Below are 57,671 nucleotides of genomic sequence, written 5' to 3' on the forward strand. Positions count from 1 at the left end.
GTTGTAGGTAATGTTACTGGCGTACTGACTGAGCAGCGGGTTGCCGGTATGCACATCGCCCCAGAAGGTCAGGTTTCTGCCGGGCTCCCACGGGAAAGAGATATAGGTGGTCTCGAAATTCTGCAGCTGGTTGCCGGTATCGTCCATCAGCGCCTGCAGGGAGAGTTCGTCGCTGTACAGCCGCTGCTCCATTTTGTAGTGCTCGTGGCCTTCCGCGTGCTCTTCCATTTCGTGGGCAAAATGGGTGATGTTCCACCAGGCGCCGGTAAACCCGAGAATCAGCAGCACCGGCGCACCGATGATGCCGGTCATTTTATGCAGATCGGAGAAGTACACGATCATGCGCGCGTTCCAACGCAGTGTGAAAAAGTTCTTCCAGAATTTGCGGTACAGAATAAAACCGGTGATGCCAAGCAGGCACAACAGAATCGAAAACACGCTGGTTACCAACATGCCCCAGTCCCCCATCAACAGGGTGTAGTGGAAGTCCAGCAGCCAGTCGGTGAGATGATGGGTCAGCCCCATGGGCGCGCGCAGGGGTTCGCCGCTGTACTGGTCGATCAGCGCATAGGTCCACTCGTCGGTGCCGCGCTGCATGGTGTAAACCAGGTCCGCGCGCTCCTTGTCCTGGAACAGCGCCCAGCCCACCACTTCGTAGCCCGGGAAATTACTCTGCAGGGATGCCTCCAGGGTATCCAGGCTGAGACGTTCGCGCCCGCCGGACTCTACCCGCACCTTATCGGCCAGGAGCAGGGAATCGATTTCGTGCTTGAACACCAGAATGCTGCCGGTCACGCAGATGAGAAGCAGCGGTACAAAGGCGATCAGGGCCATCCAGCTGTGCAGTTTGAACAGGGTCTTATTCATGATTTTTGGCGGTCTGTAAAAACACAATTTCTAAATACACAAACGGGGCGACGGTATTCAGGCCCGCCGCCCCAGAGGATCACGTCAATGCGTTACCGAATCAGTAGCGCCAGTTGACCGACGCGCTGAAGTTGCGCGGCGCGGCATAGAAGCCCTGATCCCAGTAGAGGCTGCTGATGTATTTTTCGTCGGTGAGGTTTTCCCCATTGAGGGAGAAGCTCAGCTGCTCGGTCACTTTGTAGTTGGCGAACAGTTGCAGGGTGGCGTAGGCATCCTGCTCGATGATGTGGCCGGCAGCGTGCATACGGGAAATATCGTCCTGCCAGTTGATACCACCACCGACTTTCAGCCGATCCAGCATCGGCGGACGGTAGCTGGCGTACAGGCGCACGGTCTGGGCCGGGATAAAGTCGCGGTTCAGGCCGTTGCCCGCCTTGTTGTCGATGTTCACCTTGGCGTAGCTGAACTCCATGTTCAGGCCGTCGATCAGCTCACCGCTCACGGTCAGGTCGAAACCGTCGCTGTCGTAATCACGCCCTTCGTAAAAGTCGATCATGACCTGATCGTTGACCGGATCCGGGATCTGTCCGGCGTATTCCGCCACATTGTTTTGCTGGGTCTGGTAATAGGCCAGGGTCGCAATCACCTTGCCATCCAGGAACTGTCCCTTCACACCCACTTCGTCGTTCACACCTTCGGTGGGATCGATAAAGGTCAGGTCTTCCGCGATATCGTCCTGGGCGCGGAACGTCTCGGTGTGGCTCGCGTACAGGGAGTAGCTGTCGTCAATCCGGTACACCACGCCGGCGTAGGGCAGCACTTTGCCATCCACCTCGGTCAGCTTGCTGGTGCCGTAACCCACGCCCTCGGCTTCCCAGTTCACCACGCGTGCGCCCCCCACCAGACTCAGGTTGTCGGTAACGCGGAAGCGGGTCGCGGCAAATACGGCGCTCTGCTCGTAGTCGAAGTCGCTACCGGTGAGGCCGTCGGTATACACCGGGCGCACCGGGGTCTCGCCGTTCCACTCGGTGAAGTCACCGATCCACGGGAAACCATTGGTGTAGTCGTACAGGGAAACTTCGGTGGTGGAGCCTTCCGACCAGTTGTAACCAAACAGCAGGTCGTGCTCGCGGCCGAGCAGGTTGTAGGTGCCGGAAGTGCGCAGGTCGAATACTTGCCGATCCTCGTCCAGGGTGTACTTGCTGGCGTAGCCGATCAGGCCTTCGTTGGTTTCGCGATCCGGCAGGCTGTACATGTACAGCAGGTCGCTGTCGCCTTCGATATCCGCGGTGCTGTAGTAGCCCTTCACTTCCCAGCCGTTGGCAAGCTCATGCTTCAGCTCGGCGAAAACTTCTTTCTCGATGTTGTCCCAGTAGGCCCACTTGGCCGAGGTGCTCGCGGACACATCGTAGTCAGTGGCAGTACCGTCGGAGTACACCAGCGGCAACGCGCCCCACATGGGACTGTCGGCGAGGCTGCTCTGGTAGCTGGCGCCGAGCGTTAGCAGGGTCGACTCACCCAGATCTTTTTCCAGGGCGCCGTAGGCTACGGATTTGTCGGTGGCGTAGTAATCCAGGTAGGAATCAGCGTCTTCCTTGGTCATTACCAGGCGGCCGCGCAGGCCGTCGGTCAGGGTGCCGGAGACATCGCTCTCCAGACGCAGACTACTCCAGGAGCCGGCGATGGCACTGAACGACATCTGCAGATCGTCGGTGGGACGCTTGCGCACCATATTCACGGTGGCAGACGGGTTACCGGCGCCACTCATCAGGCCATTGGCCCCGCGCACTACCTGGATGCTCTCGTAGATGGAAGTATCGGTCTGGCCGTTGCGGTTGCCGTAGGTAGCCGGCAGGCCCACACCGTCAACCTGGAAGTTGGTGACATCGAAGCCGCGCGAGGAATAGTAGGTACGGTCAGTTTCGACGCTCTCAACCTGAATGCCCGGCACTGCCAGCAGCGCGTCGTTCAGGTTGTACATATTGAAGTCATCCAGCTGGGTGCTGCCGATAGCGGACACGGACTGTGGCGTATCCATGATCGACAGCCCCAGACCGGTAGCGGTGTCTGCCCCGTCTATCAGGTAGGACTCCGCCTGTTCCCCCACGACTTCTACGTTTTCCACTACATTAGATTTGTCGTCGGCGCTGGCGCTGCCCGCCGCGATAAGAGCAGTTGCCAGCAGAGTACGCGCAAACATGTGCTGTTCTGATTGCATCTTTGTATATCCCCAGAAGATGACCCCATGAATTTGGAACGGGATTCTAGAGAAGCATCTACGCAAATGCAACTTATTATCATTTAGCTTTAGTTAAGCATGTGGGAACTCTGCCGGCAGCCCCGCTGACATCGGAATCAACAGCTAGACTTTTACCTGTAACGATTAAATTTCCACCAACCTACTGGAGATACATCAATGGCAATACCCTCTCACGCACTGGAAGCCGATTTCCCCAAATTCGCCCAGACCATTCGGCACCTGCGCGAGGACGACCTCGAGTTCCGTTCCACCAGCGACAATTACCACAAGCTGGATAAGGAAATACGAGGGCTCGAAGAACGAGGGGTAGCCACCGATGACAATCACTTCAATCAGTTAAAGATACGCCGGGCACACATGAAGGACCGGCTGTACCAGCAGATCGTTCGGGAAAACGGCTCGGCCTGAACAAGCCGACTGCGCCTGGGACAATGCGCGTCGATCCCTAGCGCGTACTGGGTAACCTCGCGCAAGGTTCTACGCGCAAGGTTCTAGCGGGCGCGCAATTCATAAATCTGCCACGGGATACGTCTAAGCTGCTCCTTATTTGAGGCGGCAAAGTGACTCCCGAGCGCAAGAGCCTGAACTGGATACTGCTGCACAGCGCTGCGATGCTCGCAGTGCTGTGCAGCCTGTTCACTGGACTGCGTATCGCCACCCTGCAGCGTCCGCTGGTCGCCGAGTTCGAAGAACTGCTGCCACAGGGCGCAGTACATCAGCTGCATTTTTTTAGCGCCCTCACCATTTCCCTCTGCGTCCTGCTGTATCTGATTTTCCGCTTCAGAAATACCAGCCAAAAGAAGCGTCCACTCTGGTGCGGATGGCACAGAGCCATTATTCGTGCCGGTTACCCGGTATTGGCAGGCTCGCTTGCCAGCGGCTGGCTGATGTTTTTTAACGCTGGCAGCACCACCCGCGATATCCACTTTTTCTGCGCCCTAGGTATGGGCCTATACCTGCTGGGACACGGGGGACTCTACCTGATTCGCTGGGGGCGTTCGGCGCTTTTCCACATTGTGCTTCCCGCGCGAGTGCGCCTGGGCATCGGTGCTCTTGCTGCACTCCCCTTGCTCGCAATCACGTGGCAGCTGGCCAGCCAGCAAAGTCATTACCCGCTCGAAGTAGCAAGCATCCCCCCGAGTGACCATATCCATATCGACGGCAACGCCGATGAGCCCCAGTGGCAAGCCGCCCGCTCTATTACAGTGAATACCGATGGCGGTGCCAACTTTGATAACGGCGCTACCGACGTGACCCTGCGTGCACTGAGCAATGGTACGGAGTTTTTCCTGCTGGCCCGCTGGCGCGACCGGGATAAAAGCCTGGCGCACCTGCCCCTGTTGAAAACCGACAACGGCTGGCAGGTGCAGCAGGATGGATTCCATCAGTTCAATGAAGTGCGCCATTACGAGGACAAGTTCGCGGTACTGCTCTCTCCCAACTGCGCGTTTGGCGCCGCGGGCACCGCACATCTGGGCCGCAAGCCATTGCCGGATAAACCGGCCAACTGGCACGGAAAGGGCTACCACTACAGCAGCGATGGCCAGCTGCACGACCTGTGGCACTGGAAAGCCGTGCGCACCAACGATATGTATCTGGCCGACGACAATTTTATCGGCCCGGCAGACCACCCCCGCGCCGGCGAGCGCCGCTATACCGCGGGTTACCAGCAGGATGGCAAGGAGTCCGGCGCCTATGTGATGAACTGGCAGTGGTACCGGCGCGACAGCATTACCCCCAAGCGGCTGCCGCAAAGCCCGGAGCAGTTGGCTGCGCTGTCCAATGCCGGGCACAACCCGTGGGTTATTCCCTGGTTCGATTATCAGCCGTATACCGAAGCGGCCGATGCCGGAATTCCCACGGGCAGCGTCATGCCCTCGGTGCTGTACAACTCCAACCGGTTTGAAGGCGACCGCGCCGACGTGCGCGCGCGGGCGCGCTGGCATGGGGGATACTGGACACTGGAAATGGCGCGCAGCCTGGTAACCGGCTCATCGCTGGATGTCCCTATCGGCGACGGTATCTGCCTGTGGGTTTCCGCCTTTGACCGCGCGCAGATTGCCCACACCCGGCACACCCGTGCCATTCGCCTGGCGTTCGCCCAATGAACCGCTGGCAACGCACCTTCGTCGTTACTGGTCTGCCGCTGGTTTTGTGTCTGGCTGTATTCCTCAAGCAACCGGCCGCCCCGAAACCCCAGCCGTATCACCTGGTAAAAATAAATAACCGCGGCGAAGCGCTTGCTCCCTGGTCCGGCCCCTGGTCCTGTGTATGTGACACAAACACCGGCCTGTTGTGGGAGGTCAAAACCGACGATGAAAGTATTCACGACGGTCTCTGGACCTACTCCTGGTACCGGGAAGCGGAAACAGGATTCACGGCCGCTGCCGCAATACAGGACGCAATGCCGCTACCGGCGGCAGGCTCCCCGAACCTTGGCGACTGCTACTTTGAACCGGACCGCTGCGATACCGCCGACCTGATCCGTCGCATCCGCGTGCAGCAGCTATGTGGAGAAAATAGCTGGCGACTGCCAAGCGCAACCGAACTGCGCACTCTGGTATATGCAGACAGCAAAGCGGGTCAGCCGGCCATCAATACCGCGTTTTTCCCGAGGACCAAGCGCGGGGATTACTGGACCGCGGACTCCGGAAAGCTTTTGCAGGGTGTTTACCAGTATTTGGGAAGCGGCGCCGAAGCGGTCAGTTTTGTGGAAGGGCAACAGGTCACACTTCCGCACCGCAATGCGGCATTTGTGCGCCTGGTGGCTAGGAATTCAAAAAGCTGTCACTAAGCGCTCGCACACTCTTCCGTGCAGTACATTTTCCAAACCAATTCGCCCCACAATAATCCTTAAACAGGACAGTTTTCCCATGAACAACTTTCTGGGTAGTAATCTATGGGCCAGGATCGCACGCAGTACCGCCTGTGCTGCGGTGCTCGCAGGGCTATCTGTCGCAGACGCCAATGCGGCCACCAAGCATCACCGGCTGGTATGGGATAGCGATGGTCGCGACAGCGCCGTAATCGGCTTTTCTCCCGACGGCAGCAGCAATAATCCTTACGTAAGCTATGGCTACACCACCGATGAGAGCGGCTGGTCCACAGCCGGTGTCGATGCCACCCGTACCTTTGACGGCAGTGTGGTCAGCCATTTCGTGCGTCTGCAAAACCTCACAGCGGACGCAGAAATTTTCTATCGCGTGTGTGACCAGGATGGCTGTGGCGATCGTTTCTGGTTCCGCACTGCGCCACAAAACAATGACCCGTTTGTGGTCGTCGCCGGAGGGGATACCCGCACCGGCCATACCACGCGCCGCCAGGGCAACCAGTTGCTGGCAAAAATCCGCCCACTGGCGGTGATGCACGGCGGCGACTTTACCGATGCCAACAGCGCATCGCAGATGCGCGCGTTTCTCGATGACTGGGAGCTGACCTACTCCAGCGACCAGATCGATGGCTACAACTACCAGCGCATTTACCCGCTGATTCCCACCCACGGCAATCACGAAGACAACAACTACTTCACCCTGTGCCAGGTGTTCGGTGTGGATTTCGACGGCGACGGCAACTGCAATCCGGATGACACCTACGGTGCCGTGCAGGTATCCCCGCTGCTGCGTGTTTACACCCTCAACAGCCAGTTCAAAAACAGCGGCTGGTCTTCCTATGCCAGCGCCATGAACAGCTGGCTGCAGAGCGACCTGGTTGCCTATGGCAGCAGCGCCCAGTGGCGTTTTGCCCAGTATCACAAGCCCATGTTTCCGCACTACTCCGGTAAATCGGAAAACACCATTCTGCACAGCTGGTGGGCGCAGGACTTTTACGACAATGCGATCAACCTGGTGGTGGAGTCGGACACCCACATGACCAAACTCACCGAAGCATTGATCCCGGATGGCAACGGCTTTGCAGCGACCGGCAACGGCGGCACCGTGTACGTGGGCGAAGGTAGCTGGGGAGCGCCGGCGCGCTCCGCCAACGATCCCAAATCCTGGACTATTGATCTCGCCAGTATCCAGCAGTTCAAGGTAATTCAGGTGAGCGGTGAGGAAGTGGTCGTGCGCACCGCGCAGTTCAACACCTCCGCCAGCACCCTGAGCCGCGCCGAGCGCGCTGCCGATTCGCTGGTACTGCCCGGCAACATCAACTGGTGGAGTGCAAACCAGGTGGGCGAATCGATGAGCCTGACTCGCAACGCCAGTAACCGCAGCGTGATCGGGACCAATCCAGGCAGTAGCTCCAGCAGCTCATCCGGTGGTTCCTCCGGTAGCGGCTCAGGTGGGCAAGCCACAGCACTGACCGCTAGCGACGATGTATTTGTCACCGCCAACTACACTTCGACCAACTACGACGGCAGCAATGAAGGCCTGCTGGCCGATGCCAGCGATTCCGCCTACGGCCAGATGATGACCCTGGTGAAATTTGACCTGGACGATATCGCCAGCTGCAGCAGCTTCAGCAATGTCACCCTGGAATTGAATGTCACAAACTACTCCAACAGCAGCTTCGGCGTTTACCTGGCGGCCAGTGACTGGCAGGAAGAGTCCGCGACTTGGGGCAATATTGGTGGCAGCGGCATGCTCGGCAGCCAGGTCGCCAGCTTTACCCCATCCACCACCGAACTGCGTCAGGTTGCGCTCGCAGGCAATGTCATTGAGAGCTGGCTGGGCGGTGGCAACCACGGACTGGTGATCGCCTCACTCGGTGGTAGTGACGGTGTGGATATGACCTCCAAAGAAACCGGTACCGCGCCGGTACTGACCGTCGACGCCGATTGCGGCGGCAGTTCGTCGAGTAGCTCCTCCAGTAGTTCCTCGGGCAGTTCCTCAAGCTCGGGCAGCTCTTCCGGTTCCGGCAGCAGCCAGCAATTTGTGCAGGCTGCATCGGACGACGTATTCGTCGGCTCGGCACAGGGCGCGAGCAACTTTGATGGCAGCAGCGATGGACTGCTGGCCGATGGCAGTGATCGCCAGTACGGGGAGCTCTACACCCTGGTCAAATTTGATCTGACAGGCATAGAGAACTGCTCCAGATTTACCCAGGCCCAACTGGAACTGAACGTAACCGATCGCTCCGGGAATACCTACGGTATTTACCGGGCCACCGCAGACTGGCAGGAAGAGTCCGCAACCTGGAACAGCGTCGGTGGCAGTGTGGTGCTCGGATCACAACTGGCCAGCTTTGTGCCCTCCGTCACTGGCAGTCACCAGATTGACCTGCTCGCCTCCGGCATTGTGGAAACCTGGCTCGGCAATAACACCGGACTGGTCATTGCCTCCCAGTCCGGCAGTAATGGGGTCGACATGACGTCCAAAGAAACCGGACAGGGTCCGCTGCTGCGGTTACAAGGGTACTGTGGCGACTGACCTCGCTGGAAAATCACATAAAAAAGGGCTTCCATAGGAAGCCCTTTTCTAATCAGGTCAAAGAAAAAACCGGATGAATCTATAAGAAACAAAACCCACTTACCACGCGCGCATCTTGTGCCCTTTCAATGCGTAGAAAAGAATAAAAAGATAGCAGGGAAGTGCCACCCAGTAGCCACTCAGGAAAGTGCCCGCGTTTTCAGACAGCTTGCCAAACACCAGTGGAATAATCGCGCCGCCGGCAATCCCCATAATCAACAGAGCAGAACCCTGCGCGGTAAAGCGTCCCAGCCCCTCCAGGGCCAGTGGCCAGACGGTAGGCCACACCAGTGCATGTGCGAGCCCCATAAGCGCTACAAAAAACACGGGGTTCGGTACTACAGGAATTCCACTCCATCCCCATAATACGGATGACATCATACTGCTCTCCGCAGAACTGAACAGCACACCAAGTACACACAGTGAACCCGCAATGGCAGAAGCCGTCAGTGCCTGTTGCTGGCTGGTCCAGCGCGGGATACAGAATATCCCCAGCAGATACCCTACGACCATGAACACCATGGTATAGGATGTCAGCGAAGCGAAGTTGCCGACGCCGAGCTCCTCGCCATACAGACCGATAGTATCGCCAGCGATCACTTCAACGCCGACATAGGCAAACAGTGCCAGCGCACCCAACACAACTTGCGGGAACTGCCATACCCCGGAGCGCCCATCGTCTTCGCTCTCAGCCTCATCCTCGATTTCCGGCAAACCGGAAAACTTAATCAGACCGACCAGCACAAACAGCAGCCCGGCCATATAGATGTACGGCATGATCAGGCGATTGGCGACCGTGTCCATCATCGCAACGCGCTCTTCTGCGCCCAACTGTGACACCGCCTGGGTATTGAAATCAGACAGCCCTGAAAGTACCAGCGCGGTAAAGGCAAGCGGCGCGAGTACGCCAGCACTTTTGTTAATGATGCCCATGATCGCGATGCGGGTAGCGGCACTTTCCACCGGACCGATCCTCACGACGTAGGGGTTGGATGCAGTCTGAAGAATTGTCAGCCCGGCCCCCAGCCCAAACAGCCCCAGCAAAAATATCGCGAAGCTCCCTGTCTGTGCGGCGGGAATAAATACCAGCGCAGCCACCCCCATAATGCCAAGACCCAGTGCCATACCGTTGCGATAGCCGGTACGGCGCAGAATCAGCGACATCGGCAGAGCCATTACGGTATAGGCGATGTAGAACACGAAGGTAACGAACAAGGCCTGGAATTCATTCAGGTCACAAAGAATTCTCAGGAAAGGTATCAATGAACCATTCAGCCAGGTCACAAATCCGAAAATAAAAAACAACATACCGATGATTGCCATCGGTAACAGGCTGCTCTTTTGCGTCGTCGGAACGACGGCTTGCACAGTTGTAGTACTCACATCAACACCTGCATTAGAAGAAAAAAACCCGACTCCACGGGGAGCCGGGCAATGACGAGGGAATTAGAAGTTCGCGCTCACACCGAGGTTGATCAGGCGTCCGTATCGAGTCAGGTGGTTGACTTGATCCGAACGCATCACATAGCCCCAGTTGCGCTCGTTGGTGACGTTGTTGACACTCAGGCTCAGGTTAAAATTATCAGTGAGATCATAGTCGGCACTGAAATCCAGCTGACCGTAATCCGCATCCCAGCTCGGCCCACCCCAGGCCTCGGCATTGGTGAGGACTTTGCCACGCCAGTTATAGGCGAGTCGTGCCTGCATGCGGTCTTTTTCGTAGTAAACCACCGCGTTGTAGGAGTTTTTCGGCATACCCACAAATGGCAGTCCCTCTTCACGGCGCTCGGTATCGTCGTATTCACTTTCCACATAGGTGTAGTTGAATTGCACACCCAGGCCATCGAATGGAGACGGCAAAACCTCACTCAGGGACTGCTGGTAGGTCAACTCCATACCGCGCACCATAGCGCCCTCATCCCCATTCACTGAACTATAAACGTCAAACTCATAGCCGCCGATATTGCGCTTTCCGTTCAGGCCGTACTCAGTAAAGGACTCGATATCCTTGAAGTACAGGGTGCCGGTTATTGCGCCATAGTCGGAGAAGTACCACTCCAGCGCGGTATCCAGCTGGTTCGCGCGCATCGGTTCCAATCCGGGGTTGGCAGTATAGAGTTCGAACTCATTCAGGTTCATGTAGCTGTACGCTTTCAATGAATCAATGCTGGGCCGGGTGATCACACGGCCAGCACTGAGGCGGTAAACCAGCTCGTCGTTCAGGTCCCACTTGATATTCATGCTCGGCAGCGCATCCACATAGGAATCTTCAAATTCAACCTCGTACTGGTAGTCGGCCATATTGCCCACCACCTTGATACCGGTGACGCTGTCGGGATCGATATCTTCTTCGAAGCGCACCGCGTCCGGATCCAGAGAGAACCCAGCGCTGTTCACGGTGGTCTCGATCACCCGTACACCGAAGTTGGCGGTAAGCGGGCGGTCCAGAAGAGCCGTTTCCAGGTCTGCCTGGAGATAGGCAGCCAGGGTGGATTCACCGAGATCAAACGACTGTGTCGGCTGATAGCTGGCACGCACGTTAGCGGCACCTTCCGGGCTGATACTTTCGTAAAAAGCCATCAGTTTGTCGTAGTCGAAACTTGCCCAGGGAGACGGATGCTGCCCGGCTTCACCGGCGAGGAAGTTATCGAAACGCGGGGCGCGCAGTACATCTGCAGGCAAGCGGAACAGCTCGAAGCCATTAATGTTTTCCACCGCGGACAAATCCGGGGTGTAGTCCGGGTAGTACTGGAAATAGGCACCACCATTGCTGAACATGGAAGGGTCTTGCGAAGCGTATGTGTCGCGAGACTTACCCTGGTCACCGTAGTTCAAACCGAATTTCACAGAGCTGATCAGGTCGCCCTGGGGCGCCCAGTCTGCATCGAGACGAAACTCGGAAACTTCATCACTGATGGTGCTGCCGGAGTTGTAGCTGTAGTGCGCACCAAATGGCGAAGTATGGGACAAGGCGGGGCTCATGGTGATATCGGGCAGCAGGTTACTACCGGACTGATCGATACGCACCTCATCAACGAAGCCACGCGCTACGACATAGCGGTTATCACCGGTATTGCTGATTTCAGACTTGGAGTGGGAAACGTCCACCGCCAGGCGGAAGTTGTCACGGATATCCCAGGCAACGTTGGTGCCCACCTGATAGGTTTCGGTGTTGCGCGGTACGGAAGTATTCAGCAGTTCAACCATGGCGCCATCGGTCAGGGTCAGCGCATTGACCAGGCCATCTTCGTCAAATTGCAGGTCGCCAACACTCGGCACTCCCGGAGTCCACCATTCGTCGTAAGTCACGAAGGAAATCTGGTACTCCTCACCATTGGTGTCGTATGAAGAGTAAATGCTGTCGAAGTTAACTTCTATATCGTCGCGCGGGCGCCACTGCAGCGCCAGGCTGGCGCCGGTGCGCTCGCGGGTATCCTGCCAGTTGCGATACTGCACATAGCCGGGAATGATACTGCCGTATTCGTTGTCGACCGCCGGATCAAATTCACCGTCGCCATCCACATCCTGACGCACGGTCATCCAGTTTTCGGAGCCTTCGTTATAGAAGCCGCTGCCATAGTAGCCGTCGGTGCGCAGGGTGCGCTCGGAGTAAACGCCGGTCAGCAGTGCGCCGAACTTTCCATCGAAGAAGGTATTGCTCACCAGGAAAGAGGCCTGAGGGTTCATTTCCTCTGTACGGTCTTCGTAAATACCCTTCATCGATGCCTGCATGACGGGCCCAGCGAAATCCATAGGGCGGCGCGTACGAATATTGATGACCGAGCCGATGCCCCCCTCTTGGGTTTTTGCCACCGGGGATTTATAGACTTCTACGCCTTTCAGCAGTTCTGAAGCAATCAGGTCGTAGTTGAAATCCCGGCTGCTGTGCTCGGAAGCCATACGGCGACCATTGATGGTAGTCACGTTGTAATCACCGCCGAGTCCACGCACAGTGACCTTCTGCCCCTCACCGGCGTTGCGGGTAATAGTAATACCACTCATGCGCTGAAGGGCTTCGGCGATGTTCTGGTCCGGGAACTTGCCGATGTCTTCAGCGACGATGGAATCCACCACGTTGATGGAGTCGCGCTTGATATCCAGGGAGCTTTTGATACTGCTGCGGATGCCGGTAACCTGAACCTCTTCTACAGTCTCGCTTGCGGGCGATTCAAATGCATCTTCTGCTTCCTGGTTCTCCACTTCCTGAGCCATGGATTGGGAAGCCATTACCAGTGCACCAATGACCAGGCTGAGCGTCTTTCTTTTTTTGTCGAACATAATCGTCTACCCAATTTATTGTTTTATATGGTTGTTGTTGGGCACAGTGCACAAACTGCAGGCGTACAGAGGCCCCTTCGCCTTTAACAGGCAAATAATCGTCATGATTGAGAGAGGTTCGGCCTTCCCAGGCCGGAATGTTCAGGGCGGGCAGAACACCCGCCCTTACATCAGCTCACCACACCCAGCGGCGTAGCGGTTTTCCATACGCCACGGGTAAAGTCCGGGAAGTCCTTGCTGTTTCCGCGGTCTTTTACCGAAGCTTCGGAAAGCGGTGTCACTACCGACCAGGCTGCCGCATCGTAAACATCCTGATCCAGCGGCTGGCCGTTGCGCAGGCAGTACACCATGCGCCAGAACATCAGGAAGTCCATACCGCCGTGGCCGCCATTGCGCTCAGCCTCCTTGCCCATACGACGCCACAGCGGGTGGTCGTACTTGCCGTACCAGTAGTCCATGTCGTAGTCCCACTCGTGGTAGCTCTTGCGACCACCCTCTTCCAGCGCGATACGATTGGGGAAGCCGGCAAACGCACCGTTGGTTCCTTGAATATGGTTGTGACGGGTGTAGGGGCGCGGTGTGGTGGTGTCGTGCTGAACCATGATCGTGCGGCCCTGTACGGTCTTGATCAGGCTGGTATTGATGTCACCGGCGATGTAGTCGAGCTTGTTGCGCGGGTGATCTGCCGGGAACTCACGTTCGGCGTATGCCGCGCGGCCCAGGGCCGGACTGCTCATGGAAGTCAGGTAATCGAAACGGTCGCCGCGGTTGATGTTCATATACTGCGCGACCGGACCGAGGCCGTGGGTCGGATACAGGTTGGCATCGCGCAGTGCATGCCACTTGGTGCGCCAGGAACCGGTCTTGCGGTTCAGCTCCTTCATCTGCCAGCGCAGTTCGTGGATATAGGAGGCCTCACCATGCAACAGGTCGCCAAACAGGCCCATGCGCACCATATTCAGGGCCATCAGCTCGTCGCGGCCGTAACACACGTTCTCCAGCATCATGCAGTTTTTCTGCGTCTGCTCTGCGGTATTCACCAGCTGCCAGGCCTCATCGAGGGTCAGGGCTGCAGGCACTTCCACCATGGCGTGCTTGCCGCTCAGCATGGTTTCAACGGACATTGGCGTGTGCCAGCGCCACGGGGTAGAGATAATGACGATATCGATGTCGTCGCGCTCGAGCAGGTCGCGGTACGCATGCTCGTCTTTGCCATAGGCCGCCGGTTTGGGCAGGTCTGCGGCTACCACCAGATCAACCGCGCGATCCAGAACCTGCCTGTCGGTATCGCAGATCGCCTTGATCTCTACCCCATCTATATTGCAGAAGTGCTTGACCGCACCCACACCGCGTTCGCCCACCCCAATAAAGCCGACCCGCACGGTCTCCATCGGCGGGACAACCAGCCCCATGACCGACTTCTGCCCCTTGGGGGCAAACAGATTGTTGCCCGAGTTGGCACTGGTCGTACAACCGGCGGCGGTAGCGGCGGCCGCTGCAGTCAGTCCAGCTTTCAGAAACTTTCGACGATCTATTTCGCTCATTTATTTTTTACCTCGATTCCTGCTACGCGGTGTTCTGTTCTGGGATTGGACAATAACCAAGCGAAACTACCCGTTCAACAGGAAAATGCTTCATAAGCTTTCATTTTATCTGTACACAATCCGCACAACGCAAAATTTGCAACATGTAACCTTTTGATTTTTAAGGGTTAAATGGAAACGAAAGGCGCGCGAAAATTAAATTTCTTTTGAAAGCTTGTGAAAGTTTCGTAGAATGCACGAAAGATTGCATGAAGGACGCCCCATGACTGCCAATACTATTGAGCGTAGACACGACATCGTTCAGGTGACAATTGATGCCGGTCGCGTTCAGGTGCCAGAGCTCGCCGACAAGTACGGCGTATCTACCGTGACCATTCGCGGTGACCTCAACTACCTGCACCAGAAAGGCCTGCTGGTACGCACCCGTGGCGGGGCCGTCGCCAGTAACCGGGTCAGCCAGGAACTGTCGGTGGGCGAGAAAGTGACCGAGCACCTGGATATCAAGCGCCGCATTGCCGCCGCTGCCGCCCGCGAGGTCCGCGAGCAGGACACCATCATCCTGGATTCCGGCACCACCACGGCCGAGATCGCCAGCGAGCTGCACCAGTTCCGACGTCTGGTGGTGATGACCAATGGTCTCAACGTAGCGCAGAAGCTGGTGGATGCAGAGGGCGTAGAGGTGCTCATGACTGGCGGTACCCTGCGCAAAAAGTCCCTGTCGTTTTACGGCCGTGCGGCAGAAGACGCGCTGCAGTGCTACCACTTCGACAAAGTATTTCTCGGTGTGGACGGTATCGACTTCCAGGGCGGAATCACCACGCACTTCGAACACGAAGCCAACCTAAACCGCCTGATGTGCAAGGTCGCGCGGCAAATCGTCGCCGTTACCGACTCCTCCAAGTTCAAACGCTCCGGTGTACACAAAATCTGCGACTTCGGTGACCTCGACATTCTGATCACCGACAGCGGTATCCCGGATGCTTTTCACGAAGTCCTGACCGAAGCCGGGGTCAGGGTCGTTATCGTTGACTGAATAACAGTCACGCAGTCACAAACTAGAGCCAGATCAAAAGGCCACAAACAATAAGGATTCAACATGCTGCAAGAATTGATGAGAGCAAACCTGGAGGGCGCACCGCGAGGTATCTATGCTGTCTGCTCCGCCCACGGACTGGTTCTCGAGGCAGCCATGGAGCAGGCACTGACTGACGACTCCCCACTGCTGATCGAGGCCACCGCCAACCAGGTAAACCAGTTCGGGGGCTACACCGGTATGCAACCGGCAGACTTCTTCGATTATGTGATGACATTGGCGAGCCGTACCGGACTGGATTCAAGCCGGATTATTCTCGGTGGTGACCACCTGGGTCCCGTGTGCTGGCAGAAAGAACCCGCAGCAGAGGCTATGGCCAAGGCGCGCGACCTGATCGACGCCTATGTAAGTGCGGGCTTCAGCAAGATCCACCTGGACTGCAGTATGCCCTGCGCCGACGACAGTCTGCCGCTTGCTGACGAAATTATCGCCGAGCGCGCTGCCGACCTGTGCCGCGCGGCCGAAGACACCGCCGCACGCCATGGAACGGAGGGAAAGGTGGTCTATGTGATCGGCACTGAAGTACCGCCTCCCGGCGGTGCGAAAGAAGAAATAACAGAGCTGGAAGTGACCCAGCCGGCACATGCCCGCAATACGATCGAGCTGCACCGCAGCGCGTTTGCCGCACGCGACCTCAATGATGCCTGGTCGCGGGTGATCGGCCTGGTGGTACAACCCGGAGTGGAGTTCGACCACACCTCGGTTATCGACTACCAGCCGCACAAAGCCAACGCGCTCAAGGCGCTTGCCCTGGAAACCGATGGCATCGCATTTGAAGCGCACTCCACCGACTACCAGACCGAAGCAAACTACCGGCAGCTGGTACGCGATCATTTCGCCATTCTGAAGGTAGGACCACAGCTGACCTTTGCCCTGCGCGAGGCGCTGTTCGCCCTCAGCCATATCGAAGACGAGTTGCCCGGTATTACAGACAGGTCCAACCTGCGTGCGGTATGCGAAGAGCGCATGCAGGCGCAACCCGCTTACTGGCAGAGCTTCTATGAAGTATCCCGAGAGCGGCAGCCACTGTATAGACGCTATAGTTACAGTGATCGCATCCGCTATTACTGGCCGGACAGCACGGTCAATAAAGCGGTTACACGCTTGCTCGACAATCTGTCCGGCACACAAATCCCACTGCCGTTACTGAGCCAGTTTTTTCCGCAGGAATACCGGCAGGTCCGCGAGGGCCAGCTAGAAAACGAGCCGCGCGCACTGATCAAGGCGCGCATTCGCCAGGTCACCACCGCCTATGCCAACGCCTGCTGGAAGCAGTAGTACAGGATAAGAACGATGTATAACACCCTGAAAATCGATGCCGAGTCCTTGGCCCAGAACAAGGCAGAACACACCGCGCGCGAGATTGCCCAGCAACCCGATTCCTGGCAGCGCACGGCATCCATTGTGGATACCCAACGCCCCCAGCTACAGCAGTGGTTACAGCCGCTATTACAGCGCAGCGATCTGCGCATCATCCTTACCGGCGCCGGCACTTCCGCCTACGCCGGTGAGACCCTTGCGCCGTACCTGACAAGGGTAATGGAGCGTCGTGTGGAAGCCATCAGCACTACAGAGCTGGTGAGTAATCCAAACGATTACCTGTTGCACGCGATTCCAACTCTGCTGATTTCCTATGCCCGCTCTGGCAACAGTCCGGAGAGTGTCGGCGCCTATGATGTGGTGAACCAGTGCGTCGAGCACTGCTACCACCTGGTCATCACCTGTAACCCCGATGGTGAACTGGCCAAGCGCGCCGATGGCAGTAGCAACAGTTACTCCCTGCTGATGCCCGAAGAGACACTGGATCAGAGTTTCGCCATGACCAGCAGTTTCACTTCCATGTTACTGGCGACACTGGAGGTATTTGCACCTCAAACGGCACAGCTGCCCGCACTGACGAACGTCACCCGCAACCTGCTGGAAGGCCAACTGGACGCCATCCAGGCCATCGCACACCGGGATTTCAAACGGGTGGTATTTCTCGGTGCCGGCGGCCTGAAAGGTATCGCAACGGAAGCCGCCCTGAAAATGCTGGAACTCACTGCCGGTAAAGTGGACTGCCACGCGGAGAGCCCGTTGGGCTTCCGGCATGGACCAAAGTCCATGGTGGATAAGCAGACCCTGGTGGTTTTACTGCAAAGTAATGATGCCTACTGCCGCCGCTACGATGACGACTTGCTGGCGGAACTCAAAAGAGATGGTACGACAGAGTGGATTGTCTGCCCGGCCTCTTTTGCCAAGGCCGACGCGCTGGAAGAAGCCTGGCTCGCGCTCTACTACATCGTTTTTGCACAGGCGCTCGCGTTTTATAAGTCCCTACACTTGGGTATTACCCCGGACAACCCCTGCCCCACCGGCGAAGTGAACCGTGTGGTACAGGGTGTAACCATTTATCCGCTCAGCCCACGTAACCAGGGAAAGCAATGCGCGTAATCTACGGGCTGGATATCGGCGGAACCAAAATCGAAATCACCTGTTTCGATGACAACCTGCGCATGCTGGATAGTGAGCGTGTGGCCACTCCCATAGATGATTTCGGTGAATTCATCGACACACTGGAGAGGTTGATAAAAGCCGCCGACGAGCGTCATGGCAGCGAAGGCCTGATCGGTATTGGTATGCCCGGACTGATCAATGGTGAAGGGAACTCATTGTCTGCCAATGTGCCCTGTGCGACCGGCAGGAATGTCGCACAGGCTTTGCAGGAAAGACTCAACCGCACGGTAGCCATCGAGAACGACTGTCGCTTGTTTGCCCTATCAGAAGCCCACGGTGGCGCTGGCGATGGCTTCCCTCATGTCTACGGTGCAATTCTTGGGACCGGTGCTGCCGGCGGCCTGGTGGTGAATGGCAAGCTATACCGCAGCCGCCAGGGAATTGCCGGCGAATACGGACACCATCCTTTATCTGCAGCCCTGCGTCAAAAATACCAGTTGCCACTGCTTACCTGTGGCTGTGGCCTTGTAGGCTGTTTCGAGCCGTATATTGCCGGGCCAGGGCTCGCGAACCTGTATCGACAATACTCGGGGCAGCAAATTACCGTTCCAGAATTGGTCCAGCGCTGGCGCAATGGTGAGCAAGCCGCCATGGCCACACGCGAAATTCACTTGGATTTACTCGGTGCAGCATTGGCCAACCTGGTGATGGCACACGATCCGGAAATTATCGTGCTGGGGGGCGGCCTCTCGCGCATCGAGGAAATGTATCGGGATTTACCGAGAGCCATCGAACATCACCTGTTCAAGGGATTCACTGCGCCCGTTATCGCGCCGCCAAAATTCGGCGATGCCAGTGGCTCCCGAGGCGCTGCCCTGCTCGCACTCCAGACTGTGGAAAACTCACAATGAATAACCCCGGTTATTACTTAAAGCCGCAGACCATCTTTACGGAAACTACAGAGCTCAGCGGACACTGTCTGCGCATAGAGAACGGCCGCATTGCCGACATCATAGAGACAACTGGGGACGATCTGCCCATATACGAACTGCCAGGGACCACCCTGGTACCGGGATTGATCGACCTCCACATCCACGGCCGCGAAGGCTGTGACGTAATGGATGCGACCCCCGAGGCAATCAATACCATTTCGCGATCACTGGCAAAGCACGGTGTCACCGGGTTTCTCGCCACTACCGTTACCAGCAGCTGGGAAGAGACACTCGCGGCGATGGATAACCTGGGGCGCGCAGCTTTGGATCAGCAGCCCGGTGCGCGTGTACTCGGCGGCTACAGCGAAGGCCTGTTTTTCGCGAGTGAACACAAGGGGGCGCACAACGATCACTACTTCCTCGAGCCCACCAGGGAGCGAATGGAAGCCCTGCTTGACGCTTCACATCAACAGCTCAAAGTCGTGGCACTGGCGCCAGAAGTGGACGGTGCAATGGAGATAATTCCCTATCTCAAAGCTCGCGGCATTCGGGTAATGCTCGGACACACCAACGCCAGCTACGATCAGACCCGATCGGCGCTCGATGCCGGCGCCTGCGGCGGCGTGCATGTATTCAATGGTATGCGCGGTATACATCACCGTGAGCCGGGCTGTACCGGCGCGGTGTTGGTACACGATGCCAATGTAGAAGTGATTGCCGATGGGGTACACCTGCATCCGGCGATTTTACAGATGATCTGCAAACTGAAAGATCCATCCCGTGTGACCCTGATCAGCGACTGTATCAATGCCGGCGGCCTATCCGACGGACGTTATCAGCTCGGAAAAATGGAAATCAACCTGGAAGCCGGTGTGGCGCGCACGGATAGTGGATCCCTGGCTGGCAGCACCCTGACCCTGGAACGCGCCGCTGCCAACCTGCACAAGCTCGCCGGTGTCGGCTTGCGCGAGGCACTGCACATGGCGAGCTTGTCACCAGCGAAGTTTCTCGGCATCGATGGGCACACCGGTTCTATCGCACCCGGCAAGGCAGCAGACCTGGCGATACTGAATGAAAGCGGCCAAGTACAGGCCACCTTTGTTGCAGGAAAGCCGGTGTTCTGCAACGAACCCATGCTCCCTCGTCTCGCACAACTACTCTAAGCTGAATGACTGTCGATACACGTTAATTTGCATAAAAAAAGGGCTTCCATTGGAAGCCCTTTTTTGCCTTTCTGACCCCGGTCAATTCGACGCTTTCAACGTACGGTCAAAAAAGTCTTTCATCATCGTATACCAGTGCTTGCGGGTTTCCTTGCCGCGCAGGCTGTGCTTTTTGCCCGGGTAGGTCATCAGTTCAAACTGCTGCCCGTTATCCTGCAGCTGCTTGATCAGCTTGGTGGTATTGGTGAACAGGACATTGTCGTCTGCCATACCGTGGTAAATCAGCAGCGAACCTTTCAGGTCCTTGGCGTACGGGAATACGGAGGACGCCTCGTAAGCCTCCGGTACTTCGTTGGGGTTACCCATATAGCGTTCGGTGTAATGGGTGTCGTACAGCCCCCAGTCGGTTACCGGCGCACCGGAAATCCCCGCTTTGAAATAATCGCCGGCCTTGAACATGGTCATCAGCGCCATATAGCCACCGTAGCTGTGGCCGTAGACACCGATGCGCGCGGGATCCACGAATGGCAGAGAGCGCAGGAATTTCACCCCGGTGACCTGATCATCCACTTCCACGCTGCCCATTTTTTTGAAGATCGGATCTTCAAACTTCTTGCCGCGATGGGCAGAGCCGCGGTTGTCCAGGGTAAATACCACATACCCCTGCTGCGCCATGTACTGGTTGAACGGTCTGTCCCAGCTGTTGGTCACCAGCTGTGCGTGCGGGCCGCCGTACAGGAATACCATGGTCGGATAGGTTTTCTTCGGATCAAAGCCCGCCGGTTTGTACATGCGGTAATACAGGGTGTGGCCTTCCGGTGCCTTGATGGTGCCGAACTCGGGCTCGATCCAGTCACTCATGTACGGGTACAGCGGGTGGCCTTTTTCCACCTTGTTTTCCTGCAGCCAGGTAATCCGCTTGCCATCGACACCGTGCAGGCTGACCTGGGCGGGAGTGGACGGATTGGAGTAAGTATCAATATACCCCGAAGCATCGTCGGCAAACTCGATACTGTGCATGCCTTCGCGTGACGAGATTTTTTCGATCTTGCCGTTGCCACTGAGATCGGTCACATACAGGTGACGCTCCAGCGGGGTGTCTTTACGCCCGGAGAAATACACCTTGCCATTCTTTTCATCCAGCGCTTCCAGCGCATCGATCGCCCAGTCACCACTGGTGAGCTGTGCCAGTTGCTTGCCGGAGAAATCGTACAGATAGAGATGCTTGTAGCCGTCTTTTTCCGAAGCCCAGATAAACCGCTCACTGTCTTTCAGGAAGCGCAGGCCATGGAACAGGTTCACCCAGGTATCACTGGTTTCCGTCAGGGCGGTGCGGGTCTTGCCGCTAGGGATATCCACAAAACGCAGTTCCAGTCGGCTCTGGCTGCGGTTCTGCCACTGATAGGAAAGCAGGTTGTCACGGGCCCATTTTACCCGCGGAATGTAAATGTCTTCGTTGCTGCCCAGGTCCAGCCACTGGGTTTTACCACTGGCCAGATCCAGTACGCCCAGTTTGATTTTCACATTGGGACGACCCGCCGCCGGGTAGCGCTGCTGGATCATGTCGATCCGGTCTGCGTAGATTTCGCTGCGAGTGACTTCGTCCACCGGGCTTTCATCCACCTGCAGGTAAGCGATACGCTTTTCATCCGGTGACCACCAGTAACCGGTCATGCGGTCCATTTCTTCCTGGGCCACAAATTCCGCCATACCATTTTTGATCGGGCCTTTACCATCGCTGGTGAGCTGACGCTCCTTGCCGGTTTCCAGATCCACCACAAAAATATTCTGGTCGCGGATAAACGAGACAAAGCGCCCCTCCGGGGAAACGCGCACATCGGTCTCAAATGCTTCTGTTTCGGTCAGGCGTTTGGACTTGCCGTCTTCCAGCGCGTAATAGAAGACATCGCCGGCGAGAGGAAACAGCAGGGACTTGCCATCCTTCGACCAGCTGTACTCCATGATGCCGCTGCCGAAGATCCGCTGCCGTTCGCGACGGGCCTTTTCTTCGTCCGAAAGCTTTTCCTCACCCTGGTGGAGCTTGTCGGAGTTCACCAGCATGCGAGTCTCGCCATCGCGCAAGCGGTACTCCCACAGGTCGTAGCGGTTGTAATCTTCCTCGCGGCCTTTCAGAAAAGTGACCCGGCTGCCATCGGGCGAATACTGTAACGCACGTGGGCTGGTACCGCTCAGGGCGGGATCTGAGAATATTCTGTCGATAGTCAGCTGTTCGGCAGAGGAATAACTGGCAAAAGCACAGCCAAGCAGGAAAAAGAGTTTCCGTTTCATACAACCACTCGCAATCTGGGTTTTCTGGGCTATTTATTGGGGCTTGATAGAACCGGAGATAATAGGCGGCCCGCCATTTAAGCGCCAGAATTTGCGGTGATTCGAGGTTATTTGGCGTCGAGCGCCGGCACTGATTCGCGCCTTACCGTCGCCCGAGGCGAGAGCACACTGACCAGTACGCCGGCCAGCAGCGCTGCCGACACCGACGGAATAATCGGGTTACCCCAAAAGTCATTGAATGTAGCCATCACCGCGAGTGAAGTTATCGATCCGGCGAGTAATGACGCGAGCGCTCCCCGCCAGTTAAACCGCGACCAGAACCGCCCCAGTAATCCACAGGCAAAAAGTCCGGCCATTACCGTGGAAATCATTTTGCTGATATAGCCAATCAGGTCATCGGACAACATCGCCATACCCAGCGCCACACCGATCACTACCACCAGACCAATACGGGATTGCCTCAGTCCCACAGCTGGCCCTCGCTGTACTCCGAAATCCCGCACCAGAACGGTCACTCCCGCAATCGCATCGGAACTGGCGCTAGACATGGTGGCAGATAAGCCCGCAAGTAATACCAATACACCGATACCGATCGGCAGGACTTCGATAGCGAGGTATGGGAAGGCAAAGTTTCGGTTGTCCAGGGCGGGGTTCAACAGATAGGCACAGATACCGATAATCGCCGGAACCAGCGAGAAAACCAGGTAGAGTCCGCCGGAAATATAAAAAGACTTGCGCACCGAGCCCACGCTGCGTGCGGAGTAAATCCTCTGTCGAAAGGAGGGCGTGGCCAGTACACCCACGGCAATCACAGCAGCAAGCGACACCGCTGGTAAACGTGCCATCGGATGCTGGCGAACGGCGGCTTCCTGAGAGTGAACTACCGGCTCCAAGCCCCCTACGGCATGCACGGCGAATACGGCCATCAGTAGAAAGCCCACAAACAGTACCAATGCCTGCAGGGTATCCGTCCACACCACAGCGTGATAACCACCTACGATAACGAATACACCAAAGCCGAGCGCAATCAGAAATTTCGCCAGTTGCAGATCGATACCGGTAATCCAGGCAAGGTACAGACTGCCACCAAGAATATGCGCACCGAGCCAGCCCAAACAGGCCACAAGAATCAGTAGCGCGACCACCTTTTTCACCAGAGGATGGTCGCCGACGTAGAACGCCAGCTCTTCACTCATGGTCGAGAAGCGCTGCGCGCGCGCCGGGGCAAACAGCAGACCCAATAGTAATATACCGACTGCCCCGCCAATACCGTACAGGGCTCCGGCCCAGCCGTTGGCGTAGCCAAAGCCGACCGCGCCCATGGACGATCCCGTTCCGACCATGGTGGCTACGGTGGTACCTATTGTCAGGAAGATGGGCAAGCCCCGACCAGCGAGCAGAAAGTCGTCTTCACTTCTGGACCGCCGGGAAACAAACCAACCGACGGCGATCAGGAAGACAATATAGAGACCAAAGGCGGCGAGAAAATAATTGGCATTCATTGCGGGATATTATTTTTATTGATCGCTATTTTTTAGATCACTTTTCCAGTATCTGCGGAAAGTTCCAGGCTAGGGGGTTTTGTAACAAACTACGCCAACTTCAACCTTGCAGTCCACCACCAGGTCGCAAACAGAGCAGATCCGCGCAGGTGGATTTTCGCCGAAATTTTCCTTGAAGACTTTATTGAAGGATTGAAAATATCTGGCATCGGTGAGAATAACGGTTACGTGGATAACATCGGCCGCACTGTAGCCCGCCTTATCCATGATCGCGAAACAGTTGTCGATCGCCAGTTGCGACTGCGTCACAATCCCGCCTTCCACCACTTCACCGTCGCGCATTGGGGTCTGCCCGGAAACATAGAGAAAGCCACCGGCTTCAACGGCACTGGAAAATGGCAAGTGTTGGCCACCGGTACCCGTGCCGCCCTCTGCGCCAAATCGCTGGATACTACTGTTGGGAATCATAGAAAGAACCACCTGATGTTTCAGTTATTGATCCGGGAATCACTGCGGAACAAAAAGGTTCCACTGCGACTATCCTGCACAACGCCGTCAGCATAGGCGCAAACGCCGTTGACCCAGACCCGGTGAATTCCGCGCGTTGGTGCCTGCGGGGCTGCGTAGTTCGCCACAGATTCCAGCTCGGAATAGTTCATCAATACCAGGTCCGCCGCATATCCCTCGCGAATCAAGCCGCGTTCCTGTAGAGAAAAATTCGCGGCGGACAGCCCACTCATTTTCTGTACCGCTGTGGGTAGATCAAACAGCGCCAGGTCGCGCCCGTAATGCGCGAGCACGCGCGGAAATGCCCCCCACAATCTCGGGTGTGGGTGCGGGTCATTGGGCAGACCATCAGAACCGACCATGGTCAATGGGTGCGCGAGAATCTTCTGGACGTCTTCATCGCTCATGCAGTGGTATACCGCCCCCGCCGGCTGAAGTTTTTTTGCTGCATCCAGCCGGGAAAGTTTCCAGGCCCGGGCGATTTCCGATAGCGAACGTCCCCCCTGTTCCGGGTAGGGCTTGGACCAGGTAATAAAAATTTCGATGTCGTCTGAGACTTGCTCCAGGTCGAGAGTGCTGGAGCTGGCGGTATACGGATAACAATCGCAGGCGACTTTCTGTTTGTGGCTGGCATTTTCGAGCATGCCCAACACTTCCCCACTGCGCCCCCAGTTTCCCCGCCCCGCACATTTGAGATGGGAGACAATCAGCGGTACACGTTGTTCACCGGCAGTCATCAGTGCTTCGTCCAACGCCTCCAGTATCCGGTCGAACTCGGTGCGCAAGTGCGTGGTATAGACTCCGCCCTGCTGCGCGAGCTCCGCTACCATTTCGAGTACTTCAGCAGTATCTGCACATTTGGCACTGCCGTAGGCAAGACCGGAGCTGAGGCCGATGGCACCCTGCTGCAACGCCGCCCGCAATTGCGCACGCATGGCGGCCAGCTCGGCGTCCGTCGCCGTGCGCTGCAGGTCGTTCATATGGTTGTTGCGCAGAGAGGTGTGCCCGACTAACGCCGCCACATTCACATTCGGGCGGGCGTCTTTCACGGCACTGGCGTAATCGGAGAATTGCGCGTAGGCAAACCGGGAACGATCACCGAGCAAATTCAGAGGATCGGGTGGGTCGCCTTTGAGAACCACCGGACTGGCGCTGATTCCGCAATTGCCGACGATAACCGTGGTTACCCCCTGGCTGATTTTCGCGGGGACCTGCGGGTTGTGGATAACTTCGATGTCGTCGTGAGTGTGGACGTCGATAAAACCGGGGGTGAGGTACAGCCCTCTGGCGTCGATGAGTTCTGTCGCCGGCGAGGTAATGGCGCCGGGCGCGGCAATCCGCTGGATACGGCCTTTGGCAACGGCGATGTCGGCGGTAAACATATCGGCTCCACTACCATCGACAACCGAAGCACCGCGAATCACCGTATCGTACGTCATTCCATTTCCTTTGGGCCTACTTCAGGCTCACGCGCGAGAGATACTCCGTTCAGTCCCCCAGTGGCAGGCGATCTTCGCCGTGCTTGTGACTGTCCAGAGTGTGCTTGAGTCGCCGCAGCGCCTCGCGGCTTTTACGTTTTTGTTTAACGGCCAGCTCCGTGGCCAGCACATCAATGGCAGCAAGCATCACGTAGCGCGCGGCACTGGGTTTAAAGATGTAGTCGGTTTCCAGCGGCTCCATCGGCACCAGGTGGTGCAGTATTTCGGCCAGCGGCGAATCTGCAACGGTCACACCCAATGTCGTTGCGCCGTATTCCCGCGCAATTTCCGCTGCCTCCTGTACGTCCGGACTGTAGCCGCCCATGGACAGGCACAGCACCACGTCATTGCTGTCGATGGTGGAGGCCGCCATGCGCATCAACATGGGGTCCGAGTAGGCCGTGGCCGGGAACCCGAGACGAAAGAAGCGGTGCTGACATTCCTGGGCCAGGACAGTGGAACCACCACCCACGCCAAAAATCAGAATCTGCCGCGCCTTCGCTAGTGCCTCCACCGCGGGCTCGATAACCGCTTCGGTAATCAAGCGCGCATTGTGGTCCAATGCCGCCTTGATCTCGTCGTATATACCGTAATTTGCACCCGGCTCCGCCTTGACCTCGGTGTAGAACCGCTGCCCGACCGCGAGCGCCTGGGCAAGGCGCAACTTCAAGTCGCGTACATTTTTACAGCCCACCGCCTTCGCAAAGCGGGTAATGGTAGCCTCGCTGACACTGGCCTTGTCCGCCAACTCACTGATACTGGCGTGTGCGGCAAAGCCGATGTCGTCCAGCACCAGGCGCGCAATCTTCTGCTCTGCGTCGCGCAACTGGCCATAGTGGGCATTGATTTTGGTAACGATATCCGGTTCGTGAGTCACGGCAGGGTTCCTGTTCTCCTGGTGTTCCTGATCCTGCGGTTGCGCAGGCTGGCCGCCTCGTTTTGGTTTTTTGGCGGACGTCTGAAGCGGATTAGGATGTTACTGAACTCGGTGCAGTATATGTATCGTGTTTGTTACTTTCAATACCGCATTTATTTATGTGATACTTTCTACCACAAAATTTTGTTCGAATTGAGATGGAGTTGGCCTCATGTGTGCCGCATTCAGCCACCAGCAACCTACCGCTAACGCCAGCCTGCTGCGAGAGGAAATCCCGCTGCCGGCGGCGGTCATCTATCACTCGCGACTCCAGCACAACCTGCAGTGGATGCAGGCATTCGCCGACCAGCGCGGGGTAAGGCTCGCCCCCCACGGTAAAACCACCATGACGCCGTCTTTATTCCGTATGCAACTGGCCGCTGGCGCCTGGGGCGTGACCGTCGCAAACCCGCAGCAGGCAAGGATTGCGGCAGAAGCGGGAGCAACCCGGGTACTGATAGCCAATCAGCTGGTCGGCCTTGCAAATATGCAGTTGGCCAGCGCGCTGTTGCAGGACTTTCCGCAAGGGGCGTTCTACTGCCTGATCGATTCGGTGCAAAACGTTCGGCAGCTGGGGGCGTTTTTCCAGGACCAGGATCAGAACCTGAAACTGTTGCTAGAGATCGGCGTACCCGGCGGCCGCACTGGCTGCCGCATTGCCGCTGAAGTGGGGGCGCTGTGCGATGAAATTCAACGCTGGCCGCAATTGCAGCTCGCCGGTGTGGAAACCTATGAGGGGCTGATTCATGGCGAGTGCGCGGAAACGCGCGTAACAGAGCACCTGCAGAAGGTCCGGGACCTCTGCCTGGATCTTCTGGCAGACGACAGATTTGATACGGAATCCGTCATTCTGAGCGGTGCCGGCTCCGCCTGGTATGACCTGGTTGCCGAGGTATTCACTGATCACCATGCGCCCCGCATTCTTCCGGTGTTGCGCCCGGGCTGCTACGTCACACACGACCGGGGTATCTACGCGGAAGCACAGGCAGCGGTGATGCAGCGGCTCGAAGGCCATTGCTGCCCACCGGGAGACCTCCAGACGAGCCTGGAAGTATGGGCTTATGTGCAATCCCTTCCTGAACCGGGCATGGCGATTCTGAATTTCGGCAAGCGCGACGCCGCCTACGATGCGGGGCTACCAAAACCAGAACTGCATTTCCGCCCGGGCAAAGACTCAGCACCACGCGTTGCGGATCCACGCTGGCAGCTAACCAACATCATGGACCAGCACGCCATGCTGGAGATTCCGCGAGATGCAGATATTCAGGTGGGCGACATCATCGCGTTGTCCACATCACACCCCTGCCTGACGTTCGATAAGTGGCGGCAGATTGTGATTATCGACGACGACTACAACCTGCTGGAAACAGCGGAAACCTATTTCTAGCTCTTTCTCGAGCAACCAGAAATAACGAGCAGGAACATGGCAACTTCACCCTTCAAGATGGGCGCATTGACCGGCTTCGCCATGATTATGCTGGCGTCAATAAGCGACGCCAGCCCCGCACAGCTCAGGTACGACCCGCAACTACCGCCACTGATGCCCTACCCTCGCCAGGTCCACGCACTCCCCGGCGACCCTGTACGTCTGGATCAACACAGCCGCATCTGCAACAGGCAACCAATTACACCGCGCCTTCAGCGCGCCATTGACCGATTCCGGGAGCGGCTACACCGGCAGCAGAATATAGAATTACCACCCGCCGCACACTGCGCAAAGCTTGTTCAGCGCGCGGGGACAAGTCGATTCGAAATTTCGTTGCAAGGTGCACCGGATAGCACGGAAAAAGGCACCGACGAGAACACACTGGCGGCACTCAACAAAAACCGGGCGTTCTACCGCCTGTATATCGACGCCGATAAAGTACAACTCAGCGCGCACAGTGATGTGGGGTTACTCCACGGGCTGCAAACACTTTCACAATATATTGGCACTGACGAAAACCAGTCGACCGCCAGTGCCCGGTTACTGCCAGCAGTTCAGATCACGGACTATCCACGCTTTCGCTGGCGGGGACTGATGCTCGACTCTGTGCGCCACTTCTTTTCCGTTGACACGATCAAACGGCAACTGGACGGTATGGCGGCGGCCAAACTGAACGTTTTCCACTGGCATCTTACCGACGATCAGGGCTGGCGATTACAAAGCAGCGCCTATCCACGCCTGCACGAGACCGCACCGGACGGAAAATTCTATACCTGGAATCAGGTACGCGAGATTGTCGCCTATGCCGCGGATCGCGGTATTGTGGTGGTACCTGAAATCGACATGCCGGGACATGCCAGCGCGATCGCGGTTGCCTACCCCGAGCTTATGTCAGCCCCGGGGCCGTATAAGCCGGAAGATCGCTGGGGAGTCCACAAGCCACTCCTGAACCCCGCCAACCCCGCGGTTTATATCTTTGCGGAAAAAATACTCGGAGAAGTCGCCGCGCTGTTTCCGTTCGAGTATGTGCATATCGGTGGTGATGAAGTCGATCCCCAGCACTGGGAAAACAACGCAGATATTCAACGGTATATGCAGGAAAAGCAGATTGAAGACAGTCACGCCCTGCACAACGATTTCAACAGCAGGCTGGCGAAAATCCTCAACCGGCTAAACCGCAAAATGATCGGTTGGGATGAAATTCTGCATCCAGGCCTGGAAAAAAATGCAGCTGTGCAATCCTGGCGCGGCCCCGACGCACTCGGTGATATCGCCCGTGCCGGGCATTTCGGTATTCTTTCCACCGGTTTCTACCTGGACCAGCCCCAGTACACCAGCTACCACTATCGCAATGGCATCATGCCCAGACCGCTGCAATTCCCACCTATTCAGGCGGACGAGCAGTGGAAATCCTGGCAATTCAGCGCACCTCGCAAGCGGGGCAGCCCGGTAAAGGGCAGCTTTGCCCTGGTAGAGTCACCCACTGGCGATCTCCGCGGCACTATGAGCTTCACGGGCAAGGCCCCGCAGCGGCTACAGGATATCGAGCGCACAGGCCCTTACACGACATTCAGGCTGGACACCTGGATGGGTCCACTCCGCGCACGACTCCGCCTGCAGGGAGACGCGTTGAGTGGCGAGTTTGTGGTCGGCAATACGCCCTATCACCCCACTGGCAAAGTGGTCGGAAGCAGCAGCCTCGATGGTAAAAACGGCTTGTTGGTCGACACGCCGGCACCACTGAACGGCGACCAGAAAAAGAAAATCCTCGGCGGCGAAGCGGCCTTGTGGGCGGAAATGGTCGATGAACACAATATCGACCTGCGTTTGTGGCCCCGCACTTTTGCCGTCGCTGAACGCCTCTGGTCAGATAATGCGCTCCGGGATGAAGAGTTTCTCTATCGACGCTTGTGTACCATCAACCACTGGGCGGAAAGTGCCCTCGGCCTGCAGCACAGGGCCCAGCAGTTGGCTGCCGTTAAAAAACACTTTCCAGAAGAGCTACAGACCCGCGCGATGGATTTTTCCGCGGTACTGGAACCCGCGCACTACTACCATCGTCACCACGAAAAGTCGGCCAGTGAAACCTACTCGCGCCGCGATCCGCTGAACCGCTTCGCTGACAGCCTGCCGGTGGAGAGTATCGCGCTGCGCGATTTTCGCCAGCTCCTGGACCGCCTGCCAGAAACCCCGGATTCCCTATTCACCCGCGCGCGACTCGACAGTGGCCTGCAACATCTCAAGCGCGCCGGCATCGCCGCAGATGCACTTCTCCAGCATCGCGATCAACTACATCCCGAGATTCAGATACTCGCCGAGCGGGTGCGGCAGCAGATGGCACTTTCACTACTGATAGCCGATCGTTTTGCCGACCGAGAGGCATTTTCCGCGCAGGAAGAGGCCGATATTCGCAGGCAATTGGCAACCCTCAAGGGAATGCATGCAGAGGTAGTACTACCCGCGGTATATGTGCTGGAGCGGCTACTGGATCGCCTGCAATATTCAGGCATTAATAAAAACGAACAAAACAAAGAGCACTATGGCTAACTTTATACGTACTTCCCTGCTGACCCTGGCCATTGCCGGCAACACCATGGCATCGACCGGCAGCGAAACCAGCGACTGGATGCGGGAGGGCAGCTTTACCAATGGTGTGGAAGGCCCGGTAGTCGGCCCCGACGGCAGCCTCTATGCCGTCAACTTTGCCCGCCAGGGTACGATTGGCCGGATCACCGGTAAAGACCGCGGCGAGGTTTGGTTACAGCTACCGGAAGGCAGCACCGGTAACAGCCTGCGTTTCCACGACGGCTTTATGTATGTCGCCGATTACACCGGTCACAATGTCCTCAAGATAGATCCGGCCCGCAAAAAAATTATACAAAAATTTCACAACCCAAAGATGCACCAACCCAATGACATCGCCATCGCTGGCAATGGCACCATCTATGCCAGCGACCCGGACTGGAGCACAGACAGTGGACAGTTGTGGCGCATCACCCCAGAGGGAGAATTCACGCTCCTGGAGAAATCCATGGGTACCACCAACGGCATTGAACTGAGCCCCGACGGGCGGAAACTGTATCTCAATGAGAGTGTGCAACGTCGAGTCTGGGTATACGACGTGTTAGACAACGGCAACCTCGGCAACAAACAATTACTGATGAAGTTTGATGACTTTGGCCTGGACGGGATGCAATCGGACTCAGAAGGCAACCTGTATATCACCAGGTACGGAGCCGGGGTCGTTCTCAAGGTTTCTCCGGCGGGGGAAGTGATTTCGAGCATTCGCCTGACCGGACAACACCCAACCAACATTGCGCTGGGCACCGACGGCCGCACCGGCTACGTAACCATGCAAACGCGTGGTGCTATTGAACAGTTTTCCACAGCGCCGTAATAGAGCTGGTCGCCATACAATCAGCAGCCTCGCCAAGCCCCCTAATAACGACATAACGATATAAAAACAAAAAGCCCACCGGCTTTTGGCCGGTGGGCTTTTTTATTCAAACGGCCCGGAGATCACCGGGCTTATGAATCAGAACTTGGCACGCAGGCCAAGTGCGTAGCGACGGTCGGTGATGAAGTTCAGGGAGTCCGTACGCGTTCCCTCCTGATCCAGCTGCAACTGAGTGCGTGTTTCGGTATTCAGGATATTACTCGCCTCCAGGCCAATCTGAATATTATCCGTAATATCGTAGTAAGCAGAACCATCCAGGAAACCGGCGGCCTTCGCATACACAGGTGCAAATTCATTGGAATCGCGACGGGTTACCAGGTAATCGGAGCGCCAGTTGTAGGCGAGACGCACGGAAATATCTGCATACTCGTACATACCGACAATGTTGTAGCTCTCGTCCGAGTAACCCGGTAGCGGCAGATCCGTAAATGCGCGGAAACTGTTGCGGGCATCGTAAATCGGCTCACCGGTGGTATCGAAGCGTACCGCGCCCAGCTGTTCATCGCTCATAGGATCATTCAGGTCGTTCTGATCGATGTAGGTGTAATTTAACTGGACGCCCAATCCGCTCCAGGCACCGGGCAGGTTATCGAAGAACTGGCTGTAGGCAATCTCGAAACCCTGAATGGAACCGGAACCATCGTTCGCCGGCCCGTTGAACGAGACCGTTTCGGTAATTCCCGTGCGGGGATTGGTGACCTCCTGGCGGAAGGGGCGCTCGCGGAACAGGTTGTCGATGTTTTTACGGAACAGAGCCAGCGACAGGGATCCGGCATCCGAGAAATACCATTCCGTCGTCAAATCGAGATTGGTCGCCTCTTCCGGTTCAAGGAAGGGGTTGCGTGCCGTACCATTGATCTGAATGCTTCCGGGCGTAATGCCAACTACCGGGCCGTTCTCACCATCGCGCTGGGTTTCATAATCCAGGGTTACGATACGGGAGTTACGGGTATCCTGCAGGTTCGGGAAATACAGGCTCTGGGATGCGCCGAACCGCACGATCACATCCTCCATTACATTCACCGCCAGGTTAAAGCTTGGCAGCACGGTACTGTAATCGGTGCCGTCAACGGTGCTCACACCTCCGAGACCGTCGGCAAATGCCTGCAGGTTTTCGCTCAGGAACTCAGCCCCTTCGCCACCCACCCGCGGCATCACGGTGTAGCCGGTGGACTCCAGCTGGTAGTTCACGTATCGCAGGCCAAGGTTACCGCGGTAAGGCATGTCCAGCGTGTCGTCCGCGAAATCGAAACGCACATAGGCTTCCTGGCGCTTTTCGTTAGTGGAGGTGATGTCGTGTGGTGCGAACGGGCTTCCCGGCGCGACACGGCCGGCCATGTCCACCATCGCCTGGTAGCAGTCCGGATTGCTCTGGCCCACCGCAGATGCACCCCCCGGGTTGGTATCGCCGTAAGGTGACGTGTTGAAACCCTGCTCGCAGGCGCGGCGCATGAAATTGGCGAAATCTTCCGCAGACGCCATCTTGATAAACAGGAAGTCGTCGCGGCCATTCAGAACGTTTTCCTGGTAGAAGTCGCTCCAGTTCTGACGTTCAAATTCGCCGGGAATCCGATTGTAGTCCCCGTTCATGGATAGCACCGTATTCCACGGGGTGTTCACCGTACCCCAGTTGGAGTACTCCGTATCACGCACCGTGAGGTCTTTGTCGGAGCTGTAGATACCACCGCTCAACGTACGCGCCCAGCCATCGCCCAGCTCGTATTCCAGATCGAGCTTCACCGCATTCATGTTCGCGTCGGAATCCACCGCGGTATCCAGTGCGGTGGCAAGAAATACGTCCGGGCGCTGGCCGTCCCAATTGGGTGTGTAGTCCGGTTCGAACAGGCGATCGCTCAAGAACTCGATACTCGGACGACTACCGCGCAAGTCCAGGTACACATCCGATACGGAATACTGGGCCCGGGTATTGATGCCGTTATTGATCATTTGCTCGGTGGCATCCACTCGCTGGACATCAAGGCCGACATTCAGCCGGTCTGTCGCCTGCCAGTTGATATTGAAGGACAGGTCTTCCACCGATGTTTCGGTGTTGTTGTACCGGGTGGACAGATGCATGGGCATCTCCGGGCCGAAGCTGATCACACCACTGGTGAACCGATTGTTACTGTCCCAGGTGGGCATCATGTCGGCGGATACGTCGGTGCGCACACGGGAGTCCCACCACTGCCCCTGAGCAAAGCCCTGGGCCTGGGGACCAATCACGTTTTCGCGCCACTCAAGAGAGGCATCGGAGCGCACGTACTCCACCGTGGTGATAACGCTGTCATCCGGACTCTGCCACTGGAAAGAGGTGGCAAACCCGGTGCGCTCGCGATCGTTCTCGGCGCTGCGCAGGGAGTACTGGCCCGGAGTGTAATAAACGGAACCCGCGGGCTGGTCGGTAAATGCCGGGGGGCCTTCCAGCGGGGAGTCTGGAGCGGTGCCACCAATGGCCGTTTCATCCCAGGGGGGCGGCACGTTGATGTGCGCATCGCCGCGAGAATAGAAGTTGGCTACACCAATGCCATCACCGCGGGTGGCAAGCTCGGAGTGGGACGCAGAAATCAGGAAGCCGAAATCACCCGCATCGGTTTCCCAGACGTCACTGAACAGGCCCGAGGTGGTCGGGGTGGTCTCTTCACGAAAATCGCCGTAATTCGTCTTTACGGTACCGGCAATAATGCGCTCACCGGAATCGAGGGGCTTGCGGGTAATCAGGTTTACGGTGCCGGCAATACCGCCGGCAATCATATCGGCGGTCTGGTTTTTGACCACTTCCACCGCGCCCAGCAGCTCGGGGGAGATATCTTCAAAATTGAGACCGCCGCTGCGTGTCGCACTGAAGGAGTCGCGCCCGTTGATTTCACTGCGAACACGATCCAGTCCGCGCACCAGCACCCCGGTACCTTCGTCTGCGTAATGGTTGGGATCATCCGAAGCGGCAAAGCGCTCGATACTGACACCCGGTACCCGCTGCAATGCTTCGGTAACAGACTTGTCTGGCAGTGCGCCGATATCGGACGCGGTAATCACGTCTTTAACCGTATCGCCGTCTCTTTTCAGATCCTGGGCGGACTGTAACGTCGCGCGCATATCGCCGTAGACCACAACCTCTTCTACCAGTGCATCGTCGATTTGCTCTGCTTCCTGTGCAGCAAGCTGCCCGGGTAACAAGCCGTAGACCGCACCGCAAACAGCGATACTGAGCAGCTTCTTATTAAAATCGGGATTGAATTTCCTTGGCATGACGAACCCTCGGTGATGTTTATCTTTTTATTGCTATCTGCGCGACCACCTGCACTATCCACCATAAAAACTGGCCGCGCCCTTTACCCCAACGCGGTGCATAAAAAGTGCTCCGGGACCTCCCTAAACCGGCAATACAACGGGAGCCCCGACTGCGAGCGATACAAGGTGAACATCACAAATTGACTGGTGATACCAGCGCATAAGAGAAACATACCAACCGAGAAAATAACTTTCAATAAAAAGTTGATTTAATGTTAGAAACTTTCAGGCGAGTGGGAGAACTGGAAGGTTGTGGGATGGGAAGCGCGGAAAATAGCTGGAATATCAACAACACTGGAGCGGTCCGACACAGGGGATTCACCCCCACAAGTGTCGACCAGCGCACATTTTCTCGCTTCACCCCCAGCCAATCTCTGCAAATCCTGCGGCTTCGCGCACACTAGAAGAGCCGCAACCAAGCTCTTTCGAGCCATTTGCAAGTACTCACAAACCTACAGTTTGGTGGTGTGCCGGGTCACAGCAGTGAGAACACGGCGTCAAAGGATATTTACACGCCAAAAATCCCCGGCCATTATGTAGGGATAGAAAAAACACAACGAAGAAAGCAGGCAGGCCGCGATGACAAAGCACTACCTTAGAATTGATATCGTCTCAGATGTCGTCTGCCCCTGGTGTGTCATCGGCTTTCAGCGCCTGCAACAGGCCCTCGCCAAATTCCCCGGACAGTTTGACCTCAATATCGTCTGGCACCCATTTGAACTGAACCCGCAAATGCCGCACTCCGGCGAAAACCTGCGCGAACATATCACCGACAAGTACCGTATCTCCGACCAGGAAAGTGCAGAAAACAGGGATCGGCTTACGGAGATCGGTCGGGAGCTCGGTTTCACATTCAACTTCACCGACGAGATGCGCATCTACAACACCAATCAGGCTCATCGCCTGCTCCACTGGGCCGAGCCCACTGGGCACCAGACTGATCTGCAGATACGCCTGTTCGAGGACTACTTTACCAACGGCAAAAACCTCAACCACGAAGAAGTACTGTTGGATGCCGTAGAGGCCGTCGGCCTGAACCGGACAGAAGCATCGCAAGCGCTTCAGGATAAAGCGATCGCCGGGCAGACCCAGGCCCGTGAAGAGCAATTGCTGTTACAGGGTATCCGCGGCGTGCCGCTGTTTATGTTCAATCACGAGCATGCGATCAATGGAGCCCAGGAAGTCAGTGCATTCGAGGCGCTATTACAACAACTGACAGAATCCGCTAGCTGATCCCGCGCTCGTAAAGGTTCATCCAGCAGCCCGCCACCGCGGGCCGCTTTCACTATGTGTCCCCCCTATCTTCTAAAGTGTTAACAATCTTTTACGCATCTTTACTTCCGTGAGGGCAACCTAGCCTCGCGCTCGCAGTCCTAGCTCCCGTTCCCACTGCGAGACTTTGACCATGACACACTTGAAAACCGCGGCACTCCTGAGCGCCGTAACTGTTGCGCTGGCTGCCTGCGCAAGCGCTCCAGACACCCCACCGGTCTATTCCGAATCCTTCATTGCGCATATCACGGAACAGGGAAATCGGATGTTCACATACTCCGCCAGCCTGAGCATGGAGCAGCAAGGGAGGATCGGCAGAGGCGGGCGTGGCCCGGGAGGAGGAGGAAAAGGGGGCGGACCGGCCGGAGGCGGTCGCGGCGGTATGGACGGAGGTCCCGGTGGCGGAATGGCAGGAGGCATGGACGGTTCTCCCGGTGGCGGTATATCCGGGAGGATGCGCGAAAACCCGGAGAAGGCCGCACGCGAACGACTGGATACCGTCCTTGCCAGCACCAACTACTGCCCCCACGGCTGGTTCACCATAGAGCAGACCGCGCAACAGGGCTCAGTGGAAATCAAAGGCGAATGCCGGGCTCGATAAATCGACCTGCTCTCCCAAGCCAGAATCTCTCCCTACAGGCCAGCCGAAAATGCACGAGAAAATGAACAATCAAACATCGAAAGTTTTAATCAATCCCAGCCACCAGCCGGAAAATAAGCTGGATACCACCCCACCAAAATACACATTGAGTCGCCGCAAGTTACTTACCACTCTGGGGATTTCCACCCTGGGGCTGACCGGTACTGCCCTCCTCACCGGCTGCGGCAGCGGCGGGTCGTCCAGTGGCACAACCAGCCCCGGGGACAATTCGGTCAACTCTTCATCCGGAAGTTCATCCGGTGGAGGCTCCGGCAGCAGTTCCAGTGGCGGCGCTGGTAGCTGCACCCTGATACCCGAAGAAACCGAGGGCCCTTACCCGCTCACCGCTGTGCTGAGTAATTCTGCGATGGTGCGCTCAGAAATTACCGAAGGTAAAACCGGGGTACCGCTCACACTTGTGTTGAACCTGGTAGATGTCAACAACAACTGTGCACCGATCACCAATGCTACGGTTTATGTCTGGCACTGTGACAAAGATGGGGTCTACTCCGGCTACGCGCAGCCGGGTGCGGATGCCCGGGGAGAAACCTTCTGTCGCGGCATTCAGGATGTGGATAGTGACGGTATGGCGTTGTTCGAAACCATTTATCCCGGCTGGTATACAGGACGGATCACTCATATTCACTTCCAGGTTTTCCTATTCAGTAGCGGCACGGCCTCAGCCACCTCACAGATTGCGTTTCCCGAGGAAATAACCAGAGCAGTTTACGATTCCGACCTTTACAAAGAGCATGGGCAAAACTCTTCGGTAGGCAATTTCACACAAGACAACGTTTTTAGCGACGGTGTCACCTACCAAATGGCCGAGGTAACGGGCGATATTGAAAATGGTTATGCAGCTTCCTTACAGGTAGGTATTGCGATATGAGCTGAAACTATTGACGATGAGTGAAAACTGGCCTGAAATGCTTGCGATCATTAAAAACCGAGATATGGGAAAACCTTATGGCAATTCAGGCCAGGCAATTCATACCGCTATTAACTTGTATTATTGGTATTGCCAGTTGCGGCGAAAAAAAGACGTCACTGCCACCACAGGATCAGTTTCTACAGCACCTCGCCGCCTATTGCGGGAAGGCATACTCTGGAGAGATTGTCACCAATGAACCGCGCTCCGATGAACCAGATGCATTTGAAGGCAAGCAACTGGTGATGCATGTGCGCGGCTGTGAAAATCCAGAAAAAGAAATCCGCATTCCCTTCCATGTGGGAGAAGATCACTCCCGCACCTGGATACTGACACGCACTGAGGATGGAATCCGTCTCAAGCACGATCACCGCCACGAGGACGGCAGTGAGGATGCCGTCACCATGTACGGAGGGGATACCAGCAGTGGGGGAACGGAAAACCGGCAGGAATTTCCCGTGGACCAGGAATCTATCGAGACTTTCAAACGCGAGGGATTGAATGCCTCACTGGAAAATACCTGGGCGATGGAGATTCACCCGGGCAAAACTTTCGTGTACGAGCTGACCAGACCCAACGGCCGCGAATTCCGCGTCCAGTTCGATCTGACCAAACCCGTCGAGACACCACCAGCACCCTGGGGCCACTGAGCCCCGGGGATGGTGATAGCCACGCATTAATGCGCCAGCAAGTAGTCCGCGTGGAAACGCAGGTGCTGCTCGATAAACGTGGCGATAAAGTAGTAGCTGTGGTCGTAGCCGGCATGGAATTCCAGCTTTAGCGGGTAGCCCGCCGCGTCGGCCGCCGCTTTGAGTGCATTGGGCTTTAGCTGCTCTTCCAAGAATTGGTCGTCCTCTCCCTGGGAGACCAGCATGGGCAGCCGCTCCTGGGCCCTGCTGAGCAGAGAGGTCGCATCGTACTCTTCCCACAGGGTCGTATCGGCACCCAGGTACGCAGACAGGGCCTTTTCTCCCCAGGGACACGCAATCGGGTTACAGATGGGGCTGAACGCCGATACCGAGGCATAGCGGCCCGGGTTTTTCAGGGCGATGGTGAGGGCCCCGTGCCCGCCCATGGAATGCCCGGAAATCGCCCGCCGATGGCTCACCGGGAAATTGGCTTCGACCAATTGGGGCAGTTCTTCCACCACGTAATCGTACATCTGGTAATGGGGCTTCCAGGGCGACTGGGTAGCGTTGACATAAAAGCCCGCACCCTTGCCCAGGTCGTAACTTTCACTGTCTGCCACTTCATCACCGCGCGGGCTGGTATCCGGAATCACCAGCGCGATCCCCAGCTCTGCGGCCATACGTTGGGCGCCGGCCTTCTGGGAAAAGTTTTCGTCGGTACAGGTCAATCCCGAGAGCCAGTAGAGCACCGGAAAACGCTCATCCTTTTCTGCCTGGGATGGCAGGAAAATGGAAAAGCGCATATCGCAGTCGAGCACTTCGGAGCGATGGGTGTACTGGCACTGGGTGCCATCGAAGCTATGGGTTTTGCTGACAAGTTCTACGGTCATCGGCCTGCCTTACTTGTAGTGAATCACACTGCGAATACTTTTACCCTCGTGCATCAGATCGAAGGCTTCATTGATTTTTTCCAGCGGCATGGTGTGGGTGATAAAGTCATCCAGCTGGAATTCGCCCGCCATGTAGCGCTCCACGTAATCCGGTAACTGGGAGCGCCCCTTGACGCCGCCAAAGGCGGTGCCGCGCCAGACCCGTCCGGTAACCAGCTGGAATGGACGTGTGGAAATTTCCTGTCCGGCACCGGCCACGCCGATAATCACCGATTCCCCCCAGCCTTTGTGACAGCACTCCAGCGCCGAGCGCATCACGTTGACGTTGCCGATACACTCGAAGGAATAATCCACACCACCATCAGTGAGCTCAACGATCACTTCCTGGATGGGCTTGTCGTATTTCTTCGGATTGATGCAATCGGTGGCGCCGAGCTTTTTCGCCAGCTCGAATTTCCCTTCGTTGATATCAATGGCAATGATCCGCGAGGCCTTGGCGAGACGCGCCCCGATAATCGTCGCGAGACCGATACCACCGAGACCGAATACCGCCACCGTGGCACCTTCTTCCACCTTGGCGGTATTTGCCACCGCACCCATACCGGTGGTCACGCCGCACCCCAGCAGGCAGATCTCCTCCAGTGGTGCGTTCTTGTTCACCTTGGCCACGGAAATTTCCGGCAGTACCGTGTACTCGGAAAAGGTGGAAGTGCCCATGTAGTGATAGATGGGCTTACCGTTGACGGAAAAGCGTGTGGTACCGTCGGGCATCAGGCCCTGGCCCTGGGTGGTGCGGATCTTCTGGCACAGGTTGGTCTTGCCGGATTTACAGAACTTGCACTCACCGCATTCCGGGGTATACAGAGGGATCACATGGTCGCCCACCGCAACGCTGGTTACCCCCTCGCCCACAGACTCCACGATACCGCCGCCTTCGTGGCCAAGAATGGCCGGAAAAACACCCTCTGGATCATCGCCGGAAAGGGTAAAGGCGTCCGTGTGACAGACACCGGTAGCCATCAATTTGATACGCACTTCGCCGGCCTTGGGTGGCGCGACTTCCACGTCCTCGATAGACAGAGGCGCGCCCGCCTTCCAGGCAACCGCCGCTTTACATTTGATGGTCTCTGCAGACATATCCAATCCTCTCCTGATACTCATCGGCGAGCGCCGAACCTGGGCCAAAGCTTAACAGATCCACCGAGCGCAACGCCGCCCAATCGCACACTCCGGGGGCAGGTGACGCAAGATTGCACTCCACTGGTGCCCGTGGAATTTGTCGGCGATCTTTGCTGCTCTCAAGGTAGCGCACACGCAGTGCAGCAGGGCGGCTCATTAGAACGTGAAAGAAGGATTAAAAGTACATCAGGGAAATTGGCCCGGTCCTTGCTCCACTAAGGGTAAACACTACAAAGGCTCGACAACGATGACAGATCACCAGTGGCTGATGACCTCGCAGGCCCTCAATCTCCTGCGCAAATTGCGCAAACGCATTCAGGCCGAATTCGATATCAGTCTGCGCTTTTCCGATTTCGACTTTGAACCCCAGCTGGCGGAACTCAAGCACCGCAGCCACGATGACGAATCCCTGAAACTGATCGCGCAACTGGAATCCCTGAAAGGCGGCCCTTTCCTCACCGGCAATGAACCGCCGGAGCGCCTCTACCGCGGCCAGCGGGTACTGAAAGAACAGGGCAAGAAGGATATTTACGAAATGATTTACGGGGAGGAGTTGGCGCTGCACGATGGTCGCGGCGCATCCAGCCAACCGCGTAAAATGTATCGCGGCCAGCCGGTTCTAAACTGAACCGGCCAGGGGGCTTGCCCCTTGGCCCGGGCAAGCTTTTTTGAGAATAGTTAGCGCCGGGCCAGCCTCAGCAGCGCATCCGCTTCCAGGTCATCTTCCACCTGATCCAGCACTTCTTCCGCGATCTCGGCCAGCAGCCGCTCGGTGGCCTCGCGGGTAGTATCTTCCACCACACCGCCATCTTTCGGCGCTTTGGTGCGATAGCGGGCCTGCAGTTTCAACTTGGCGATATCCACAGTCCCCTCGCGCAATACATGCGCGCCGATGGCCCCCTGCAGACGATAGTGGAACTTGCCATAGGCGGTCATACTGCCCTTTTCCAGGTCATAATCCTTGGTGCTGAAGATATCCAGGATTTTCTGGCGAATGACGACATCGAAATCGGTGTGCAGGGTCAGCGGTGCGCGGTTGGTCACCAGGTGCACCCGTTCATCGTCGAAGAATTCACCAAACTGCATTTGTACCTGCTGGTCCAGATACTGGCTGAACTCCTCACTGGCTTTTTTGCGAATCTCGCCGAGACCACCGTTGCTGCCAGATAGTGCGAGCAGCAGCTGCAGGTTGTTACCGGTGAGCGGGGTAGGCGCTTCGATCTTGATCTCAACCGGGGTTACCGCCAGCCGGATCAGAGGGTCCTCGCTGCCCATGCCCATCCAGCCCTCGGATGCTTTGGCGGCCGCTACGGGTGAGAACACCAGTAACGCAGACAGCGCGGCAAACGGCAGACGACAGGCCGAAGTGCGAAAAGAGGAAAGGTTCTGATTTTTTCGGAACATAGTTTTAGCTCCCTTGGTTTCTGGTATGGCCAGATTGACCGCGCGAGGACGCGGACCTGGTGGCGCACTAACCATTTATTCCTTTAGCCCTTGCAACCAACGGGCCAGATATAAGGAAAAACCGGGCGGGAAGCTATTACAATGCCCTTTTCATACATTTTCGCGTGTTTTTTGCAGGTTTTTGCCCGGTGATCGCGTAAGCAACCCTAACCGGGCAAGTTCTGCAGGAGAACCTTAGTGCAGCAGGCGCGCGCGCAGCAGGGCCAGTTCAGCCGAATCTACGTCCAGCTCCTGTTCGATATACGCCTCCACAGAGCCGCTCTCGCGCTCCATTTCAGCAAATGCAGTTTCCAGCCAGGAGACTTCTACGCCGGCGAGTACCCCGCGCACTTCTGGCGGCAACTGAGAAAAGAACGCGAACATACGCTTTTCCTTGTCGCTGGCATCTTCCGGCAATTGCATCAATTTCTCACCCTTGAGGGTCTGGTTGGACAGCATATAGTCCTGTTTCACCGTCTCGCGATCGACCCCCAGGGCCGTGAGAATCAGCGCTGCACCGATACCGGTGCGGTCCTTGCCCGCGGAGCAATGGAACAACAGGGGCTCATCGCTCTCGATCAGTTTCTGGAACATGGCGCGGTAGTGGGGAGTCTGCTGTTTCACCAGGCCAACGTAGCCCTGGTCCATCAGCCCAACCAGGTCTTCCTTGGCAAAATCCGGCTTGGACATGACCTTGGCGAACTCCTGTTCCCAGTTGCCCATGTCGTAATCCCAGGTCAGCTCCATGACACTGCCCGCCTGCCAGTTGGTGGGCTCATTGGTGCGCTCATCGGTGGAACGGAAATCGACGATGGTGGAGATCTCGCGGTCGCGCAGGTAGTCGTAGTCGTCAGACGTCAGGTGAGTCAGCACACCGGAGCGGTATAGCTTGCCCCACTTAACCGTCTTGCCATCTTTGGTCTGGTAACCGCCGAGATCGCGGAAGTTGCGCCCGCCCTCCAGCGGCAATACACGGGTGTGCTCGACCGTTGGTGCGATATCGGCCGGTGTGCCTTGCTGTGCACTGGCGGCGGTGAGTGCATTGCTGTTCAGGGTATCGGTGGCCGCACAGCCGCCCAGTGCCAGGGTCATAGCAGCGGCGATAACGCCGTAAGCAAATCTGTTTTTCATTGTCTGCCTCAATATTTTTGAATTCGATACCGGGGATCACACCCCGGCGATGTCATTAATCGGGGATGTGTTAAAAATTGACGCGGAAGCCGGCGAGATAGCGGCGGCCGTAGCTTTCCACCTGGTTCGGTGTGCTCTCGTCGCCGGTGTAACGCACATCCTGCTCATCGGTGAGGTTGTTGGCGTTGGCGTAGACGGTGACATCGGCGCCGAACACCGGTGTCGGCAGGTCATAGCTGATGGCGAAGTCGACGCGCTTCTGCGCCGCCCAGTAATCATTCATGCCGACGTTTTCGGTGGTGGAGAGCCAGTCGTCACGGAACTGGTGGTTAAGGCGAACGGAGATGCCTTCCATTTCGTAGAACACCGAGGCGTTGACGATGGTCTCGGAAGTGCCCGGCAGGCTGTGACGGCGCCCATCAAGGGTTTCGAATTCGCTGTCCAGCAGGGTCAGGTTGGCGCTGATACCGAAGCCGTCCAGAACCGGCAGGAAGTCCGCCGCCTGTGCAATGGCATTGAACTCGGCACCGCGCATTTCGCCATTACTGCCGTTGACATACTGGGTGTAGGTCCAGCTGTCGCGGCCGACTTCCGGCAGGTATTCATCACCGGCAATCACGCCGCTTTCCGCGTAGATCACATTGTCGATACTGCGCGAGAAGAGCCCGGCACTCAGCAGGCTGGCGCTGCCCGCATACCATTCGATCGCCGCATCCACACCCCAGGATTCCTCGGCTTCAAGCTGCGGGTTGCCCGCCATTACACTGCCCTGCAGCATGTCCACCATGTCGGCACCGCGCCATTCGGAATAGGTCGGACGGCTGACTCCGGTGGAGGTCGACAGGCGCAGTTTCACCTCGTCGGTGAGGTCCACATTCAGGTGGGCACTGGGCAGCACGTTGGTGAAGCTGTCTTCGAAATTGCCCGTGGGGCCTACGCTCAGGTAATCGGTATTTTCCACCCGCGCACCCAGTACCAGGTTGCCCCAGCTGTAGTCGGTATTCACCATGGCGTAGCCCGCGGTGACGTCCTCTTCGATACGAATCGCCTGTGACGCGTTCGGGGTCAGCGTCAGGCCTCCGGCGGCCGTATCCCAGGCTTTGCGCAGCGCCTTGTTGTCGTAATAGGTCGCGCCAATGCCGTTACTGAACTGGCTTTCCCAGGCTTCGCTGGTGGCGAAGGAAGAGATATCCACATCCGCCGGGATGCCGCCCATGGCGAACACGGTGCCGTACCCTTCCGCTTCGCGGGCGTCCAGCTCCACACCGGTTTTCAGCACGGACTGCTGGCCAAACAGCATCAGGTCGCGCTCGGCGTCCAGCTTGAACTTGGTGGCATCGATATCCATCTTGGTACCGATCAGCATGCCCAGGTCTACCGCGTAGTTGATATCGTTCATGCCGATCGGCGCCTGGGCGCGAGGGTCGATCAGGTTGTCTACCGCAGGGTCGTACAGGTCGCTCACGTCGAAACTCGCCATCACGAACCCGCCCATGCTGCGCGGCATCGGCAGGAACATATTGTTTTCGGTTTCGGTGAAATTGACGCGGGATTCCAGGCGCCACTCGCCGAGAGCCAGATCCGCGCCCAGGGTGTTGGTAAAGGTGGAGTTTTCGTAGAGACCGTACTCCAGCGCGCGCCCTACCAGGGCGAACTGATTTTCCCCCACGGCACCGGTTGCCTGTGGCGCACCCACCGCTTCGGCACCACCGGCAAAATCGAATACAAACTGGTTGCGCTCTTCGAAATCCTGGAATTCGTTGTACAGGGTGCTGATAAAGACGCGCTCCAGCGCGCCGTCACCGCGGAACTCAAAGCGGCCGCCGTAGGCGCGGTCTTCGCGGGTCACCTTGTAGCTGCGGAAATCCAGCTCATTGACCAGCAGCTCGCCGCTAGTATCGCGCTCGATATCGTACTCGCGGTTGTCGGTGGTCTGTTCGCGGCTATTCTCGGAGGTAAACAGGGAGAAACCGAAATTGTCATTGGACCAGGAAGTGCGCAGGCCCAGTTTTTCGATGTCGCCGTCCCCGAGCTGCTGGTTACCCATGCCCACGTCACCGGAGAAGGCCCAGCCTTCCTTCGCAAACGGGTCGAAGGTGGAGATATTGATGTAGCCGGACACCGCCTCACCGGGCATATTCGGCATGATCGCCTTGTTGGCGTCGATGCGGCTGGTGATCACAGACGGGAAACTGTCAAAGCGCGGCACACGGCCGTTCTCGGCACCGGGGATACTCAGGCCATCGATGGCCAAAGCCGTGTAGCGGAACGGTGCACCGCGGAAATTGATATAGCGGGCCTGGCCCTGGTCCCGCTCGATAGCGAGGCCCGGCACACGACCGAGGGAGTCCGCCAGGTTCTGATCCGGGAACCGGCCGATGGTATCGGCGGAAATAATGTCGACATTGTTATCCGCATCGCGCTTGGCATCGATGGCCGCCTTCTGGCTGTCGCGAATGGGCGACGCCATCACCACGATCTCTTCTACCGCCGCGCCGTCAATCTTTGCAGCATCCACGGCCTGCTGTGCCATTGCCCCCTGGTTAACACCTGCCGCAGCCAGTGCAATCAGCAGAGACAGTCTGCTGCGAGAAAAATTGTTCATCGTTTATCTCCGAAGCTGTTTCTTCGAATAAATAGAATTTGGTCTTGCTTGGTCTTGAAAGCAGGCCAGCTGGCCGCTTGGGAGGCATATTCGGCAGGGGGTGTGACAGCCGGGTTAAAAAGACAACCCGGGCATGAAATGAGATATCTCTAAAAATAAAATGCTTTGAATATCAGCAAGTTATCGCGAGCAAGCTATGGCGAGAAAATCTGTACCCGATCCGCATCCAGGGCGATTCGATAACTGTAGCGACCACTTTTCATATCCCGGCGAGATTCGAACAGGTAGGGTTCCGCCAGTACCTCACCCAGCGCGGACACCAGCTCATCGCGGATTTTGTTGCGGTTCTGATCGAGGGTTTTTGCGCGCAGGCCGTGCTCGCGGAGATCGTTGATGGACTTGTTGTGCCCACCCAGTTCCTCCATCAATGCAATCAGGGGTTCGGCGCCATCCCGATCCGGGCGGCTGGTGGGCGGATTGAGATACCAGCCGTCACCAGTAAGGCGCCGGCGCGCATACCAGAGAAAATAAAAGAACGGAGTTTTGGCCAGGGTGATAGGAATGCCGTGCACGATCACCTGCAGCTGCTTGCAGTCGAACTGCAGGTGGACAGGAGCCAGTGCAATCGCCAGCGCCCGATCCAGATCCTGCGGTCCTTCGATTCCATTGCGCAGAGCCAGGTCGAGCCACGGGATCTGCTGCGGATCCATCGTCGCCACTTCGGGTTTTGCCAGCCAGTTCAACAGCGGTTCCAGTGCCAGGCCAGGTAGCCCGCACAGCTTGGCGAACAGCTCCCGTTGCAATGCATTGAACTGCTCGATTCTGGCGGACAGTCGCCGCGCCAGCTTTGGTTCAACGCCCTCCCCTGACAGCGCACGTATCTGCAGCCTGCGCGCAGAAGAGAGGGGCGCGGGCCACAGCCAGACACAGCCGATCAACAGCAACGCGAGTGTGCCCTGGCTTGCCAGCAATAGCGGCCAGTTGGTATCACAATCCAGGGAAAACCGCGTGCGTTCCTGCAGGTCGCCATCACCGATATGCCAGTCCACGACAAGATCCTCGCCACGGGATGAAGGCGGCACCGCCGACTCACTGATCAGCTGCTCTACCCGTGCGCGACAATGCTGCAGCAGCGGCAAATGGCCCGCTGCAGGGAGTGATGCCAGGTCCCGCTCCAGCTGTTCGATCACCCATGGCTGGGGCCCGTTATTCGCCAAGCGGTTTTGTAACGCAAGTGCCAGACGCTGCGGCAACTGTTGCTGGAGTTGCCGGGAAAGATCCTCGGCAAACGAGGCCCGCGCATACCAGTAGGCCGAGCCGGACAAAAGCGCGGTCAACACGCACCAGGCCAGCGGCAGCCAGCGTCTGGGGCTAACCACCACAGTGCGCCGCCCCCGGGAAATCCCGGTGTGCACTGAAATAGCCTGCAGTGGCATCATCAAAGGCCGTGGCAATCGCGCAGTCGATTTCCGCCGGGCGCGCCTTGCGTACAAACAATGTGGCAGCGACGACGTTGTCCGCGATCAACATGCGCTGCAGCGGTATATCCAGATCCTGCTCCAGAAACAGGCCCCCACTAACGAGATCCAGGTCACCCTGGGCAAACGCCCGGTAAAGACTGCTGGCATCGTCGAAATAAATCAGGGACTGGCGGGAGATATCCACCCCCAGCTGCTTCAGCGAAGCCAGTGGCAGAAGATGAAAGGTATGGCTGAGCCTGTCGTTCAACAGACCGATCTTTTTGTCCCGAAAATATTCCCGGGTGAGCTGCGGCTGGTCGTTGCGGCTGAACCAGAACACCTTGTACTGGTCGTAGCGCAGCAGGGATTCGTAGTAGCTGGAATATTCCGGCACCAGCCCGCGCAAACTGTGTTCGCGACTCCAGATCAGATCATAATCTTCATTCAGGACCTCTTCCGCAGTGAGTTGCTGGCGAGGTTTCCAGGAGATGCTTACCGATTTGTAGTGTCCCGCCATGAGCGGTGCGCGGCACAGGTTATCGGCAATTGCCCGGGCAAAAATGGAAGAGACGGTAAGCAGGTTAAAGCTTCCCTTGCCGCTGCCGCCGGTGTCGCAGTGGTAGACGTGATAATCCCCGAGCAATGGCAGTGACGCCTGCTGTTTCGAGAACCACAGGCACAGCGCAAAACCCGCGGCGAATAATGCCGCCAGCACGCCGAAGTAGGCCTTGTGGCTGGTCAGAAACAGCGGAAGCATAGGAAAGTTTAGAAAGTACAGTTCGGTAAATTTAGCCCGCAGTCTATGTACTTTTTATGACAAACCTATGACCTGTCAGCACCTACATCGGCAGCGCGGACGATACGATAGGACGCATCCGGCGATCGCCTTAACCGGTGTTATGAATCGAGGCGCGCAATACTACCTAGCGGGTATTCAGATCACTCCCTGCGCACCACAATTGCGATCAGTGGTGCGCAGAAACCGCCGCGGTATAGCGGTGGCTACTGTGGTCATCCATACCGTGGGTGATATCGCCCATACTCAGCATGCCGACCATACGCCGCGCACCATCGACCACCGCCAGGCGGCGAATCTGCATACGCTCCATATGATCGATGGCCTCTTCCATATTTTCATCCGCGTAGCAGTACTCGATGTTTTCGGTCATCACATCCCGGGCGCAGCGATCGCGCAGGTCCCAGCCCTCGGCGAGGCCGCGGCTGACAATATCGCGATCGGTCACCATACCGATCAGACGGTCATTTTCTCCCACCGGGATCGCGCCTACATCGTGGTCCCGCAGCAGCTGCGCAACCTCCGTCAGCGGCGTGTCCGGGGAGCACCAGGTCACGCCCCGGTGCATGGCTTGTTCGACTTTCACGTTATACCTCCCACACATCATCATCGATTCAGCATTTGCCTCAATGATAGCGATCCCGCCGCCAGTAACGACTACGAACCCGACCGGCCGCGAGCTACCATTCAGTAACAAAGCACAGCAAAAACAGAGGTGCACTGTCATGTCTAAAGCCTGGGTTCTGGTAGCCAACCATACTCACGCTCGCGTGTTTGAGGCGGAAAAACGTGCGGGCAAGCTCAACGAAATAGAATCTCTGGTTTACCCGGAGGGGCGGATGAAAGGACAGGAACTGCTCGCCGATGCCCCCGGGCGCTCGTTTGACAGCTACGGTCAGGGCCGTCACGCCATGGCAGAGCCCACCAGCCTGCGCAAACAGGGGGCGCAGAAGTTCGCCCGCGATATCGCCCACACCCTGGAAAAGGGACGTCAGGAAGGCCGCTTCGACCGCCTTTATATTGTTGCCGAGCCGTCCATGGCAGGCAGCCTGCGGATGTCGATGAGTTCCCCCTGCCTCGCCACCATCGCCGGCGAATCCCGTAAAAACCTCACCACCTGCGACAGCGATCAAATCCGCGCACAGCTGCCCATGTGGCTCTAGTCCGGGTAGGACCCAACGCCGCCACCGCCCCCCGGTGGCGGCATTTGATTTGTTGCCGACAGCCTGACACCATTCCCGCAAGCACCTCTATCGACCAAGGAAGCGTTAATGCTGAGACTGTTTCAAATCCAGCGCGGCAAGATCAAAGAAACCTATGCGGGCAGCGACTACCACAGTCAGCCCCTGTCTGACGCGGCCTGGATCGATCTGCAGGACCCGGAGGAAAACGAGCGGGACCTGCTCGAGCAGCTGCTGCGCACTGAGCTTCCCGAGTCCGAAGATGTAGAGGAGATCGAATCCTCTGCACGCTACTTCATCGATTCCGCTGGCATTCACGTCCACTCCCTGTACCTCACCCAGAGCGAAGGGCGCCACGAAACCGCCACCGCGGCCTTCATCCTGCAGCCCCAACGCCTGATTACCGTGCGCGATACCGAGCTGGCGGACTTTCGCCTGCTGCGCATGCGCGCGCGCCGCAATCAGGTAGAAGCCCACAATGCCCAGGAGCTGCTGATCCAGCTGTTCGACCAGAAAGTGGAAAACCTCGCCGATGCCCTGGAAGACAACTACCTGAAACTCGGCGAAGTCAGCCATCTGGTGCTGGAGGACGAAGACGCCGATCTGGAAGAAGCCATCGATCACCTGGCCAAGCTGGAAGACTCCAACGGCAAGATCCGTCTGTGCCTGATGGATACCCAGCGCTCCATCGCCTTCCTGCAGCGTCACCTGAAGGACGATCCGGAACTGCGCGAGAGCTGCTGGGCGATTCTGCGCGACATCGATACCCTGATGTCCCACACCACCTTCCTGTTCGAAAAGATCAACTTCCTGATGGATTCCACCCAGGGGTTTATCAGTATCGAACAGAACAAGATCATCAAGATCTTCTCAATCGCCGCGGTGGTATTCCTCCCCCCCACCATGGTCGCCAGTATCTACGGCATGAACTTTGAGCACATGCCGGAGCTCGAGTGGCTGCTGGGGTATCCCTGGGCGTTGCTGTTGATGCTGCTGGCGGGTATGGCGCCTTATCTGTATTTCAAAAAGAAAGGGTGGTTGTAGTCACCAATCCTAGAGGCGAAGGCGGTGCTACCGGGTAGGCCCCTGCGAGACCTTCTGCGAAAGGGACCTCGCAGAAGAGCCCCCATGGATGGGTTGACGGGGGGGCGCCCAGCTCGTGTCTCGCAGGGGTCTACCCGGTAGCAACGCCGCCACAGAATTACCTTACGCCGGTGTGTGCCCAGCAACTGCTCCGCCAGCTGCTAACCTTAAATGGTTCGAAAGCACTACAGGGAAGCAGGGCAATAATGGCGACGGCGGGTAGTCACGGTTCCACCTCCAGCAAACCTTTCCATATGCGGCGCTGGCTCAGCGTTCAGCAGGCCGTCGATCACCTGAGCGCCCTCTCGGAAGACCCCCTCACCAGCGATGACCTCGCGCGCCTGGCGGAAAACCACACCCTCGACCTCTACTGGTATCGCCCCGGCCAGCAGCTCAGCTATATCGACCGCCCCGGCAAACCCAGAACCGAACTCACCGAGCCCCTGCGCCTGTGCCCTGAACACAGCAGCGATTGGCGCGCCATCGTCGGTGTTCTGCGCCACCGCCCCGCGCTGCCCGCAGAAGAAAATGACACACCGACCATGCAGGATGACAAGGGCAACCGTCTGCAGATCACCTTCGACTTCAGCCGCCGCCCGGAACCCTTCAGCGGCCGCTGGTATCCCAACTACGGCGAGCTGGTGGTAAAACGCCGCGACCTGGATCGCCTGGAAAGCCACCTGTTCAGCGAAGACGAGGACCAGACACTGGCGCCCGACCTGTTACTGGATGTGATCTGGCAGCTGGAGCAGTTGGCCATGGCAAACGGCCAGGACCAAACCGAGCAACCACACGATCTGGAATGGCTCACCCATGAGCTCAGTGATCGCACCAAACTGGACCCGAACTTGCTGGGCAAGGTCCTGAACGCTGCCGAGCGCCAGCACGCCACCCACTACTGACCTGCCCCCCGGGCTCTCCCGGATCGCGCACCAATTTAAGGCGCGGCTGCGTACTCGTTATTTCATCCCCCGCCTCACACCCTCAGCTGGCCGCCCGAAACCATCCGTCGACCGCAGGCTGCGGGCCCAGCGTTTGATCCTTTGCGATTTTTTCGAAAAATACTTCCGGCTTTTTGCGCTATTCCCGCGCCACAGAATTTTTATAATGCGCGCAACCTGAATTCACTGACGGAGTCCTTTGTGCAGACCCGCAACAGCACAACCCACTACGGCTGGGTAGCCGTACTATTCCACTGGCTGATGGCACCGGCCATCATCGGCATGTTCGCCCTCGGCTGGTGGATGGTGGACCTGTCCTATTACGACCCCTGGTACCGCCAGGGGCCGGATATCCACAAGTCGGTGGGCATACTGCTATTGATACTGCTGGTTGCACGGCTGGTGTGGCGCTGGGCCAATGAAACCCCAAGCCCGGAACCCGCCCCCCGCTGGCAACAGCGCGCCGCCGGTGCCGCGCACTGGTTGATTTATGCTCTGCTGCTAGCCATTTTCGTTTCCGGCTACCTGATCAGTACCGCGGACGGCCGCGCCATCGAGGTATTCAACTGGTTCAGCGTACCGGCGACCCTGCAGGGACTGGAGAACCAGGAGGATATCGCGGGGGTTATCCACGAGTGGCTGGCCTGGGGTCTGATGGGACTGGTGCTGTTACATGGCCTTGCGGCATTCAAGCATCACTTCGTCAATAAAGATGGCACCCTGAAGAAAATGCTGGGCGTAGCGCCGCGCAGATAACGATCGCTTCAAATCTGTTTCACGAATTTCACACTCTGTTTAATAACCAACAGGAAACTGACCCATGAAGAAACTTGCAGTTCTGCTGTTTGCTACCCTCATCGGCGCCTCTGCCCAGGCGGCCGATTACAAGTTCGACACCAAGGGCGCACACGCGTTTGTACAGTTCCGTATCAAGCACCTGGGCTACAGCTGGCTGTACGGCCGCTTCGACAAGTTCGACGGTAACTTTGTTTACGATGAAGCCAAGCCTGAAGCGTCTTCCGTGGAAGTCACCGTGGACACTACCAGCCTGAACAGCAACCACGCGGAGCGCGACAAGCACCTGCGCGGCGAAGACTTCCTGAATGTGGCTAAATTCCCGACCGCTACCTTCAAGAGCACCGCGTTCGAACCGAAGGGCGAAGGCAAAGCTGTGCTGAAAGGCGACCTGACCCTGCACGGTGTGACCAAGCCGATCACCATCGACGTTGAAGAGATCGGTGGCGGCAAGGATCCCTGGGGCGGCTACCGTCAGGGCTTCACCGGCACTACTGAGTTCAAGCTGAAGGACTTCGGCATCGACTACGACCTGGGCCCTGCGTCCCAGACCGTTGAAATGATTCTGGACGTGGAAGGTATCCGCCAGTAATCATCGTTTGATTTCATCTCACAGGATGGAAACGCGAGAGCCCGGCCTTTGTGCCGGGTTTCTTGTTTTTGGGCTGCGTGGCACCGGGGTGGGAGCATGAGCTCTGTTTTTACTTTTACTGGCGGCAAAGCACCGGGTATTCCTTTTCAGGACCGCTGTGAATACATCCCTGTACGCTGCGTCGGCGACGTCCCTGTCGCCGACGCTCCTGAAAAGGAATACCCGGCACTTTGCCTTCAATTTAACCAATCGGACGTCGTAAGCACTGAAATCGGGACTACTTAATAGCTAACGACGCAAAGAACTATGGGCGAAGGCGGAGCGGCAGGGATCTGTTTTTGGAAGCGTCGGAAACAGGGACGTTTCCGACGCAGCCTACAGGGATGTATGCATGGCGGTTTCAAAAACAGATCCCTGTCGATCCGCCGCCACAGACTTCAAATAAAACGGACCACAACCCGATCAGGCACTGACAGGCCTAGCCACAGGCTCCTTTACCAAAAAACGTCCGATAACAAACACCATAAGCCCCATCAGAATCCCCGGCATACCCTCATAAATATGCGCATGCCAACCCAGCCAGCGCCAGATCAGCGCCGTCGCCAGGCCGAGTACACTCATCACCACCGCCAGTTTCTGCGAAGGACGCCCGCCAGCCGCCAGCACCATCAACAGCGGTGCGAAGGCAGAAGCCAGGGCCGACCAGCTCATTACCACAAGGCTGAAAACACTCTGTTTATTCAACAGCGCCCAGGCAACCGCCGCCGCAGTAATCCCCAGGGTAGCCACCTTCAACAAGCGAGTGTCTTCTGTACGCTGCGGCAGGATGTCGTGGGTCAGCGCTGCAGAACAGCTCAGCACCAGAGAATCCGCAGTAGACATGGTCGCGGCGAAGATGCCCGCAAGGATCAGCCCAACAAACACCGGCGACAGCAACTCCATCGCCATCATCGGCAGCGCCAGTTCCGCATCAAACGTGCCCGGGTCGCTCAGCAGAATCCGCGACAGCATGCCCACACCGGTGGCCATAAAGTAGAAAATCGTAAACCACAGGTAATACCAGCAGCGCGCCTGCACCATGCGTCCCGCATCGTCCAGCGCCATAAAGCGCACCATCACATGGGGCTGGCCCACCACGGAAATACCCGCAAACAGCCAGCTCAGCGCAAACAGCACACCGCCGGCCACACCCGGCAGCAGCAGGTCTTGCGGATACCAGTTGAGGAAACCCTCGACCTTGCCCATTTCCTGCCAGGCTGCACCGAGACCGCCAACGGATTGCGTGGCCACATACAGCAACAGACCCATGGCGAATACCATCACCAGCGACTGCGCCGCATCGGTCCAGATGGAAGCGCGGATACCGCCCGCCAGACAGTAGGCGGCAACGATCACACCGCCGATCACCGCGCCGCTCCAGATTGGCATATCCAGTACCACAAACAGCGCCTTACTGCCGGCCACCAGCTGTGCACTAGCGTAGGCGAGGAGGAACAGGAGAGAGAGGATACCGGCAAGCTTCTGCCAGGCGCCGAAGCGGGTGCCCTGCCAGCAGGCCAGCACACCGGCGTAGCTGGATTCACCACTGCGCTTCGCCGCTTCGCGCAGGTTTTTGTGCATCCACAGGGAACCGAGAAAGTCGCCGAGAATCCAGCCCAGCATCAACCAGATTGAAGCGAGACCGGTGGCGTAGGTGTAGCCGATGACACCGATAAACATATAGCCGCTGTTATTGGTCGCCACCGCGGAGAGACCGACCAGCATCGGCGAGACATCCTGGCTCGCGAGGTAGTAGTCCTTCTTGGTACCGCGACTCTTGCGGTAGGAACTGATTCCTACCGCGGCGAACAAGGCAAGAAAAAACAAGAAACTGATCAGCACGTCCATTCCCCCAAAACAGTTTTCAATAATTATTAAATTTATACAGCGGTTATTTTTGGCGTTGCGTCAGGGGCGCAGTCAGTTCGCCCCATCCGAGCCTTTCGTTGTACTGCCGCTACTGTGGTCCTGCTGGATACCCATCAGTGTTGCGAACTCTTCGGAATCGTAAAGTCCGTTGAATGCCGAGTCTTCCATCGCCTCGTCGCGATACGCGGGCGAAATATCCAGCGCTTTCTGCAGGTAGCTGATGGACTCTTCCCACTGCTCCAGATACGCATAAGCGCAGGCGAGCTGGTAGTAGGCATTGCCGTTTTCGCCGTCGATCTGCAGCGCCTGCAGGCACAGGTTGATGGCCCACTGCGGCTCATCCAGCTCCAGCACCGCGTCCGCCTTGTAGGTGAGCGCTTCGCCGTCGTCCTTGCGCAGATTCAGGATCTGGTCGTATACCGCGATCTTACCGGTGGGGGTCTGTTCGCGGCCGGCGCGCAACCACAGGGAGTGGACTTCCTGAGTCAGCTCAATCTCATCGCGGTTACTTTCAATATGCTGGGTTTTTTCCGACAGCTGCTCCTCGATACTGCGCAGGCGCTCCTCGTACTGTTCCACCAGGCTGGAGATTTCCTGATTGGCGAGGGTGTGGACCTTTTCCTTCACATCGCGAATGGAAGTCCAGCCCATGATCACCAACAGGGAACTGAATCCGGCAATCAGGTAGAAGAAGTAGGTGATGGTATCTGTGGCATAGGTGATGGCCTTGTCGGCAGCACTCAACTGGCGATCGACAATGTTCTCGGTCAGGGAGACCTTCTGCGCCGCCATATCCACCCGCAACTGCTTCAGTTCATCCAGCACATAGCGCTCGATAAACGGGGTGTAGAGGGGCTTGTCGAGGTCGTTCGCGGCTTCGGAAACGCGGTCCAGTTCCTCGAGCTTTTTCTGATTGGCCGCCTTTTCTTCAGCGGTTACCTCGGGCACCGGCGGCGCCTCTGCATCCTGCGCATGCAGCGGTGCAACGACCGTAGAAAATACACAGGCCACAACGAACACTGCCGCCAGCAAAGCTGACGGCAGTCGGGAAGTCAAAGCCGCGATCAGGCTGCGCATATCGCGTCGCCGTGCTCGTGAACTTCGACCAGTGCGGCGTGCAGGCTTTTAACCGACTTCTCGTAATCGCTTTCGTCGATCACAAACTGCATGTCAACCTGACGCATGGACTGGTGTACCGCGAGGATGCTGATGGCGGAATTGGCCAGTGCACTGACCGCGCGGGACAGCATGCCCGAGGTTTTCATGTCACTACCAATAGCGGAAACCACCGCCACCTTACGCACCTGGATATCACAATCCGGGAACAACTCGCCAATGGCTTTCTTGATCCGCTTGACGGTTTTCAGGTTGTTACCCAGGTAATTGGTAATGGTATTGGCGTTGATATCCTTGGTCACCACGCTGCCTTTGAAGCGCGCGATGATCTCGTTGATCGCCCGGTCGTAACTGGTCATGCTGCCCATCATGTCCTGATCGAAACATTCAACAGCATAGATGCTTTTACGCCCCGCGATGATTTCCACACGCGGTGTGTCACTTACATAATCACCTGTCACCAGAGTACCGCGGTGCTCGGGCTCAAAGGTGTTCATCACACGCAGCGGAATCTCCTGCTGGCGCAGGCCCTTGGCGGCGCGGGGATGGATGGCTTCCATACCCAGGTTGGCCAGCTGGTCTGCCACGTCGTAGTTGGTACGACCGATGGGCACAGCCTGCTCCTCGCCTACCAGGCGCGGGTCGGCACTACTCAGGTGGTATTCCTTGTGGATGATCGCTTCCTTGGCACCGGTTTTCACCGCAATGCGGCTGAAAGTCATTTCGCTGTAACCGCGGGCGAAGGTCTTCATCAGGCCATCGGCGGTATGCGCGTAACCGGTGGCAATCGGCAGCTCTTTGTCGAAGTCGACATCGGCAAAGGCGCGGTCGATGCGCTCGTCCAGGGTCATGTGTTCGCCGTCGCGCCAACCGGTCAGGTCGATGAAACGGGCATTGATGCCTTCCTGCTTCAGCAGCTGCACGGTATTCCAGGCGCTGTGGGCTTCACCCAGGCTGGCGAGCATTTCGCTGACTACGTCCAGGTGTCCTTCCAGGGCAAAGTGGCCGTGCTGACACACGCGTTCCAGGTCCGCCAGGCAGTTGGCGGCATCGTCCAGTCGTTCACCAATAAATGCATTGGCCTTGGCCAGGGTTACATCATCTTTGAACAGGGTCGCGTTGATTTCTTCCATGCGCGTGCGCAGTCCAGCGACCGCATCGGACCATTCGCGCTCGTCGTCCGCACCGGCGAACAGGGCAAACACGCCCGGACGACCGGATTTTTTGTGTTCCAACAGCATATCGGTGATGCCACCGTAAGCAGAAACCACGAAAACACGCTGGTACAACCCTTCCGTTTTCGCTTTGCCGTTCTTCAGAATGATGTTGTCACGTACTGCGGAGTAGTCACTCATGGACGTACCGCCAATTTTTTCAACCGTATGTGTTTTCATGGGATCCTTACGCTTACCGATTTCGGGGTTTTCCGGGGGGACACCAAAGTATTTGCGGGTGGTGCCCCAAAACTCCGCTGCAATGTTGTTCACAACCGGTTTATTTTTCGTCCTTTACCTCTTCGGCATCCAGCTCGTAAGCGCCTTCAGCGTTGTGCACTTCTTTGCCGTGCAGAGGCGGGTTGAATACACAGGCCATTTTCATTTCGGACTTGGCTTTCAGTACGTGTTTGTCGTTCTTGTCCAGGATGTAGATGGTGCCCGGGGTGATTTCGTGAACCACGCCATCATCTTCAGCCATCACAGAACCTTCACCGGAAATGCAGTACACAGACTCCAGGTGGTTCTGATAGTGCAGGTGCAGGTCAGCACCTTCATAAATAGTGGTGATGTGAAAAGAGAAGCCCATGTTGTCGTTTTTCAGCAGCAGACGGGTGCTCTCCCAGCCCTCGGAAACAATACGACGGTCGGTTTTTTCGGCTTCTTGCAGTTTTCTTACGATCATTTCTAGCTCTTTCTAAAATCAGGTCTTAAAAAATCGGTCTTCAAATCAGGGGCGAAAAAATGCGGCCGGATACAGGCCGCATTTCCGCCAGGCTGCCGGGGATCAGGCTGCGCCCGCGAGGGTGCTCTCTTCCTGCTCGCTGTCGTCGGCAAAAAAGTCGTGCTCTACCGGCACATCTTCGCCTTTCAGTACCTTGGCTACTGCCGCTTCAACAATATCCAGCGCCTTGGTCAGGTTCTCGTCGCTGATAGTCAGCGGACACAGGGTTTTAACCACGTGGTCGTCTGCACCGCTGGTCTCGATCACCAGACCGTTGCGGAAAGCTTCGGTGGTGATCTT

The 57,671-nt window shown here is 57.2% G+C and carries 46 protein-coding genes (2 of these 46 cut by a window edge); 22 read left to right on the forward strand and 24 right to left on the reverse strand.

All coding sequences use genetic code 11. The features are described 5' to 3' along the window. Together ACONT6_RS14070 and ACONT6_RS14075 are read right to left on the reverse strand one after the other, a co-directional pair. Nucleotides 1-867, reverse strand: partial view of a PepSY-associated TM helix domain-containing protein gene (locus tag ACONT6_RS14070; protein WP_428819073.1) — the 5' portion only. 261 nt of this gene lie to the left of the window's left edge; the window shows 867 of its 1,128 coding nt (coding positions 1-867); its start codon is at nt 865-867; its stop codon lies beyond the left edge, outside the window. Nucleotides 868-967: 100 nt separating this feature from the next. Next, nucleotides 968-3,085 carry a TonB-dependent siderophore receptor gene (locus ACONT6_RS14075; RefSeq protein ID WP_428819074.1) on the reverse strand — a complete coding sequence of 706 codons (2,118 nt, stop codon included), beginning with the start codon at nt 3,083-3,085 and terminating at the stop codon, nt 968-970. 198 nt (nt 3,086-3,283) lie between these two features. Here ACONT6_RS14075 and ACONT6_RS14080 point away from each other — a divergent pair, with 198 nt between their 5' ends. From ACONT6_RS14080 to ACONT6_RS14095, 4 genes are all read left to right on the forward strand, one after another. Further along, nucleotides 3,284-3,535 carry a YdcH family protein gene (locus ACONT6_RS14080; RefSeq protein WP_428819075.1) on the forward strand — a complete coding sequence of 84 codons (252 nt, stop codon included), beginning with the start codon at nt 3,284-3,286 and terminating at the stop codon, nt 3,533-3,535. A 152-nt stretch (nt 3,536-3,687) separates the two neighbouring features. Beyond that, nucleotides 3,688-5,235, forward strand: coding sequence for an ethylbenzene dehydrogenase-related protein (locus ACONT6_RS14085; protein WP_428819076.1), 1,548 nt, complete (start codon nt 3,688-3,690; stop codon nt 5,233-5,235). After that, nucleotides 5,232-5,921: a DUF1566 domain-containing protein gene (locus ACONT6_RS14090; protein ID WP_428819077.1), complete on the forward strand. Its 690-nt coding sequence runs from the start codon at nt 5,232-5,234 to the stop codon at nt 5,919-5,921. The genes ACONT6_RS14085 and ACONT6_RS14090 overlap by 4 nt, the downstream gene beginning before the upstream one ends. A gap of 79 nt (nt 5,922-6,000) precedes the next feature. Beyond that, nucleotides 6,001-8,496 (forward strand): DNRLRE domain-containing protein, encoded by a 2,496-nt coding sequence (locus tag ACONT6_RS14095; protein WP_428819078.1) that lies wholly within the window; start codon nt 6,001-6,003, stop codon nt 8,494-8,496. Nucleotides 8,497-8,595: 99 nt separating this feature from the next. Here the strand turns inward: ACONT6_RS14095 and ACONT6_RS14100 are convergent, their stop codons facing one another. The 3 genes from ACONT6_RS14100 to ACONT6_RS14110 all read right to left on the reverse strand — a co-directional run bounded on the left by ACONT6_RS14100 (nt 8,596) and on the right by ACONT6_RS14110 (nt 14,357). Next, nucleotides 8,596-9,858: a sugar MFS transporter gene (locus tag ACONT6_RS14100; RefSeq protein ID WP_428821519.1), complete on the reverse strand. Its 1,263-nt coding sequence runs from the start codon at nt 9,856-9,858 to the stop codon at nt 8,596-8,598. Nucleotides 9,859-9,981: 123 nt separating this feature from the next. Further along, nucleotides 9,982-12,813 carry a TonB-dependent receptor gene (locus ACONT6_RS14105; protein ID WP_428819079.1) on the reverse strand — a complete coding sequence of 944 codons (2,832 nt, stop codon included), beginning with the start codon at nt 12,811-12,813 and terminating at the stop codon, nt 9,982-9,984. A gap of 170 nt (nt 12,814-12,983) precedes the next feature. Beyond that, nucleotides 12,984-14,357 (reverse strand): Gfo/Idh/MocA family protein, encoded by a 1,374-nt coding sequence (locus ACONT6_RS14110; RefSeq protein ID WP_428819080.1) that lies wholly within the window; start codon nt 14,355-14,357, stop codon nt 12,984-12,986. Between the two features lie 262 nt (nt 14,358-14,619). Between ACONT6_RS14110 and agaR the strand changes: the two genes are divergently transcribed. From agaR to nagA, 5 genes are all read left to right on the forward strand, one after another. Continuing rightward, entirely contained in the window at nt 14,620-15,390 is a 771-nt protein-coding gene (gene agaR / locus ACONT6_RS14115) for a transcriptional repressor AgaR (protein ID WP_428819081.1), read from the forward strand. 63 nt (nt 15,391-15,453) lie between these two features. Continuing rightward, a complete protein-coding gene (locus ACONT6_RS14120) occupies nt 15,454-16,728 on the forward strand; it encodes a D-tagatose-bisphosphate aldolase, class II, non-catalytic subunit (protein ID WP_428819082.1) in 1,275 nt (424 codons plus the stop codon). Nucleotides 16,729-16,743: 15 nt separating this feature from the next. Beyond that, nucleotides 16,744-17,883 carry an SIS domain-containing protein gene (locus ACONT6_RS14125; protein WP_428819083.1) on the forward strand — a complete coding sequence of 380 codons (1,140 nt, stop codon included), beginning with the start codon at nt 16,744-16,746 and terminating at the stop codon, nt 17,881-17,883. Then, nucleotides 17,874-18,797 (forward strand): ROK family protein, encoded by a 924-nt coding sequence (locus ACONT6_RS14130; RefSeq protein ID WP_428819084.1) that lies wholly within the window; start codon nt 17,874-17,876, stop codon nt 18,795-18,797. The genes ACONT6_RS14125 and ACONT6_RS14130 overlap by 10 nt, the downstream gene beginning before the upstream one ends. Further along, complete coding sequence (gene nagA, locus ACONT6_RS14135) at nt 18,794-19,981, forward strand: N-acetylglucosamine-6-phosphate deacetylase (protein ID WP_428819085.1); 1,188 nt, start codon at nt 18,794-18,796, stop codon at nt 19,979-19,981. The genes ACONT6_RS14130 and nagA overlap by 4 nt, the downstream gene beginning before the upstream one ends. A gap of 81 nt (nt 19,982-20,062) precedes the next feature. Here nagA and ACONT6_RS14140 read toward each other — a convergent pair whose 3' ends face one another. The 5 genes from ACONT6_RS14140 to ACONT6_RS14160 form a co-directional block, all read right to left on the reverse strand. Next, nucleotides 20,063-22,270 (reverse strand): DPP IV N-terminal domain-containing protein, encoded by a 2,208-nt coding sequence (locus ACONT6_RS14140; RefSeq protein ID WP_428819086.1) that lies wholly within the window; start codon nt 22,268-22,270, stop codon nt 20,063-20,065. A 107-nt stretch (nt 22,271-22,377) separates the two neighbouring features. After that, nucleotides 22,378-23,772: a sodium:solute symporter family protein gene (locus ACONT6_RS14145; RefSeq protein ID WP_428819087.1), complete on the reverse strand. Its 1,395-nt coding sequence runs from the start codon at nt 23,770-23,772 to the stop codon at nt 22,378-22,380. Between the two features lie 69 nt (nt 23,773-23,841). Further along, nucleotides 23,842-24,240 carry a RidA family protein gene (locus ACONT6_RS14150; RefSeq protein WP_428819088.1) on the reverse strand — a complete coding sequence of 133 codons (399 nt, stop codon included), beginning with the start codon at nt 24,238-24,240 and terminating at the stop codon, nt 23,842-23,844. A 20-nt stretch (nt 24,241-24,260) separates the two neighbouring features. Next, on the reverse strand, nt 24,261-25,718 hold the full coding sequence (locus tag ACONT6_RS14155) for an N-acyl-D-amino-acid deacylase family protein (protein ID WP_428819089.1): 1,458 nt from the start codon (nt 25,716-25,718) through the stop codon (nt 24,261-24,263). 49 nt (nt 25,719-25,767) lie between these two features. Beyond that, complete coding sequence (locus tag ACONT6_RS14160) at nt 25,768-26,634, reverse strand: MurR/RpiR family transcriptional regulator (protein WP_428819090.1); 867 nt, start codon at nt 26,632-26,634, stop codon at nt 25,768-25,770. A 211-nt stretch (nt 26,635-26,845) separates the two neighbouring features. Between ACONT6_RS14160 and ACONT6_RS14165 the strand changes: the two genes are divergently transcribed. Genes ACONT6_RS14165 through ACONT6_RS14175 form a run of 3 tightly spaced genes read left to right on the forward strand, consistent with a single transcriptional unit; the run spans nt 26,846 to nt 31,496 of the window. Further along, the gene (locus ACONT6_RS14165; protein WP_428819091.1) at nt 26,846-28,060 is read left to right on the forward strand and encodes an amino acid deaminase; all 1,215 of its coding nucleotides are present in this window, start codon (nt 26,846-26,848) and stop codon (nt 28,058-28,060) included. A 36-nt stretch (nt 28,061-28,096) separates the two neighbouring features. After that, the gene (locus tag ACONT6_RS14170) at nt 28,097-30,646 is read left to right on the forward strand and encodes a beta-N-acetylhexosaminidase (protein ID WP_428819092.1); all 2,550 of its coding nucleotides are present in this window, start codon (nt 28,097-28,099) and stop codon (nt 30,644-30,646) included. Further along, nucleotides 30,639-31,496, forward strand: a complete 858-nt coding sequence (locus tag ACONT6_RS14175) for an SMP-30/gluconolactonase/LRE family protein (protein ID WP_428819093.1) — start codon at nt 30,639-30,641, stop codon at nt 31,494-31,496. Before ACONT6_RS14170 ends, ACONT6_RS14175 begins: the two co-directional genes overlap by 8 nt. Nucleotides 31,497-31,634: 138 nt before the next feature. Here ACONT6_RS14175 and ACONT6_RS14180 read toward each other — a convergent pair whose 3' ends face one another. Further along, on the reverse strand, nt 31,635-34,802 hold the full coding sequence (locus ACONT6_RS14180) for a TonB-dependent receptor (protein WP_428819094.1): 3,168 nt from the start codon (nt 34,800-34,802) through the stop codon (nt 31,635-31,637). A gap of 621 nt (nt 34,803-35,423) precedes the next feature. Between ACONT6_RS14180 and ACONT6_RS14185 the strand changes: the two genes are divergently transcribed. The 4 genes from ACONT6_RS14185 (at nt 35,424) to ACONT6_RS14200 (ending at nt 38,334) form a co-directional block, all read left to right on the forward strand. Beyond that, the gene (locus ACONT6_RS14185) at nt 35,424-36,077 is read left to right on the forward strand and encodes a DsbA family oxidoreductase (RefSeq protein ID WP_428819095.1); all 654 of its coding nucleotides are present in this window, start codon (nt 35,424-35,426) and stop codon (nt 36,075-36,077) included. Nucleotides 36,078-36,522: 445 nt separating this feature from the next. Continuing rightward, the gene (locus ACONT6_RS14190) at nt 36,523-36,717 is read left to right on the forward strand and encodes a hypothetical protein (RefSeq protein WP_428819096.1); all 195 of its coding nucleotides are present in this window, start codon (nt 36,523-36,525) and stop codon (nt 36,715-36,717) included. 61 nt (nt 36,718-36,778) lie between these two features. Next, nucleotides 36,779-37,645 (forward strand): intradiol ring-cleavage dioxygenase, encoded by an 867-nt coding sequence (locus tag ACONT6_RS14195; RefSeq protein WP_428819097.1) that lies wholly within the window; start codon nt 36,779-36,781, stop codon nt 37,643-37,645. A gap of 77 nt (nt 37,646-37,722) precedes the next feature. Further along, on the forward strand, nt 37,723-38,334 hold the full coding sequence (locus tag ACONT6_RS14200; RefSeq protein ID WP_428819098.1) for a hypothetical protein: 612 nt from the start codon (nt 37,723-37,725) through the stop codon (nt 38,332-38,334). A gap of 26 nt (nt 38,335-38,360) precedes the next feature. Here ACONT6_RS14200 and fghA read toward each other — a convergent pair whose 3' ends face one another. Further along, a complete protein-coding gene (gene fghA / locus ACONT6_RS14205; protein WP_428819099.1) occupies nt 38,361-39,203 on the reverse strand; it encodes an S-formylglutathione hydrolase in 843 nt (280 codons plus the stop codon). Nucleotides 39,204-39,212: 9 nt separating this feature from the next. Next, the gene (locus tag ACONT6_RS14210) at nt 39,213-40,340 is read right to left on the reverse strand and encodes an S-(hydroxymethyl)glutathione dehydrogenase/class III alcohol dehydrogenase (protein WP_428819100.1); all 1,128 of its coding nucleotides are present in this window, start codon (nt 40,338-40,340) and stop codon (nt 39,213-39,215) included. Nucleotides 40,341-40,629: 289 nt separating this feature from the next. Here ACONT6_RS14210 and ACONT6_RS14215 point away from each other — a divergent pair, with 289 nt between their 5' ends. Further along, the gene (locus tag ACONT6_RS14215; RefSeq protein WP_428819101.1) at nt 40,630-41,010 is read left to right on the forward strand and encodes a hypothetical protein; all 381 of its coding nucleotides are present in this window, start codon (nt 40,630-40,632) and stop codon (nt 41,008-41,010) included. Nucleotides 41,011-41,060: 50 nt separating this feature from the next. On the opposite strand, the gene ACONT6_RS14220 is transcribed toward ACONT6_RS14215, so the two are convergent. The 6 genes from ACONT6_RS14220 to ACONT6_RS14245 form a co-directional block, all read right to left on the reverse strand. Beyond that, nucleotides 41,061-41,786, reverse strand: a complete 726-nt coding sequence (locus ACONT6_RS14220; protein WP_428819102.1) for a hypothetical protein — start codon at nt 41,784-41,786, stop codon at nt 41,061-41,063. A 234-nt stretch (nt 41,787-42,020) separates the two neighbouring features. Next, a complete protein-coding gene (locus ACONT6_RS14225; protein WP_428819103.1) occupies nt 42,021-42,956 on the reverse strand; it encodes a tyrosine-protein phosphatase in 936 nt (311 codons plus the stop codon). A gap of 70 nt (nt 42,957-43,026) precedes the next feature. After that, nucleotides 43,027-45,561, reverse strand: coding sequence for a TonB-dependent receptor (locus tag ACONT6_RS14230; RefSeq protein ID WP_428819104.1), 2,535 nt, complete (start codon nt 45,559-45,561; stop codon nt 43,027-43,029). A gap of 194 nt (nt 45,562-45,755) precedes the next feature. Beyond that, nucleotides 45,756-46,940: a hypothetical protein gene (locus tag ACONT6_RS14235; protein ID WP_428819105.1), complete on the reverse strand. Its 1,185-nt coding sequence runs from the start codon at nt 46,938-46,940 to the stop codon at nt 45,756-45,758. After that, nucleotides 46,933-47,778, reverse strand: coding sequence for a hypothetical protein (locus ACONT6_RS14240; protein WP_428819106.1), 846 nt, complete (start codon nt 47,776-47,778; stop codon nt 46,933-46,935). Before ACONT6_RS14240 ends, ACONT6_RS14235 begins: the two co-directional genes overlap by 8 nt. Nucleotides 47,779-47,986: 208 nt before the next feature. Beyond that, entirely contained in the window at nt 47,987-48,403 is a 417-nt protein-coding gene (locus ACONT6_RS14245) for a CBS domain-containing protein (protein ID WP_428819107.1), read from the reverse strand. Between the two features lie 139 nt (nt 48,404-48,542). On the opposite strand from ACONT6_RS14245, the gene ACONT6_RS14250 reads away from it, so the two are divergent. The 5 genes from ACONT6_RS14250 to ACONT6_RS14270 all read left to right on the forward strand — a co-directional run bounded on the left by ACONT6_RS14250 (nt 48,543) and on the right by ACONT6_RS14270 (nt 52,409). Then, nucleotides 48,543-48,980 carry a host attachment protein gene (locus tag ACONT6_RS14250; RefSeq protein WP_428819108.1) on the forward strand — a complete coding sequence of 146 codons (438 nt, stop codon included), beginning with the start codon at nt 48,543-48,545 and terminating at the stop codon, nt 48,978-48,980. Between the two features lie 108 nt (nt 48,981-49,088). Further along, nucleotides 49,089-50,042 (forward strand): magnesium/cobalt transporter CorA, encoded by a 954-nt coding sequence (gene corA / locus ACONT6_RS14255; RefSeq protein ID WP_078084901.1) that lies wholly within the window; start codon nt 49,089-49,091, stop codon nt 50,040-50,042. A 245-nt stretch (nt 50,043-50,287) separates the two neighbouring features. Further along, nucleotides 50,288-50,983 carry a hypothetical protein gene (locus ACONT6_RS14260; RefSeq protein ID WP_428819109.1) on the forward strand — a complete coding sequence of 232 codons (696 nt, stop codon included), beginning with the start codon at nt 50,288-50,290 and terminating at the stop codon, nt 50,981-50,983. Between the two features lie 240 nt (nt 50,984-51,223). After that, the gene (locus ACONT6_RS14265) at nt 51,224-51,778 is read left to right on the forward strand and encodes a cytochrome b (protein WP_428819110.1); all 555 of its coding nucleotides are present in this window, start codon (nt 51,224-51,226) and stop codon (nt 51,776-51,778) included. A gap of 64 nt (nt 51,779-51,842) precedes the next feature. Further along, nucleotides 51,843-52,409 (forward strand): YceI family protein, encoded by a 567-nt coding sequence (locus ACONT6_RS14270; protein WP_428819111.1) that lies wholly within the window; start codon nt 51,843-51,845, stop codon nt 52,407-52,409. Between the two features lie 462 nt (nt 52,410-52,871). On the opposite strand, the gene ACONT6_RS14275 is transcribed toward ACONT6_RS14270, so the two are convergent. From ACONT6_RS14275 to ectB, 5 genes are all read right to left on the reverse strand, one after another. Continuing rightward, on the reverse strand, nt 52,872-54,290 hold the full coding sequence (locus ACONT6_RS14275; RefSeq protein WP_428819112.1) for a sodium/proline symporter: 1,419 nt from the start codon (nt 54,288-54,290) through the stop codon (nt 52,872-52,874). Nucleotides 54,291-54,368: 78 nt separating this feature from the next. Then, nucleotides 54,369-55,394: a tetratricopeptide repeat protein gene (locus tag ACONT6_RS14280; RefSeq protein ID WP_428819113.1), complete on the reverse strand. Its 1,026-nt coding sequence runs from the start codon at nt 55,392-55,394 to the stop codon at nt 54,369-54,371. Next, nucleotides 55,382-56,920 (reverse strand): aspartate kinase, encoded by a 1,539-nt coding sequence (locus tag ACONT6_RS14285; RefSeq protein WP_428819114.1) that lies wholly within the window; start codon nt 56,918-56,920, stop codon nt 55,382-55,384. The genes ACONT6_RS14280 and ACONT6_RS14285 overlap by 13 nt, the downstream gene beginning before the upstream one ends. Before the next feature lie 7 nt (nt 56,921-56,927). Next, the gene (locus ACONT6_RS14290; RefSeq protein WP_181252179.1) at nt 56,928-57,332 is read right to left on the reverse strand and encodes an ectoine synthase; all 405 of its coding nucleotides are present in this window, start codon (nt 57,330-57,332) and stop codon (nt 56,928-56,930) included. A gap of 102 nt (nt 57,333-57,434) precedes the next feature. Continuing rightward, nucleotides 57,435-57,671: the end of a diaminobutyrate--2-oxoglutarate transaminase gene (ectB, locus tag ACONT6_RS14295; RefSeq protein WP_428819115.1), read on the reverse strand. 1,092 nt of this gene lie beyond the right edge of the window; the window shows 237 of its 1,329 coding nt (coding positions 1,093-1,329); its start codon lies off the right edge, out of view; its stop codon occupies nt 57,435-57,437.

The organism is Microbulbifer sp. MCCC 1A16149 (genome assembly GCF_050368945.1).
GTDB lineage: Bacteria > Pseudomonadota > Gammaproteobacteria > Pseudomonadales > Cellvibrionaceae > Microbulbifer.

Coding starts and splice junctions, on each gene's coding strand:
- ACONT6_RS14075 (WP_428819074.1), bottom strand. CDS start 3,085: ATGCAATCAGAACAGCACATGTTTGCGCGTACTCTGCTGGCAACTGCT.
- ACONT6_RS14080 (WP_428819075.1), top strand. CDS start 3,284: ATGGCAATACCCTCTCACGCACTGGAAGCCGATTTCCCCAAATTCGCC.
- ACONT6_RS14090 (WP_428819077.1), top strand. CDS start 5,232: ATGAACCGCTGGCAACGCACCTTCGTCGTTACTGGTCTGCCGCTGGTT.
- ACONT6_RS14095 (WP_428819078.1), top strand. CDS start 6,001: ATGAACAACTTTCTGGGTAGTAATCTATGGGCCAGGATCGCACGCAGT.
- ACONT6_RS14100 (WP_428821519.1), bottom strand. CDS start 9,858: ATGGCAATCATCGGTATGTTGTTTTTTATTTTCGGATTTGTGACCTGG.
- ACONT6_RS14105 (WP_428819079.1), bottom strand. CDS start 12,813: ATGTTCGACAAAAAAAGAAAGACGCTCAGCCTGGTCATTGGTGCACTG.
- ACONT6_RS14110 (WP_428819080.1), bottom strand. CDS start 14,357: ATGAGCGAAATAGATCGTCGAAAGTTTCTGAAAGCTGGACTGACTGCA.
- agaR (WP_428819081.1), top strand. CDS start 14,620: ATGACTGCCAATACTATTGAGCGTAGACACGACATCGTTCAGGTGACA.
- ACONT6_RS14120 (WP_428819082.1), top strand. CDS start 15,454: ATGCTGCAAGAATTGATGAGAGCAAACCTGGAGGGCGCACCGCGAGGT.
- ACONT6_RS14125 (WP_428819083.1), top strand. CDS start 16,744: ATGTATAACACCCTGAAAATCGATGCCGAGTCCTTGGCCCAGAACAAG.
- ACONT6_RS14130 (WP_428819084.1), top strand. CDS start 17,874: ATGCGCGTAATCTACGGGCTGGATATCGGCGGAACCAAAATCGAAATC.
- nagA (WP_428819085.1), top strand. CDS start 18,794: ATGAATAACCCCGGTTATTACTTAAAGCCGCAGACCATCTTTACGGAA.
- ACONT6_RS14140 (WP_428819086.1), bottom strand. CDS start 22,270: ATGAAACGGAAACTCTTTTTCCTGCTTGGCTGTGCTTTTGCCAGTTAT.
- ACONT6_RS14145 (WP_428819087.1), bottom strand. CDS start 23,772: ATGAATGCCAATTATTTTCTCGCCGCCTTTGGTCTCTATATTGTCTTC.
- ACONT6_RS14150 (WP_428819088.1), bottom strand. CDS start 24,240: ATGATTCCCAACAGTAGTATCCAGCGATTTGGCGCAGAGGGCGGCACG.
- ACONT6_RS14155 (WP_428819089.1), bottom strand. CDS start 25,718: ATGACGTACGATACGGTGATTCGCGGTGCTTCGGTTGTCGATGGTAGT.
- ACONT6_RS14165 (WP_428819091.1), top strand. CDS start 26,846: ATGTGTGCCGCATTCAGCCACCAGCAACCTACCGCTAACGCCAGCCTG.
- ACONT6_RS14170 (WP_428819092.1), top strand. CDS start 28,097: ATGGCAACTTCACCCTTCAAGATGGGCGCATTGACCGGCTTCGCCATG.
- ACONT6_RS14175 (WP_428819093.1), top strand. CDS start 30,639: ATGGCTAACTTTATACGTACTTCCCTGCTGACCCTGGCCATTGCCGGC.
- ACONT6_RS14180 (WP_428819094.1), bottom strand. CDS start 34,802: ATGCCAAGGAAATTCAATCCCGATTTTAATAAGAAGCTGCTCAGTATC.
- ACONT6_RS14185 (WP_428819095.1), top strand. CDS start 35,424: ATGACAAAGCACTACCTTAGAATTGATATCGTCTCAGATGTCGTCTGC.
- ACONT6_RS14190 (WP_428819096.1), top strand. CDS start 36,523: ATGGCAGGAGGCATGGACGGTTCTCCCGGTGGCGGTATATCCGGGAGG.
- ACONT6_RS14195 (WP_428819097.1), top strand. CDS start 36,779: ATGAACAATCAAACATCGAAAGTTTTAATCAATCCCAGCCACCAGCCG.
- ACONT6_RS14200 (WP_428819098.1), top strand. CDS start 37,723: ATGGCAATTCAGGCCAGGCAATTCATACCGCTATTAACTTGTATTATT.
- fghA (WP_428819099.1), bottom strand. CDS start 39,203: ATGACCGTAGAACTTGTCAGCAAAACCCATAGCTTCGATGGCACCCAG.
- ACONT6_RS14210 (WP_428819100.1), bottom strand. CDS start 40,340: ATGTCTGCAGAGACCATCAAATGTAAAGCGGCGGTTGCCTGGAAGGCG.
- ACONT6_RS14215 (WP_428819101.1), top strand. CDS start 40,630: ATGACAGATCACCAGTGGCTGATGACCTCGCAGGCCCTCAATCTCCTG.
- ACONT6_RS14220 (WP_428819102.1), bottom strand. CDS start 41,786: ATGTTCCGAAAAAATCAGAACCTTTCCTCTTTTCGCACTTCGGCCTGT.
- ACONT6_RS14225 (WP_428819103.1), bottom strand. CDS start 42,956: ATGAAAAACAGATTTGCTTACGGCGTTATCGCCGCTGCTATGACCCTG.
- ACONT6_RS14230 (WP_428819104.1), bottom strand. CDS start 45,561: ATGAACAATTTTTCTCGCAGCAGACTGTCTCTGCTGATTGCACTGGCT.
- ACONT6_RS14240 (WP_428819106.1), bottom strand. CDS start 47,778: ATGCTTCCGCTGTTTCTGACCAGCCACAAGGCCTACTTCGGCGTGCTG.
- ACONT6_RS14250 (WP_428819108.1), top strand. CDS start 48,543: ATGTCTAAAGCCTGGGTTCTGGTAGCCAACCATACTCACGCTCGCGTG.
- corA (WP_078084901.1), top strand. CDS start 49,089: ATGCTGAGACTGTTTCAAATCCAGCGCGGCAAGATCAAAGAAACCTAT.
- ACONT6_RS14260 (WP_428819109.1), top strand. CDS start 50,288: ATGGCGACGGCGGGTAGTCACGGTTCCACCTCCAGCAAACCTTTCCAT.
- ACONT6_RS14270 (WP_428819111.1), top strand. CDS start 51,843: ATGAAGAAACTTGCAGTTCTGCTGTTTGCTACCCTCATCGGCGCCTCT.
- ACONT6_RS14280 (WP_428819113.1), bottom strand. CDS start 55,394: ATGCGCAGCCTGATCGCGGCTTTGACTTCCCGACTGCCGTCAGCTTTG.
- ACONT6_RS14290 (WP_181252179.1), bottom strand. CDS start 57,332: ATGATCGTAAGAAAACTGCAAGAAGCCGAAAAAACCGACCGTCGTATT.